56 protein-coding genes, 1 tRNA gene and 1 pseudogene (1 of these 58 only partly in view) are annotated in these 56,592 nt (G+C 60.3%); 27 read left to right on the forward strand and 31 right to left on the reverse strand.

Annotated features, from left to right (window positions below; genetic code table 11):
* Positions 1–124: 124 nt before the first annotated feature.
* From QWI18_RS22210 to QWI18_RS22280, 15 genes and pseudogenes are all read right to left on the reverse strand, one after another.
* Positions 125–484: a type III secretion protein HrpV gene (locus tag QWI18_RS22210; protein WP_065989226.1), complete on the reverse strand. Its 360-nt coding sequence runs from the start codon at positions 482–484 to the stop codon at positions 125–127.
* A 2-nt stretch (positions 485–486) separates the two neighbouring features.
* Positions 487–690, reverse strand: a complete 204-nt coding sequence (gene hrpT / locus QWI18_RS22215; RefSeq protein WP_074891941.1) for an HrpT family type III secretion system protein — start codon at positions 688–690, stop codon at positions 487–489.
* On the reverse strand, positions 687–2,789 hold the full coding sequence (gene sctC / locus QWI18_RS22220; protein WP_065989224.1) for a type III secretion system outer membrane ring subunit SctC: 2,103 nt from the start codon (positions 2,787–2,789) through the stop codon (positions 687–689). Before sctC ends, hrpT begins: the two co-directional genes overlap by 4 nt.
* Before the next feature lies 1 nt (position 2,790).
* On the reverse strand, positions 2,791–3,219 hold the full coding sequence (locus tag QWI18_RS22225) for a type III secretion protein (RefSeq protein ID WP_369319885.1): 429 nt from the start codon (positions 3,217–3,219) through the stop codon (positions 2,791–2,793).
* Entirely contained in the window at positions 3,206–3,430 is a 225-nt protein-coding gene (locus QWI18_RS22230; RefSeq protein WP_369319886.1) for a type III secretion protein, read from the reverse strand. Before QWI18_RS22230 ends, QWI18_RS22225 begins: the two co-directional genes overlap by 14 nt.
* A gap of 90 nt (positions 3,431–3,520) precedes the next feature.
* Positions 3,521–4,102: a type III secretion system stator protein SctL gene (sctL, locus tag QWI18_RS22235; RefSeq protein WP_369319887.1), complete on the reverse strand. Its 582-nt coding sequence runs from the start codon at positions 4,100–4,102 to the stop codon at positions 3,521–3,523.
* Positions 4,103–4,139: 37 nt separating this feature from the next.
* On the reverse strand, positions 4,140–4,682 hold the full coding sequence (locus tag QWI18_RS22240) for a type III secretion protein (RefSeq protein WP_192134528.1): 543 nt from the start codon (positions 4,680–4,682) through the stop codon (positions 4,140–4,142).
* Positions 4,682–5,485 carry a type III secretion system inner membrane ring lipoprotein SctJ gene (sctJ, locus tag QWI18_RS22245; RefSeq protein ID WP_369319888.1) on the reverse strand — a complete coding sequence of 268 codons (804 nt, stop codon included), beginning with the start codon at positions 5,483–5,485 and terminating at the stop codon, positions 4,682–4,684. The genes QWI18_RS22240 and sctJ overlap by 1 nt, the downstream gene beginning before the upstream one ends.
* Positions 5,486–5,494: 9 nt before the next feature.
* A complete protein-coding gene (gene sctI / locus QWI18_RS22250; protein ID WP_192134532.1) occupies positions 5,495–5,869 on the reverse strand; it encodes a type III secretion system inner rod subunit SctI in 375 nt (124 codons plus the stop codon).
* Between the two features lie 41 nt (positions 5,870–5,910).
* Positions 5,911–6,957 carry a harpin HrpZ family protein gene (locus QWI18_RS22255; RefSeq protein WP_192134534.1) on the reverse strand — a complete coding sequence of 349 codons (1,047 nt, stop codon included), beginning with the start codon at positions 6,955–6,957 and terminating at the stop codon, positions 5,911–5,913.
* A 53-nt stretch (positions 6,958–7,010) separates the two neighbouring features.
* On the reverse strand, positions 7,011–7,343 hold the full coding sequence (locus tag QWI18_RS22260; RefSeq protein ID WP_065989208.1) for a hypothetical protein: 333 nt from the start codon (positions 7,341–7,343) through the stop codon (positions 7,011–7,013).
* Between the two features lie 170 nt (positions 7,344–7,513).
* On the reverse strand, positions 7,514–8,422 hold the full coding sequence (locus tag QWI18_RS22265) for a sigma 54-interacting transcriptional regulator (protein WP_192134537.1): 909 nt from the start codon (positions 8,420–8,422) through the stop codon (positions 7,514–7,516).
* A gap of 216 nt (positions 8,423–8,638) precedes the next feature.
* Positions 8,639–9,580 carry a sigma 54-interacting transcriptional regulator gene (locus QWI18_RS22270; RefSeq protein ID WP_192134539.1) on the reverse strand — a complete coding sequence of 314 codons (942 nt, stop codon included), beginning with the start codon at positions 9,578–9,580 and terminating at the stop codon, positions 8,639–8,641.
* Positions 9,581–10,711: 1,131 nt separating this feature from the next.
* Positions 10,712–11,731 (reverse strand): annotated as a pseudogene (locus tag QWI18_RS22275) (transglycosylase SLT domain-containing protein); the annotation flags it as partial.
* Between the two features lie 113 nt (positions 11,732–11,844).
* Positions 11,845–12,285: a LexA family transcriptional regulator gene (locus QWI18_RS22280; protein ID WP_065989204.1), complete on the reverse strand. Its 441-nt coding sequence runs from the start codon at positions 12,283–12,285 to the stop codon at positions 11,845–11,847.
* Positions 12,286–12,383: 98 nt separating this feature from the next.
* Between QWI18_RS22280 and QWI18_RS22285 the strand changes: the two genes are divergently transcribed.
* Positions 12,384–13,112 (forward strand): SOS response-associated peptidase family protein, encoded by a 729-nt coding sequence (locus tag QWI18_RS22285; protein WP_192134543.1) that lies wholly within the window; start codon positions 12,384–12,386, stop codon positions 13,110–13,112.
* 50 nt (positions 13,113–13,162) lie between these two features.
* Here QWI18_RS22285 and QWI18_RS22290 read toward each other — a convergent pair whose 3' ends face one another.
* A complete protein-coding gene (locus tag QWI18_RS22290; protein WP_369319889.1) occupies positions 13,163–15,385 on the reverse strand; it encodes a TonB-dependent siderophore receptor in 2,223 nt (740 codons plus the stop codon).
* 469 nt (positions 15,386–15,854) lie between these two features.
* On the opposite strand from QWI18_RS22290, the gene QWI18_RS22295 reads away from it, so the two are divergent.
* On the forward strand, positions 15,855–17,342 hold the full coding sequence (locus tag QWI18_RS22295; RefSeq protein ID WP_369319890.1) for a SulP family inorganic anion transporter: 1,488 nt from the start codon (positions 15,855–15,857) through the stop codon (positions 17,340–17,342).
* A 119-nt stretch (positions 17,343–17,461) separates the two neighbouring features.
* Here the strand turns inward: QWI18_RS22295 and QWI18_RS22300 are convergent, their stop codons facing one another.
* Complete coding sequence (locus QWI18_RS22300; RefSeq protein ID WP_369319891.1) at positions 17,462–18,346, reverse strand: EamA family transporter; 885 nt, start codon at positions 18,344–18,346, stop codon at positions 17,462–17,464.
* A 263-nt stretch (positions 18,347–18,609) separates the two neighbouring features.
* Here QWI18_RS22300 and QWI18_RS22305 point away from each other — a divergent pair, with 263 nt between their 5' ends.
* Positions 18,610–20,235 carry a methyl-accepting chemotaxis protein gene (locus QWI18_RS22305; RefSeq protein WP_065989197.1) on the forward strand — a complete coding sequence of 542 codons (1,626 nt, stop codon included), beginning with the start codon at positions 18,610–18,612 and terminating at the stop codon, positions 20,233–20,235.
* 70 nt (positions 20,236–20,305) lie between these two features.
* Here QWI18_RS22305 and QWI18_RS22310 read toward each other — a convergent pair whose 3' ends face one another.
* From QWI18_RS22310 to QWI18_RS22325, 4 genes are all read right to left on the reverse strand, one after another.
* Entirely contained in the window at positions 20,306–20,731 is a 426-nt protein-coding gene (locus tag QWI18_RS22310) for a cell wall hydrolase (RefSeq protein ID WP_369319892.1), read from the reverse strand.
* 230 nt (positions 20,732–20,961) lie between these two features.
* The gene (locus tag QWI18_RS22315; RefSeq protein WP_192134554.1) at positions 20,962–21,279 is read right to left on the reverse strand and encodes a phage holin, lambda family; all 318 of its coding nucleotides are present in this window, start codon (positions 21,277–21,279) and stop codon (positions 20,962–20,964) included.
* A gap of 276 nt (positions 21,280–21,555) precedes the next feature.
* Positions 21,556–22,728, reverse strand: a complete 1,173-nt coding sequence (locus tag QWI18_RS22320) for a cellulase family glycosylhydrolase (RefSeq protein WP_369319893.1) — start codon at positions 22,726–22,728, stop codon at positions 21,556–21,558.
* The gene (locus QWI18_RS22325; RefSeq protein ID WP_296311197.1) at positions 22,718–22,921 is read right to left on the reverse strand and encodes a Com family DNA-binding transcriptional regulator; all 204 of its coding nucleotides are present in this window, start codon (positions 22,919–22,921) and stop codon (positions 22,718–22,720) included. The genes QWI18_RS22320 and QWI18_RS22325 overlap by 11 nt, the downstream gene beginning before the upstream one ends.
* Positions 22,922–23,416: 495 nt before the next feature.
* On the opposite strand from QWI18_RS22325, the gene QWI18_RS22330 reads away from it, so the two are divergent.
* On the forward strand, positions 23,417–23,737 hold the full coding sequence (locus QWI18_RS22330; protein WP_192134560.1) for a DUF1654 domain-containing protein: 321 nt from the start codon (positions 23,417–23,419) through the stop codon (positions 23,735–23,737).
* Between the two features lie 91 nt (positions 23,738–23,828).
* On the opposite strand, the gene QWI18_RS22335 is transcribed toward QWI18_RS22330, so the two are convergent.
* Complete coding sequence (locus tag QWI18_RS22335; protein ID WP_192134562.1) at positions 23,829–24,641, reverse strand: XRE family transcriptional regulator; 813 nt, start codon at positions 24,639–24,641, stop codon at positions 23,829–23,831.
* A gap of 187 nt (positions 24,642–24,828) precedes the next feature.
* Positions 24,829–24,919, reverse strand: a tRNA-Ser gene (locus QWI18_RS22340).
* A gap of 168 nt (positions 24,920–25,087) precedes the next feature.
* Between QWI18_RS22340 and QWI18_RS22345 the strand changes: the two genes are divergently transcribed.
* From QWI18_RS22345 to QWI18_RS22375, 7 genes are all read left to right on the forward strand, one after another.
* Positions 25,088–25,759, forward strand: coding sequence for a Bax inhibitor-1/YccA family protein (locus QWI18_RS22345; protein ID WP_065989182.1), 672 nt, complete (start codon positions 25,088–25,090; stop codon positions 25,757–25,759).
* 114 nt (positions 25,760–25,873) lie between these two features.
* Complete coding sequence (gene tusD / locus QWI18_RS22350; protein ID WP_369319894.1) at positions 25,874–26,266, forward strand: sulfurtransferase complex subunit TusD; 393 nt, start codon at positions 25,874–25,876, stop codon at positions 26,264–26,266.
* Position 26,267: 1 nt separating this feature from the next.
* The gene (gene tusC / locus QWI18_RS22355) at positions 26,268–26,630 is read left to right on the forward strand and encodes a sulfurtransferase complex subunit TusC (RefSeq protein ID WP_065989177.1); all 363 of its coding nucleotides are present in this window, start codon (positions 26,268–26,270) and stop codon (positions 26,628–26,630) included.
* A complete protein-coding gene (gene tusB, locus QWI18_RS22360) occupies positions 26,630–26,929 on the forward strand; it encodes a sulfurtransferase complex subunit TusB (protein WP_369319895.1) in 300 nt (99 codons plus the stop codon). The genes tusC and tusB overlap by 1 nt, the downstream gene beginning before the upstream one ends.
* Positions 26,926–27,261, forward strand: coding sequence for a TusE/DsrC/DsvC family sulfur relay protein (locus QWI18_RS22365; RefSeq protein ID WP_065989173.1), 336 nt, complete (start codon positions 26,926–26,928; stop codon positions 27,259–27,261). Before tusB ends, QWI18_RS22365 begins: the two co-directional genes overlap by 4 nt.
* Entirely contained in the window at positions 27,258–28,259 is a 1,002-nt protein-coding gene (locus QWI18_RS22370) for a glycosyl transferase family protein (RefSeq protein WP_369319896.1), read from the forward strand. The genes QWI18_RS22365 and QWI18_RS22370 overlap by 4 nt, the downstream gene beginning before the upstream one ends.
* Positions 28,260–28,356: 97 nt before the next feature.
* Positions 28,357–29,358 carry a glutathione S-transferase family protein gene (locus QWI18_RS22375; protein WP_192134574.1) on the forward strand — a complete coding sequence of 334 codons (1,002 nt, stop codon included), beginning with the start codon at positions 28,357–28,359 and terminating at the stop codon, positions 29,356–29,358.
* 69 nt (positions 29,359–29,427) lie between these two features.
* On the opposite strand, the gene cysG is transcribed toward QWI18_RS22375, so the two are convergent.
* From cysG to QWI18_RS22405, 6 genes are all read right to left on the reverse strand, one after another.
* Positions 29,428–30,822, reverse strand: a complete 1,395-nt coding sequence (gene cysG, locus QWI18_RS22380) for a siroheme synthase CysG (protein ID WP_065989167.1) — start codon at positions 30,820–30,822, stop codon at positions 29,428–29,430.
* Positions 30,823–32,103, reverse strand: a complete 1,281-nt coding sequence (gene serS / locus QWI18_RS22385) for a serine--tRNA ligase (RefSeq protein ID WP_369319897.1) — start codon at positions 32,101–32,103, stop codon at positions 30,823–30,825. It lies immediately after the preceding gene.
* 16 nt (positions 32,104–32,119) lie between these two features.
* Positions 32,120–32,494: a fluoride efflux transporter CrcB gene (crcB, locus tag QWI18_RS22390; RefSeq protein ID WP_065989163.1), complete on the reverse strand. Its 375-nt coding sequence runs from the start codon at positions 32,492–32,494 to the stop codon at positions 32,120–32,122.
* A complete protein-coding gene (locus QWI18_RS22395; protein WP_369319898.1) occupies positions 32,494–33,816 on the reverse strand; it encodes a replication-associated recombination protein A in 1,323 nt (440 codons plus the stop codon). The genes crcB and QWI18_RS22395 overlap by 1 nt, the downstream gene beginning before the upstream one ends.
* 18 nt (positions 33,817–33,834) lie before the next feature.
* Positions 33,835–34,458: an outer membrane lipoprotein chaperone LolA gene (gene lolA / locus QWI18_RS22400; RefSeq protein WP_369319899.1), complete on the reverse strand. Its 624-nt coding sequence runs from the start codon at positions 34,456–34,458 to the stop codon at positions 33,835–33,837.
* 76 nt (positions 34,459–34,534) lie between these two features.
* Positions 34,535–36,949, reverse strand: coding sequence for a DNA translocase FtsK (locus QWI18_RS22405; RefSeq protein WP_065989157.1), 2,415 nt, complete (start codon positions 36,947–36,949; stop codon positions 34,535–34,537).
* 461 nt (positions 36,950–37,410) lie between these two features.
* Here QWI18_RS22405 and aat point away from each other — a divergent pair, with 461 nt between their 5' ends.
* The 3 genes from aat (at position 37,411) to infA (ending at position 39,175) form a co-directional block, all read left to right on the forward strand.
* Entirely contained in the window at positions 37,411–38,100 is a 690-nt protein-coding gene (aat, locus tag QWI18_RS22410) for a leucyl/phenylalanyl-tRNA--protein transferase (RefSeq protein WP_192134578.1), read from the forward strand.
* Positions 38,101–38,147: 47 nt separating this feature from the next.
* Positions 38,148–38,855 carry an arginyltransferase gene (locus QWI18_RS22415; RefSeq protein WP_065989154.1) on the forward strand — a complete coding sequence of 236 codons (708 nt, stop codon included), beginning with the start codon at positions 38,148–38,150 and terminating at the stop codon, positions 38,853–38,855.
* 101 nt (positions 38,856–38,956) lie between these two features.
* Positions 38,957–39,175 carry a translation initiation factor IF-1 gene (gene infA, locus QWI18_RS22420; RefSeq protein ID WP_002553999.1) on the forward strand — a complete coding sequence of 73 codons (219 nt, stop codon included), beginning with the start codon at positions 38,957–38,959 and terminating at the stop codon, positions 39,173–39,175.
* 127 nt (positions 39,176–39,302) lie between these two features.
* Here the strand turns inward: infA and clpA are convergent, their stop codons facing one another.
* Positions 39,303–41,573 carry an ATP-dependent Clp protease ATP-binding subunit ClpA gene (gene clpA / locus QWI18_RS22425; protein ID WP_065989148.1) on the reverse strand — a complete coding sequence of 757 codons (2,271 nt, stop codon included), beginning with the start codon at positions 41,571–41,573 and terminating at the stop codon, positions 39,303–39,305.
* A gap of 30 nt (positions 41,574–41,603) precedes the next feature.
* Complete coding sequence (clpS, locus tag QWI18_RS22430) at positions 41,604–41,966, reverse strand: ATP-dependent Clp protease adapter ClpS (RefSeq protein ID WP_065989146.1); 363 nt, start codon at positions 41,964–41,966, stop codon at positions 41,604–41,606.
* A gap of 222 nt (positions 41,967–42,188) precedes the next feature.
* On the opposite strand from clpS, the gene cspD reads away from it, so the two are divergent.
* The 13 genes from cspD to nuoC form a co-directional block, all read left to right on the forward strand.
* The gene (gene cspD, locus QWI18_RS22435; RefSeq protein ID WP_369319900.1) at positions 42,189–42,455 is read left to right on the forward strand and encodes a cold shock domain-containing protein CspD; all 267 of its coding nucleotides are present in this window, start codon (positions 42,189–42,191) and stop codon (positions 42,453–42,455) included.
* Positions 42,456–43,040: 585 nt separating this feature from the next.
* Positions 43,041–45,266: an NADP-dependent isocitrate dehydrogenase gene (locus QWI18_RS22440; protein WP_192134582.1), complete on the forward strand. Its 2,226-nt coding sequence runs from the start codon at positions 43,041–43,043 to the stop codon at positions 45,264–45,266.
* 200 nt (positions 45,267–45,466) lie between these two features.
* The gene (locus tag QWI18_RS22445) at positions 45,467–45,907 is read left to right on the forward strand and encodes an NUDIX hydrolase (protein WP_065989143.1); all 441 of its coding nucleotides are present in this window, start codon (positions 45,467–45,469) and stop codon (positions 45,905–45,907) included.
* Positions 45,908–46,000: 93 nt separating this feature from the next.
* Positions 46,001–47,131, forward strand: coding sequence for a tRNA 2-thiouridine(34) synthase MnmA (gene mnmA, locus QWI18_RS22450; RefSeq protein ID WP_065989142.1), 1,131 nt, complete (start codon positions 46,001–46,003; stop codon positions 47,129–47,131).
* The gene (hflD, locus tag QWI18_RS22455; RefSeq protein WP_065989140.1) at positions 47,131–47,751 is read left to right on the forward strand and encodes a high frequency lysogenization protein HflD; all 621 of its coding nucleotides are present in this window, start codon (positions 47,131–47,133) and stop codon (positions 47,749–47,751) included. The genes mnmA and hflD overlap by 1 nt, the downstream gene beginning before the upstream one ends.
* 132 nt (positions 47,752–47,883) lie before the next feature.
* A complete protein-coding gene (gene purB / locus QWI18_RS22460) occupies positions 47,884–49,254 on the forward strand; it encodes an adenylosuccinate lyase (RefSeq protein ID WP_065989138.1) in 1,371 nt (456 codons plus the stop codon).
* A gap of 84 nt (positions 49,255–49,338) precedes the next feature.
* A complete protein-coding gene (locus QWI18_RS22465) occupies positions 49,339–50,505 on the forward strand; it encodes a cupin domain-containing protein (protein ID WP_192134588.1) in 1,167 nt (388 codons plus the stop codon).
* On the forward strand, positions 50,498–50,923 hold the full coding sequence (locus QWI18_RS22470) for a GNAT family N-acetyltransferase (RefSeq protein ID WP_065989671.1): 426 nt from the start codon (positions 50,498–50,500) through the stop codon (positions 50,921–50,923). The genes QWI18_RS22465 and QWI18_RS22470 overlap by 8 nt, the downstream gene beginning before the upstream one ends.
* 164 nt (positions 50,924–51,087) lie before the next feature.
* The gene (locus tag QWI18_RS22475; RefSeq protein WP_369319901.1) at positions 51,088–51,876 is read left to right on the forward strand and encodes a secretin N-terminal domain-containing protein; all 789 of its coding nucleotides are present in this window, start codon (positions 51,088–51,090) and stop codon (positions 51,874–51,876) included.
* Positions 51,877–52,502: 626 nt separating this feature from the next.
* Positions 52,503–53,828, forward strand: coding sequence for an isocitrate lyase (aceA, locus tag QWI18_RS22480; RefSeq protein ID WP_065989127.1), 1,326 nt, complete (start codon positions 52,503–52,505; stop codon positions 53,826–53,828).
* A 515-nt stretch (positions 53,829–54,343) separates the two neighbouring features.
* A complete protein-coding gene (locus tag QWI18_RS22485) occupies positions 54,344–54,757 on the forward strand; it encodes an NADH-quinone oxidoreductase subunit A (RefSeq protein WP_037008823.1) in 414 nt (137 codons plus the stop codon).
* A gap of 10 nt (positions 54,758–54,767) precedes the next feature.
* Complete coding sequence (locus QWI18_RS22490) at positions 54,768–55,442, forward strand: NADH-quinone oxidoreductase subunit B family protein (protein WP_065989126.1); 675 nt, start codon at positions 54,768–54,770, stop codon at positions 55,440–55,442.
* A gap of 74 nt (positions 55,443–55,516) precedes the next feature.
* Positions 55,517–56,592, forward strand: the 5' portion of a protein-coding gene (gene nuoC / locus QWI18_RS22495; protein ID WP_108122805.1) for an NADH-quinone oxidoreductase subunit C/D. Its footprint extends 706 nt past the window's final position; 1,076 of the gene's 1,782 nt are visible here — the first part of the coding sequence; its start codon is at positions 55,517–55,519; its stop codon lies off the right edge, out of view.

Here is a 56,592-nt window from a genome sequence, read left to right on the forward strand (position 1 = left end):
AAGGGACCCTGACGAAGGAAGGGCCAAACCAGGAGCAAGCACCCTTGGTTACTTGGGGTGCTTTTCCAAGTAACTCGCCGAAGGCGAAACACGAGGCCGTTAGGCCGAGGCTCTTGATCTTGAATTACTGCAAAGCATCACTGAGATGCCCCAACCCCGCCAGCTCCAGCTCCTGCCGCCGAATACTGTCCAGACTCACCGCCGCCCCCTGCGCATCGGGCACCGCATGCCAGACCACAAAATCCCGCTGAACATCCAAGAACAAAAAGAAATCGTTAAACAACTCCGCCTGCGAAAACCGCCGCTCCAACGCATCGCGCAACTGCTCCGGACGCAAGGCCCGGCCCTCGATATGCAACGCAATGCCCCAGTCCCGATGCTCACGTCGACTGACAAACGCCACGCCCGTCGCCACCGGCCAGATCGCCGCACGCTCAGCGGCGACGTGGGCATAAAACGCTGCTTTTTCCGATACCCGAATCATGCTCAGTCCTTTAATGGCACCACAGTAAAATCCTGCTCATGGTCACGCTCATCAATCCCCTGACGCATGTCCGGCGGCCACCAGATCACCAACTCCCGGTCATTGGAATCTGGCCGCTTGCACGAATAACCCGAGCACCCATGGGTGGCACACCCCGCCAACGTGGCAGTGACCAGAAACAGCAAAAGCAAACCGCGCAGGTTCATCGTGTAGCCCCCTTGAGCAGCGAAGGTCGGTTCTGTTTGGCCTTGCTCGACACCTGCGGCTGACGCAGGGCGATGTAGATTTCACTCTCCGCCCCCGGCTGCAGCCACGCATGGGGCCAGGCGCTAACACCCATCACCCAGCGACCGCCACAGCGGCTTTCGTCGATGCGCACCGGCTTGCTGGTGGTGTTGCGCGCCACGACCACCGCGATGCCCCAGTCCTTGCGGGTAAACCACTGGGAACGCTGGCGATCCATGCTCAGGCCGACGCCCGGATCACACAGGCTGTCGGCTTCGAACGGCAGGGTCTCGCCGCTGTTGAAGCCCACCGGGGTCACGCCGTCGAGCAACTGGGTGAAGGCGTTCTGCACATCGCTGCGGGTCGGTTGTTCACCACCGTCGCGACGTTCCTTGATGCGCTTCATCTGGTCATCGACATCGTGGGGGTTGCCGTTCTGCACGTAGCGCGCCGGATTGATCTGATCGCCGATCAGCCGAGGCGTGAGGATGAACAGGCGCTCACGCTGGTTCAGCTCGCGACTGCGGGACTGGAACAGCAGCTTGCCGATCACCGGAATGTCGCCCAGCAGCGGGATCTTGTTGACCTTGTCGGTGGTTTCCAGCCCGTGGAATCCGCCGATCACGAGGGAGCCATGCTCCGCGATCACCGCCTGGGTGCTGACGTTGCCCTTGCGCACCGCCGGCTGATCTTCGTTGATTTGCGAGGTGTCGATCTGGCCGTCTTCGATGTCGACGATCAGTTGCACCTGGGATTTGCCGTTCTGGTCCAGGGAGCGCGGAATCACCTGCAAGCTGGTGCCTGCCGTGATGGCCTGAATGTCGGCGACGCGTTCGGAAGTGGCAGTGAGGTATTCGGTACGGCTGAAGTCGATCACCGCCGGCTGGTTTTCCAGGGTCAGAATCGACGGATTGCCGATCACCGACGCCGCGCCGTTGCCTTCGAGGGCATGCAGGTCGGCCGAAAATTTACCGGCATCCTGGATAAACAGCGTGGTGCTGGTGCCCTGCTCGAACAGGTTGGCGCCGCCGCTCACGCTGCCGCCCTTGAAATTCCAGCGGCTGGACAGCTGCGCCAGTTCGTTGCGGTCGATGTCGAGAATCACCGCGTCGATCTCGATCAGGTTACGCGGCGTGTCCAGTTGCTTGACCAGCTTCTCGTACATCGCCCGGCGTTTGGGCAGGTCATAGATCAGCACCGAGTTGTTGCGCACGTCGGCGCTGACGCGGATCTTCGAACGGCCCTTCTCTTCACTGGAGGACCCGCCGCGCTTGCCACGTGAACCCAGCACCCGGTCCAGCCCCTGTTCGATGGCGCCGGTGTCGAAACCCTGGCCTTCCATGCCGCCGTAATTCAGGCCCGACGACGTGGTGCCGCCTCCGGATCCGGCTGTACCACCCTGCCCTTGCAGCAGGTTGACACCGTTGATGGATTCGCCACGGGAGCGGCTTTCCAGCAGCTCCTGAAGAATGCTCGCGACGCCGGCGACGGTGAGCTGTTGATCGCGATAACGAATGGTGCGGTCGGCGGCGTTGGCGTACTTCAGCGGCAGGACCACGACGTCCTGCTTCTCGGCTTTTTCCGGTGCCTCGACCTTCTTGCTGTAACTGCGCACGAAGTCGACGTACTTGGCCGGACCGCGCACCAGCACCACCCCTTCGTCGGGCAAGGCGCCCCAGCCGAAACGCTTGTCCAGCAGGCCGACATCGGACAGCGCCTGCTGCAGGTCGTCGACCGCTTCCGGCGACACTTCGATCCGTGCCGAGGTCTGTTCGCTGGTCGGGCTGATGTACAGGGTCTCGTTGTAGACGAACCACTGGAAGTGATGCTCCTGACCCAGCCGGTCGAGGAATTCCTGAGGGTTCTGCGCACGAATGCGCCCGTCCAGCGTGCCCGGCATCGCCGGCATGTCCAGGCCGATGCCGAACTCCTTGGCGAAGTCTGCCAGCGCAGTGGCCAGCTCGGTCTGCCGCGCATCGTAGGCGTAGGCGGTGTGTTTCCAGGCGTCTGGCACCGCTGCCAGCGCCGGCGCGCCGATGCCGATCATCAGCAAAGGCAACCACATTAAGGCCTTGCGCATTTCACACTCCCGGTTGCCAGGTTTTGAGGGTCGAGCGGGACGACGAGGCGGTCGCGCTGCGAATCGAGGTTTGCATGAGGCTGAGCATCGCGGCGCGCTGATTGGCCAGGCGCTCCAGACGTTCGAGCAGTTGCGTGGGATTGCAGGGGTCGGGAATCCAGCTGACCAACACCACGCAGCGGGTGTCGGGGTCGATCGCCAGTCCGCCCTCACAGGCACAGGCCACACCGGCACCGCCCTGGGCGAGTACCGCGTCGAGGCGTTGCGGGTCGCTGCCGTCGTAGGGATCAAGCACACCGAGGCTCAGGCGAATGCCGTTGCCCGACACCGCCAGTCGCGCGTTGGCATCGGCGATCCAGCAGTCCAGTGGGGCGCGCGGACGCCGCGCCCACCACTGAGCGAGGATCGCGCTGAATTCACTGAATTCCATCGATGATCGCTTTGGTGATGCCGTGTTTGGCGCGCAGCCCTTCGTTGAGGATCATGTTGGCGACGTTGGTCTGCTGCGAGGCATCGCTGAACGCCTGGAAGTCTTCCATGGTGCCGCTTTCCGAGGCGGTTTCGGCGGCGTCCTGCATATTGTCCTGGGCGCGGGAATAGGAGTGATCGAGGTGGTTTTGCAGGGATTTGAAACTGATCATGCCGGTGGCTCCAACTGAGGGATTCAACCCCTGAGTGGAACCTGCGGCCGCTCCGGTTCCATGAACCGTCACAACCGGGTCAAGAAAATCTCATGAAGGCGCCGAAGACCCCACCAGCCCGCGGCGCAGGCTGTCCCAGTCGATGTCGAACGCGCCGTTGGCGTCGCTCAGGCGCAGGGTCTGCGGCGCCAGGGCCGGGTCGGGCTTGAGCTGCCAGTGACCGGCGAATCGACTGGCCGACAGCCACTCGCCGAGGCTGTCGAGCATGTCGGGATGGGCGCTGAGCACGGCGGTGGTTTCAACGGACTGTCCGGCAGCCAGATTGCGCATCAGGGCGCGGCTGCGTTCAGCGAGTGTGGTCTGGTCGAGCAACTCGGCAAGGGCCTCATTGAGCAGGGCTTCCACGGCCTCCATCGACGCCTCGGCCAAGGCCAGTCGCTGCTGCTCCAGGTGCTGCAGAAAACCGTTGGCGCTGTCCCAGAATTGCGCCAGCGCCTGATCCTTTTCGTGCTGCGCCTGGGCGTGGGCGGCGGCCAGAATCTGCTCGGCTTCTGCCCGGGCATTGTCCAGCACCTCAGCGGCGAGCACGGTACCGGCCAGGTCTTCGCGACGCAGGATGTCGGTGACCAGCACGGCGGAGGAAGACAACACGAGACGACGCTTGGCGAGCATGTTCAGCTCCTGAAATACAATGAGGTAACGGCAATCATCAAGGCGTCGTCACTCGCCACAACACCGAGTGCCAGAGGGTTTGCAGCTTGTTCTCGGGCAGCTCGGCGCACGCCGTCGGCAACACATCCGGCGCCCACGACAGGCGCAGCCGTGACCAGCAAGGCTCGCCCGCCCACGCCGCCAGCAATACGCGCGCATCGCTCACCGAGGCGTCCAGCCATAAACCGGGCCGCAACGCCTTGGCCACGGCGCGGCACCAGGGCTCATGCACGTGCCCGGCGTGATCAGCGCTCGCCTGCCCGCCCTGGCCGAAACAGATGCGGCCGGCCAACGACAGCGCCTGCTGCTGTTGCGCGTCACCCAGTTGCAGCCATTGCATCATCGAGTCAACGGGCGGCGGCGGTTGGCTCGGGACTACGCCGACGCTGTGCAGAAAGACGTCGTGCCGCGTGCCGAGCAACTCGGTGCCATCCTCGCGCGTCACGCCACAGTGGTCCGCGAACACGTCGATCCAGTCGGCATGGGCCCATTCCCATGGCGCACACCACCAGCGAATCCAGTGCTCCTCGGCGCTGAGCATTACGCCCTCACCGGCATGCTCGTCCGGGCACTGCGGCGCAGGCCGATGCGTTGCAACAGCGCATCGCGCCAGTCACCCCGCAGGGCCAACACGATCAGGGCAATCAGCAGCAGCGCGGCAAACGGCGCGAGCCACAGCATGCGGTTCCAGAAATCCAGGTTGGCGCTGTCGACCAGAAACGGTCCGAAACTCACCAGCCGTTCGGTGTCCTGAAACTCCGCCGCCGGCACGAACACGATGGCGAATTTCTTCGAATCCAGGGGCTCGCCGGACATGCCGGGAATGCTGCTGGCGACCATCTGCTGAATACGCCCGCGCACGCTGTCGGGGTCGAGGGCCGAGGTGTGTTTGATGAACACCGCCGCTGAAGCCGGCTGCACCGGCTCGCCCGGCGCGATGCGTTCAGGCAGCACCACATGCACGCGGGCGACGATCACGCCGTCGATCTGCGACAGCGTCGCTTCCAGCTCCTGGGACAACGCATAGATGTACCGTGCGCGCTCTTCCAGCGGCGTGGAAATAACCCCTTCTTTCTTGAAGATTTCACCCAGGCTGGTGCGCGAACGACGCGGCAGGCCGGCGGCATCGAGGATCCGCACGGCACGGTTGATCTCGGCGGTCGGCACGCTGATGACCACACCGGTCTTCTCGCTGCGCTTGCGCGCGTCGATGTGCTGGTCGGCGAGGCTGGCGATCACGTCGTTGGAATCCTGCTCGGACATCCCGGTGAACAGGTCCGTGTCATCGCTGCACCCGCTGAGCAGCAGCATCAGGCAGATCAGTCCCGCAGTCAGGTATTTCACGGCATGCCTCTACTGCAGGTTGGTCAGTTTATCGAGGGCCTGGGCGCTCTTGCTGACGACTTTGGTGGTCAGCGCCATTTGCAGCGAATACTGCGACAGCGACCGGCTCATCTGGGAAATTTCCAGCGGGTCGTCAGTGGTGGACGCCCGTTTCATCTTGCGCGCCGCTTGCTGCGACAGCTTGTCAGTGGCGCCAAGACGGTCCGACAGCGCGCTGGCGATCTGTTCGGACAAATGGCTTTGCTGCATCGACAGCTCGGGACGCATGGCGGCGTTGAACAGATCGACGTCCGCCTGCGAAGGCCCACTGACCAGTCCCTGATCCAGGCGTGGCTCAAGATCGGTGGACGGCGATTTGAGTTGGTTGACATTGGAAAGGGTCACGGGGGTTCTCCGGCAGACGGTGTCGAGGGGCGCAGCTCGGTTCAGGACAGGCTGTTGCTATTGCTGCTGTTGCCACCGCCCACCAATGCCGAGACAAGGGCAGCAGCGGCCTGGGCCAGGGTGTTTTGCTGATCCTGTTGGGCGAACGGGTTTTGCCCGCCTGCGCCGTTGACGCCGGCACCGTTCTGTTCAGCTTCAAGGCCTTTCTTGATCAGGCCGCTGAGCAGTTGCCCCAGGTCTTGGGTCACGCTCTGGGTGGCACCGCCCGACTGAGACGCGTCGTTCATCGGCGTACCGAGGCCGCCGCCGACGCTGGCATTGACGCCCTTCTGCAGCAGATCACCGAGCAGTTGGCCGAGGTCCTGATTCACGCTGCCGGGGGTTTGCATAGCGCCGCCCGATGGATCGGCGGGAGAAAGGCTGCTCAGCTGCGATCCGCCGCCGGCATCACTGAGGCCGTTCTGTTGCTGATCGAGTTGACCGCCCAGAGAGTCGAGCGCAGAACGGAAGTCAGCGGTCTCTTTGCCGTCGAGGAAGTTGTCGCCCTCAGCCGTGAGCTCATTCTTCCAGGAGCCCGAGTCCGGTGCCGGGAATTTGACCGGATCCTGGGCCGTGCGCTGGTCCATGAATTCAGCGATTTTTTCCAGCAGCGGCATGTCGCCCTTGGAGAAGGTGGTGCCTTTGTCCGTCTTGGTCAGGAGGTCGTCCAGTGAGGCCTTGGCCAGACCGTTGAGGGTCTTTGACATCAGGTCCGGCGCGCCGGCACCCGCCTGGCCTGCATCGGCGGCAGCACCAAAATTGTCGCCAAGCTTGTCTTTGATCAGGTCGCCCAGCGCCGCCTTGATCATGTCCGGATTGCCGCCGATCAGGGACGCCAACGGATTGTTCTTCTCCATCTGCTTGCCGACCATCTGGCCCAGCGGCGATTCCTTGTCCAGGTGCCCGTCCTTGGTCAGCGCCTGAGCCAGCTGATCAATGACGTCCTTCAGCGACTGCGGGGTCTTGTCGCCGCCTGACGTCGGCTGGGAAGCCACGGTGCCGATGTGCAGGTTTTGCAGCGGATTGGTATTGGCATTGAGACTTAGCATGAAACCTCCATCCTTAGGTGGATGCCCCCCTTTTCAGGGGGCGCTCGGACCGATCAGTAGCTGATGCCCTTGGCGTTCTGCGCTTCGGCACTGATCGCCTTGTTGGCGCTGTCTTCCTTGCCGGAACGGATGGCGCTGAGGACATCGTTGGTCTGCTTGCGGATGTCGGCTTCGGTCTGCATGGCAATCAGGCGCGCCTGGCTGGCATCGGCCTTTTCGGTAGCGGCGTTTTGTGCCGCTTCGGCCTTGGAAGGGGCAGCGGAATCAGTGATCTGGCCTTCCTGCTGGACTTTGGTCACAGCGTTGGCGCCCTGCTGAGTCGCCTGCCCAGCGCCAGTGATAAAGCTGTTGGCGAGGCCACCGACCATTGCTATTGGATTTGGCATGTCGAACACTCCTGAGTCATCACCAGCGAAAGTGCTTGGTGCCAATGGGTGGCCCGGACCTCAGGATCGGTTCCCATGTCGCTCAATAAAGTTCGTAGCAGGCGGGGACGCTGCGGATCTGGCCGTTTGAACGCAGGGTGTGTCGCCAGAGAAAGCGGGATAAACGGAGGTCAGACGTCGAGCTCTTTCATGCGGTGGTAGAGCGTCCGACGGGGAATTTCGAGCTCCTGACTCACGGCATCGACGCTGTTGTTGTGGCGCTTGAGCGCGGCTTGAATCAGCGCTTTTTCGATGACCCGCAACTGCGATCTCAGGCCCGATGATTCGCCCTCTTCGCTGGCCTCCCCGCCCAGCAGCGGAAAGCCCATGACGTGACGCTTGGCGGCTGATTTCAGTTCGCGGATATTGCCCGGCCAGTCGTGGTTGAGCAGGACGTGGCGCAGCACGCCAGTGGTCTCGGGCATCGGAACACCCGATTCCTGCGCCGCGGCTTCAGCAAAACGCGCGAACAACGGCAGGATGCGCGCCCTCTGCTCGCGCAAAGGCGCCAGGGTCACGGTCAAGACGTTCAGGCGGAAATACAGGTCCCGGCGAAAACGTCCCTGTTCGACCATCTCGTCAAGGGAGCGCTGAGCCGAGGCGATGACGCACACGTCCAAGGCAATGGGTGATGTCGAGCCGAGGCGTTCGATGGAGCGCGTTTCCAGCACCCGCAGGAGTTTGGCTTGCAGGGCCAAGGGCATGCTGTCGATCTCGTCGAGGTACAACGTGCCGCCCTGGGCCGCTTCGATGTAGCCAACCCGGGCCCGATCGGCACCGGTGTAGGCGCCGCTGACCACGCCGAACAGTTCGCTCTCGGCCAGGGATTCCGGGATGGCCGCGCAGTTCATCGCCACCAGCCGGCCCTTGCGGCCGGACAGCGCATGAATCCGGCTGGCGACGGTGTCCTTGCCAGTCCCGGTTTCGCCTGACAGCAGCAGGTCGATCCCCAACTGGCCGAGACTGCGGGCCACCACCCGCAGGTTCGGCACCTGATGGTCGTCCTCCAGTTGCTCATCGAATAACTCGTACACACTCATCCACGACCTCTGGTATCTCAGGGTTACGCGACATTGGCTGCGCGAGATTGGCTGCGAGGCGTCCATTGCGAAACAGCGCGCTTGGTGAGGCAGGTATTTGTGGGGCTTCAGGGCGGAACTCGCGTTTGTAGGACCGGCTTTAGCCGGGAAGGCGTCAGGCGTCACACCACACATCTCATACCGTTCACACCGGCCTCTTCCCGGCTGAAGCCGGTCCTACGAAATCACCGCTTCTTCAGCATCATTCATCCCCAGCTCCTTCATCCGGTGGTACAGGGTGCGCCGGGGAATTTCGAGCTCCTGCACCACCGCTTCCAGGCTGTGTTTGTGACGCTTGAGTGCGTCTTCGATGAGCATCCTTTCGATGACGCGCAGTTGGGTCTTCAGGCCGGTTTCCAGGTCACGGTCCGCAGGCGCATCGCCGCCCAGCAGCGGGAACCCCAGCACAAACCGCTTGGCGGCCGACTTCAGCTCGCGAATGTTGCCGGGCCATGAGTGGCTGAGCAGGACCTGCACCAGGCGATTGTCCAGCTCGGCAACCGGGCAGCCAAAATCGGCGGCGACTTGCTGGGTGAACTGGTCGAACAATGGCAGGATCTGCTCGCGACGCTTGCGCAAGGCTGGCATTTGAATAGTCAGCACATTGAGCCGGAAAAACAGGTCGCGACGAAAAAGCCCTTGTTCCACGAGTTCATCCAGAGGGCGCTGCGCCGAAGCGATGACCCGAAGGTCCACCGGAATGAAGTCGGTCGACCCCAGTCGCTCGATGCCCCGGGTTTCCAGAATCCGCAGCAGCTTGGCCTGCAGGCTCAGCGGCATGCTGTCGATCTCGTCCAGGTACAGCGTGCCGCCGCAGGCCGCTTCGATGTACCCCTCCCGAGACCGACTGACACCGGTATAGGCGCCGTTCACGACCCCGAACAGCTGACTTTCCGCGAGGGATTCCGGAATAGCCGCGCAGTTCATACCGATGAAAGAACCTGTCCGACCGGACAAGTCATGAATACGTTTGGCCAGCGTGTCTTTGCCTGTTCCTGTCTCCCCGCACAGCAGCAAATCCATACTCAGGTTTGCGGTATTCAATGCTATCTGCTGGATATCCAGCGCCACATTTTCTGGCGGACAGGAACAGTCGCTTACATCGATTTCTTCTTTCATCGATACCTCTCGTAGTGGGAGCAAGCGATTTATTAATACCACGCATTACAAAGGCAGCCACAATTAAATTTAGTTCCCCGACGTCGCGAGACCTACTTCACACGCGACCAGTGATAGCACTTTGACTTTATTGACGAAGACAACTAATTATCCGCAAAACATTCAAACGACTATTTAAAATCATCCGTTGCCCCCGACTGGACGATGAAGCGTCGGAGGCGTCCAACGGCCCGGCCAGCCTGGCGCCTGCATCACAATAGCTTAACAATCATCAGGTTATGCTCTGCCATGGTGCGTCCCCTTTGTCTTCCCCTCATCGCTATGGCGGCGGCGAACCGGTTGACAAGCCAGCACGCTGACTCATGCCGTTTCAAACTTATTGTCATTCCTCGCGCGCGCTCGACCACCGCCTATTTAATATTCGCTCGTCCCGGACAAGTAATGCGAACTTACGTGATCGCCTGACTTATATATCCCGCCCCTTTATAACTTATATAACGTCACCCACCTATTTAAAGCGACCCTATCATTGACACCTGAATTATTAGTTTCAAGGAAGGCTAGTTTAACTCCGTTCGGAAATCCGACTGAGCCAAGTCGGTTTTCCGAACACGCTTTACTGTACTCTCGCGTATAGGTCCAAACCCCTTGCGTTTAGCGGGTCGGACATACCGACTATCATGATTTGAACTATTAACAGCGAAGCAAAGGTTTGCGGATCAATAACGATTCGGTAATGGGATCCAACTATTCCTCGCCGCGCAGGATGATCTGCCAGGCACTGCTCAACGAGCCAAAAGGCTCATCAACCTAGGGCAGTGGATGTTTCGAATTGTGTCTTCGAAGGCGACTGGCCATGATGTATCGGCGTTTTTACAAAACGCCGGCAAAGTTCGCTGAAATTTTCGTTAATTCATTGTGTGAATAAGTCTGACCCGGCTCATCCGGGTCGATGGGACGTGCAAAGCAGGCGGGCGGATGTGTGTCTGCGCCGGTACACGGCGAGCCCATTGCTGCCAAAAGTGGGCCCGAAGCGGACAACCTCACGGCTGAGGCGTCGCCTCAGGGGCGCACAATTCCCGCTGACGCCGTGGCAGTCGTGACCGCCAGTGCCTCGTTACCGTGCACGACGTCGTCGGTCATTTTGTCCAGAGTGGCGGAAAGCTGCTCGAACTGGTCGCGAGGCACGAGCAGGCGAGAGGGTCCGTCGGCTGTTTTTTTGCGCAGAAATGCCGGGTTGAGGTTCAAAAGCACCGAGCGATCGATGCCGGCGCTGACAGCGAGGCGCTCCAGATCCACCGGCCGCGCCAGCTCCAGCTCCGTGAAATACGGCGCGTTGGCCACCGGGCTGAGTTTCACACCATAGGTCTCGGGTTCGCGCACCAGCAACGACAGCGCCAGCAGGCGCGGCACGTAATCCTGGGTTTCTTTCGGCAGGCTCAGGTGCCAGTAATCGGTGGGTAGCCCTCGCCGTTGATTCGCGTCGATGGCCCGGCTCACCGTGCCCTCCCCTGCGTTATAGGCCGCCATCGCTAACAGCCAGTCGCCCCCGAACTGGCCATGCAGACGCGTCAGGTAATCCATCGCCGCTTTGCTGGACGCCACGACGTCCCGGCGGCCGTCGTACCAAGCGGTCTGGCGCAGGTCAAAATCGCGCCCGGTGGCCGCCATGAACTGCCACAGCCCGGCCGCGTCACGGATCGAATTGGCCTTGGGGTTGTAGGCGCTCTCGATGATCGGCAATAGGGCCAGTTCCGCCGGCATCGCGCGCTGGTCGAGGGTTTCGACGATGAAGTGCAAATACGGGCTGGCCCGCTGGCTGGCGTTGCGGATGAACCCTGCATTGCCCAGCAGCCAGTTGCGCTGACGCACGATGCGTTCATTGACGCCATTGTCGTCGGCCAGGCGGAAATCCTGCCCCATTCGCTGCCAGATATCACTGCCGTCGTAGGGTTGCGTCGGCCGCGAGTAAGCCAACGGCTCTTCGCTGCGATGGAGCCCCGCCACCAGGCGCGGCGTGCGTTCGGTACTCGCCTCGGGAGGGCCGTAGGACTGGCACCCGGCACACAGCACCGCGACGGTCAGTGAAGCGATGCGCATCGGTCGAACGACACGCAAAACGCCCGAATACGGGCGGAAGGCAGGCGGCATGGGAGGTCATCCTGAGAGGTTTATGCTGTGTGGCACGGGCGCTTGAATGGTTCCAATACGCCCGTGCTGTCACACCCCTCCTGCGCGCCTTCCTTATATAGAAAGCCTCTGCATCACGAGTGCATCACCTTGTCGTGATCGCGAACGCTGTATTTCACCACGCCCCAGATCAGCAGCTCGTCGCCCTCCATAACGTAGCGCGGCGGGTATTTGGTGTTCTCGGACTTGAGGATGACCTCGTTGCCACGCATGTGCAGGCGTTTGCAGACGGGCTCGGTATTCAGCGCGGCGATGACGATGTCGCCATGCTCGGCATACAGGCTGCGGTCGACGATCACCAGATCGCCGCAATAAATGCCCGCGCCCTGCATGCTGTCGCCTTCTATTTTGACCAGATAGACATGGGGCGCGCGGATGTCGAAGAGCTCGTCCAGCGAGATGTGCCGCTCGATGTGATCGGCCGCTGGCGAGGGAAAACCCGCCGGTACTTGAAAGGCATAAAGGGGGAACCGCTCGCCCGCCGCTGACAACCGGCCAAGGATGGTGACACTCATGGGACTGACCTTGTGTTTGTTAACTGTACGTATATACAGTTAACGTTCTCAGCCGCGTGCGGTCAATGTTGTAGGCAGGAAAATTCGACGGGTGACACATGTGCGGACGCTACTCGATCTACGAGCCAATGGACCATTACCTCAAGACGCTTGCGCCAGAGCAGTTGGTGATCAACGGCTACGATCTCTGGCCCATCGAGCGTTACAACGTGGCGCCGACCACCCGCGTCGAAATCATCCGCCCGGTGACTGACGGCCTGAGCGTCGACAAAGTGCGCTGGGGCTGGTCGCCCCACTGGGCCAAAGGTAAACGGCCCGACCCGATCAATGCGCGGGTCGAAACGGTCATGACAGGCAAGTTCTTCAAGGATCTGTGGCCGAACGGTCGCGCCCTGGCCCCGGCCAATGGCTGGTACGAATGGGTGAAAGACCCGATCGACTCGAAGCGCAAGCAGCCGTACTTCATCCATCTGAACGACCAGGGGCCGATGTACTTCGCCGCCTTGGGACAGGTCAGGCCTGGCCTTGAGCCGGATGAGCGCGACGGCTTCGTCATCATCACCGCAGCGAGCGACGCGGGCATGCTCGACATCCACGACCGCCGCCCCCTGGTGCTGACGCCCGAGCTCGCACGGGAATGGGTCGACCCGCAGACACCGGCCTCACGGCTCGCGCAAATCGCCCAGGAAGGCTGCCGGCCGGTCAGCGATTTTCACTGGCATGCCGTGGGCAAAGAGGTCGGAAATGTGCGCAACGAGGGTGCGCAGTTGATCGAGCCCTTGGCCGGGCCCGATTTGCTGACGGAGGATCAGGACGAGAACGTTTGATCGCTGCACATGGCGATCACGCGGCACTCAATGGGGCAGGTTTGGAGTGATCAGAGCGTCCACTTCACCGAGAACATCAGGTTGCGCGGATCGCCGTAAACGCCGGTACCCGACGCGATCGGAATGCCCTGCCAGTAGCGGGTGTCGAACAGGTTGTTGACGTTGACCCGGCCGTCCCAGTGCTCGTTCAGCTTGTAGCCGGCCATCAGGCCGACGATGCCGTAAGCGTCCTGATCGGCCTGGCCGTCGCCAACGCGGTTGAAGGTCTTGCTCTGGGCCAGCACGTCCGCCCCCACTCGCCATTTGTGCAGCTCGCCGGGCAATGTGTAGCTGGTCGCGGCTTTGAACAGATGTTTCGGCTGCTCGGGGGCGAACAGTTTGCCTTCGTTGCTTTTGGTGCCGTCTTCGACAAACTGGCTCAACACGTAGGTGTACGACGCCGAGAACTGCCAGTCCGGCGTCAGCGCGCCGCTCAGTTCGGTATCAATCCCGCGGCTGCGCACTTTGCCCGCTGCACCGTAGCAGCTGGACGCCGGGAAGCTCGGGCAATTAGTGGAGTTCTGGTCCTGCACCAGGTACGCCCGGTTTTCCTGCTCCATTTCAAAGAGCGCCACCGAGGCATTCAGCGCGCCGTCGAAGTATTCGCCCTTCAGGCCGATCTCGTAGTTCTTGCCCGTCATTGGCTTCAACACCGAGCGCGCTGAATCCATCTCGGTCTGCGGCTTGAAGATTTCGGTGTAGCTGGCGTAGGCCGAGTACGTGTCGTTCAGGTCATAGATGACGCCGGCGTAAGGCGTGACTTCGCGGACCACCTTGTAATCGCCGCTGCCGACGCGGTTGTCGAAGTCATACCAGCTGACGCGGCTGCCGAGGATGACGTGCAGGGGGTCGATCGGGTTCAAGCGCGCGACGGCGTAAACCCCTTCTTCGGTAGCGGCATTGCGGGTTTCGTACAGGCTGGTGTCGACGTCAGGTTTGGGCAGTGAATGGGTCGGGTTGTAGAGGTCAATCGGCGTGCCGTCGGTCCAGCCGCCCCACTGGTGAAATTTCTCCTGCCGGTGGCTCACGCCCACGACCAGTTCATGCTCGCGACCGAACATCTGAAACGGCCCGCTGAGGGAGGCATCGAGGTTGGTCTGGTCATCGTCGTCGCGGTACTTGCCGTGGTACTGCTGAAAACCCAGACCGTCGTAGTTGCCGATGTAGCTGGAGAAGGTGTCCGCTTCAGCCCAGATCTTCTGTCCCGCCAGCTTGGCCGACCAGCCGTTGTCGAAACGGTGGGTGACGTCGGTGAAGAACATGATGTTGTCTTTGTTCCAGTACGACCAGTCGTTGCTGAGGAACGTCGAACGCTTGAGGTGCAGGTCTTCGCCGTTCGGGCCGCTGGGCAGACCGCCCCAGTCCGAGGTGTTGTCGTCACGCTGTTTGGACGCGCCGACGGTCCAGGTGGTCGAGTCGTTCAGGTCGGCTTCGAGAATCCCGTAAAAGGTCTGCCGCTGATTTTTGCGGATATCGGAGAAGCTCTTGTCATCTTCGTACGCGGCCACCACACGGCCGCGAACGGTGCCGGAATCGTTGAGCTTGTTCGACGCATCGACCTCGGTGCGGTAACGGTCCCAACTGCCGGCGCTGGTGGTGACACTGACCTGCGGCACGGCGGTCGGGCGCTTGCGCACCAGGTTCAACGTCGCCGCCGGGCTGCCCGCGCCGGTCATCAGGCCCGTCGCCCCGCGAACCACTTCGACGCGGTCATACATGGCCAGATCCGCGCCGGAAATCACGTCCTGGGTGTAGGCGCTGATGCTGCTCGGCAGGCCGTCGTACATGATGTTGTCGATCTTGAAACCGCGCGCCAGAAACTCCTGACGGTCCGACGCCGTTCGGTGCAACGTCACGCCGGGCGCGTATTTCACCACATCGTTCAGGTCATTCATGCCCTGATCGTCCATGCGCTGGCGGGTGATCACACTCACCGACTGCGGCGTCTCGCGGATGGACAGCGGCAGCTTGGTCGCCGTGTTCATGGAACCCGTTGTGTAGGACCCCGAACTCTCCGTGGTCGCCTGTCCCGCGATGCCGTAATCGGCGTTGATGCTCAGGCCTTCCAGCGCGACGGCGCCCGACGCCGAATTGCTGCTGGCACTGCCCGGTTGAGCGAGCGATGTTGCCGGTGGCTGATCCGGCAAATTCTGCTGCGTCGGCGCTGCGAAGGAATGGCTGGAGAAACCAAGGGCAACAAGTGCCGACAAGGCTGGCAGGGCGGGACGTAGCATCGGGTGCTTCCTGGAAAGGGCGAGAGCTGATCTGCGGCCCATCACCCTGATGAGCGACGTTCCACATGGCGAAAAGCTATGAGGGCGCCGATCGTAACAACCTTTTTATAAATTGTTAATGCAAACCGTTTCCATTTGTTAAAGCGTGTGATTTGTTTTTACTGCTCTTACGTCCATCAGTCGGCTCTGGCGAATTCAGTCTGGACCGGACGGCGAGATCACAACTATCATGCCCATGTCTCACGATGAATAACCAAAGGTACTACCTTGCCCCGTTCCAACTGGCTGCCTACGCCGCCTTAGCGCTACGCCCCCCTCGCTTGACCCTGACCGCCACCTGACTGCGGTCGAATCCTGCTGCGCCTGATTTTCTGTCCGCGGCTAATCCACAACTCAATTGAAACAGACACACGTGTATCGCCCAGCGCCCGCCGCTGTGCGTCATGCCGTGCCTGCCCTGGGTGAATTAATGTTTGAAAACATCAGAACCGCCTGGCTGTCCGACGCCAGAGCGAACGTACTCGCTGGACTCGTTGTTGCGCTGGCCCTCATCCCCGAGGCGATCGCCTTCTCCATCATTGCAGGCGTCGACCCTAAGGTCGGCCTGTATGCCTCTTTCTGCATCTGCACCGTCATCGCTTTCGTCGGCGGCCGCCCGGCGATGGTGTCGGCGGCGACCGGAGCGATGGCCCTGCTCATGGTCAATCTGGTCAGGGACCATGGCCTTCAATACCTTCTGGCAGCTTCGTTGCTGTGCGGAGTGCTTCAGATCACCGCCGGCTATCTGCGCCTGGGTGAGCTGATGCGTTTCGTCTCCCGCTCCGTCGTGACCGGGTTCGTGAACGCGCTGGCGATCCTGATTTTCATGGCCCAACTGCCGGAACTCACAGGAGTGACCTGGCCGGTTTATGCCCTGACGGCGGGCGGGCTGGCCATCATTTACCTGTTTCCACGACTGCCGGTGCTGGGGAAACTGCTCCCCTCGCCGCTGGTGTGCATTATCGTACTCACCGCGATTTCAATCTCGATGGGACTGACCGTACACACCGTAGGCGACATGGGATCGTTGCCTTACAGCCTGCCGATATTTCTGTGGCCGGACGTGCCGCTGAACCTCGACACCCTGCTGATCGTTTTGCCCTACTCTGCCGCCCTGGCGGTCGTAGGGCTGCTGGAGTCGATGATGACCGCGACCATCGTCGACGACCTGACTGACACCTCCAGCGACAAGAACCGCGAGTGCAAGGGGCAAGGCATCGCGAACATCGCGTCCAGCCTGATAGGCGGCATGGCAGGTTGCGCAATGATCGGCCAGTCAATGATCAACGTGAAATCCGGCGGCCGCACCCGACTGTCGACGCTGAGCGCCGGGGTGTCGCTGCTGGTCATGATGGTGTTTCTCGGCGACTGGCTTGCGAGAATCCCGATGGCGGCGCTGGTGGCCGTGATGATCATGGTGTCGATCAGCACGTTCAGCTGGGACTCGATCCGCAACCTCAACAAGTATCCGCTTTCAACCAACATCGTTATGGTGGTGACGGTCGTGGTCGTGGTCGCCACCGACAACCTGGCCTTCGGCGTTGTGGCGGGTACCTTGCTGGCGGCAATGTTCTTCGCAAACAAGATCGGCCATCAGCTCGATGTGAGCTCAACCCGTGATCCCGAGCACCCTCACCGCACGTATGAGGTAACCGGTCAGGTGTTCTTCGGATCAGCGGACAGGTTTATCCGATCCTTTGATCTCAAAGAGCCCCTCGAGACGCTGGCCATTGGCCTTCGCGAAGCCCACTTCTGGGACATTACGGCGGTTGCGGCATTGGACAAAGTCGTACTCAAGCTTCGTCGACTGGGGGTCCAGGTGGATGTCATCGGGATGAACCAGGCCAGCGCAACCCTCGTGGATCGCTTCGGCATTCATGACAAACCGGACGGTTTAGAGACGCCAATGGGGCACTGACCGCAGCAAAACGGTCAGCAGTGACGCCGGGAAGGCTTGGCAACGGCTTGCGCTGCGCAGAGACGCAGCGCTGCAATGGATACGCGTGGTTTGCGAAAGTGATCCGGCGTCGCCCGTCATCAAGCCACCGCGCGTCGTCCTCTAGCGAAGAGTTTGGGGCCCAACAAATTGACTGTCAGACCCAACATCACAAGCACACCCCCCGCGCATTGCAGCACGCTGAGTCGCTCGCCCAGCACCAAAGCCGAGGAGCTAAGGCCGACCACCGGCACCAGCAGGGAAAACGGCGCGACCTTGCCCGCCGGGTAGCGAGACAGCAGCTTGCTCCAGCTGATGTAGCCGAAGAGCGTGGCGACGAAGGCCAGATAAGCCAGCGACAGCACCGAGCTCCAACTCAGGTTGAGCAATGAATGCTCAATGAGCGCCGGCCCCTCCAGCCACAGCGACATGGCGAGAAACGGTAGCGGCGGAACGATCGCTCCCCAGACCACCAGCGCAACCAGATCGACGTTGCCGAACCGGCGCGTGATGATGTTGCCCAACGCCCACATCGAGGCCGCGCACAACACCAGCAACACCGCCAGCAGCGGTGTCGCAGCCCCTGTGCCCATGCCGATAAGGGTCAGCCCGCCCGCGGCGATGAGCAAACCCGCCACGCTATAGACGCGTAATTTCTCACCGATGAAGATCGCCGCGAACAGCAGCGTGAAGAACGCCTGCGCCTGCAGCAGCAGGGAGGCCAGCCCCGGTGGCATGCCATGGGCCATGCTCTCGAACAGAAAGGCGAACTGACCGAAGGAAATGGTCGCTCCGTACGCAAGCAGCCAGAACCAGGGCAACTGCGGACGACGGATGAAAAACACGGCAGGAATCGCAACCAGCGTGAACCGCAACGCGCCCAGCAGCATCGGCGGCAGGCCATCCAGCCCGTATTTGATCACGATGAAATTCAAACCCCACGCGATGATGACCAGCAATGCCAGGCAAAGGTCTTTAAACGGCATGGTGTTCCTTAAGAGTTGGCAGGTAGTTGGGGAGAGCCCGATGAAACAATAATCGCTTCGTGCCTGCTGCATTTGCAAACGCCTTGGCACCGTTGAATGAAGAATTAGTTAATTGATTATTTAGCACTGAGCAAACCCACGGACATGCTAGCCATAGGCCTGCCCATCCGCCGAACGCACCTTAAGTATTCAAAAATCCGGCAGACACGCTGATCGCTGGAACGGACCTCAGCGCCTTCCTTTGGAGCTCCGGAGAAACTCACATGCAACTACAAAACTTTAGAATTGCGACCAGAGCGCTGCTCTGCTTCGGTCTGATCACGCTGATCCTGCTAGGCCTTGGCGTGTTCGCTTACGTTCAAATTGATGAAATGCGTGCCACTGAACAAAAGCTGGAAACCGACGTGGTGCCCAGCATTCAGGTGATTGACGATATCCAGATCGCCCTGCTGCATACCCGGCTGGAAAGCATACGATCGCTGGCGGTGTCGGGCTCAGACGCACAACGCAAAGTCACCGATAATATTTTTCAAGACATCGCCACGCTCGAAGACAAGACGGGCTACTACCGAGCACACCTGATTACTGACGAAGAAGATAACAAGCAGTTTCAGACCGCGAACGGCCTGATGGAGAAATACATAGCTGGCGTCAAAAACATTATTTCGCTGAATAAAACCGACCATCAAAGCGCGCTGGACTACGCCAACAACGAACAGGCGCAGACCGCGACGCAGTATCAGGCAGAGCTCACAAAGCTGCGCGACCTTAATTCACAGAACGCCGTCAACGCCGGGCATCGCGCTGCAGAGGTTTACAACCACAGCATCATGGTTCTTATCTCCGTTGTTCTGGGTGCATCGGTGCTCACCATAGGCCTGGCTTATGCCCTGACCCGAAGCATCGTGAAGCCGGTCGGCAGTTCGTTGACCTTCGCGGAGAAAATCGCAACGGGCGACCTCTCCGGCGTCCTCGCCGTGACAGGGCGGGATGAGATATCCAGTCTGATGATTGCGCTCAATCTCATGGCCGGCAATTTGAAGACCACGCTGACTGAAATATCGGGAGCGGCCGACCAACTGAGCACCGCGTCCGTGGAAATGACATCGATCACCGAAAACGCAGACCGGACACTTCAAAGACAGAACAGTGAGATCGAACAGGCGGCCACGGCGGTCACCGAGATGAGTGCGGCGGTGGAAGAAGTCGCAAGAAATGCGAACTCGACGTCCGAGGCCGCACAGTCATCCAGCACATCTGCCGAAGAGGGCAACCGCCGGGTCGTCAACACGGTGACGGCCATGACGAACCTCGCCGACCTCGTGGACAACTCTGTGGTACAGGTCAAGGCCCTGGCCAGTCAGGCTGACGATATTACGAAAGTGCTGAGCGTCATCCGCGCCATCGCCGAGCAGACAAACCTGCTCGCGTTGAACGCGGCAATTGAAGCGGCGCGCGCCGGGGAACAAGGACGCGGCTTTGCCGTAGTGGCAGATGAGGTACGAGCCCTGGCGCACCGGACCCAGCTGTCTACTCAGGAAATCGAGCAGATGATCACCAAGGTCCAGTCAGGGTCCGCCGCGGCGGTGGAATCCATGGACAAAAGCAGGCAGGAGGTTCACAGCACGCTGACCTCTGCGAAAGACGCAGGCTCGTCCCTGCGCCTGATCACCGACGCAGTCCTTGAAATCAACGAACGAAACATGCAGATCGCGACGGCTTCGGAGCAACAAGCCCATGTTGCCCGCGATGTGGACAGAAACCTGGTGAGCATTCGGGATTTGGCCATGCAAAGCACCGAGGGCGCGAGACAGACGTTGGAGGCAAGCAGCGAACTGTCGACGCTCGCGGTCCGACTCAACGACATGGTCGGCAAGTTCCGGCTTTAGCCCATGGCTGCTTTGACGCCCTGAAGCCGGCTTCCCTGCCCCAACGGCTTGCTGATGACTGTGCCGCTGATCACGGAACGTCCTTGAAAAACATGTGGCTCCCGAGTTTCAGAGTCGGCTTGGCGCTGGCTGCCCACGCCGGAGCCCTCGACAAAGTGGTCGCGTAATAGTGAGTCGCCCCGCCGGTGGGGTCTGGCACGTTCCCGTCGATTACTTGGTCGGCAGCGATTTGGCACTGCGCCAACTCGCGGAACGGAATCTGTCGCGCGCCGCTCACGGACGGATAGTTCGGGTCGCCCTTGTTCCAGCAACTGAACTGATAGGGCTTCTGGCACACCCCGGCATAGCCCTCGCCCCACCATGACCTTTCTTGTCCATCGTTCACGCGGTTGCGGATCGTCCAGGCCACGGCCAGCATTCCGGCAAGCCCTTCCCCACGAGCTTCGCCATACAGCGTGCGGGCGAGCAAGTCGCGATCTCTATCAGTGACGGTCATGGCTATTCTCCAGACAAAAAACCCGCTCATCGGCGGGCTAGACGATCGGATGTGCTTTTGGGGGCGGTCTGCCGCGCGTCACGCTCGAGGGCGATGGCGCCCTGCAGACTGACAACGCGAATCTGCTGGGCCGCAATCAGCAGTCCCATCACGATTGCAATCACTACAGCGGCCCGCAATGGCTCGCAATGTGGAACCCGCTTTGGCTACGGCGACAATGGCCCCAAGGCTCATAACGAATCCGCCTTGCGTCCGAGGAACCGGATGATCAGCTCGCGGATCGCCGTCACGCCGATGAACCCTATGGTGCCGCCGGCGGCGACGGACAGACTCGACGGCCAGGCCATCCATTCGATGACGCTGCTGGCTGACAGGCTCAATGCACCACAGATCAGCGCCTCAAGCACGACGCGCCATTTGTTGGCTTCTTTGCCTTCATAGAGCACGCGCAACAGAGAAGTGGTGGCGGCCATGATCGCTCCCTGCCAGAGCGGCGTCGTGATGATCAGCCAGACGTGCGCCCAGAAGTCAGGTGTTTTTTCCGGCATCTTCGTCGACCTCCGACAGTCCGCCCCCTCGGGCTCGGGGAATGGGTCAGCCCCTCGGCAATCCCTACTTGGAGCGATGAATGTGGCAGGGCTGAATACGAAAAAGCCCCGGCAAATGCCGAGGCTCTGAATAAGTGCATGTCGTTCACGCTGCCCGTCGGAGCAGCGCGGGTACTGTTAAGTAGCGTTCCGGATCGGGTGTTCACACCCGCGGTCGCTGAAAGAATGGGAAGGAAAGCCTCCCGGAATGGGAGGCTCAGGCTCTGACAGCCAGACCTACGCTTGCGCGTAACCCCACTGAGTGATGCGCTCAGCGAAGTATGGCTTCACCATCGTAACCGTTGCCGCCTGGTTACTCGCTTCAAGGCTCATCTTCTCGCCGTCAGTGCCCGGACCCGCGACCCATAGGGTGACGGGTATTTTCTCAGCCTTGGCTTTGTCGAGCAGATTCTTCAGCGCGGTGCGGCCAGCATCCGTTGGTGGAATGCCAGTCTCGCCGATGAATGCTGCCATCTTGTTGGCTTTGGCGTAAGTCAGAAACGGACCCACGATTTGGTCGCGCAGCGCCGTTGGCGAAATCTGGGTGTTGTCGCCGTTGTAGGCACCGCTCGATCCGCCATCGACGTCAGCATAGGCGTGCGCTTCCCAAACAATGGAATTTGCCGGGTCCACAATTTTGGACTGTAGATTGACCGAGGCAGTCGCCCAGTCCTTGGCGCTAGCGTATTGCAGGCCACAGATGAAGACTGGCTTTTTGGAGCTGTTGCGCAGGGCCTTCAGCACGGTATTCATCGTGTTGATGTAAAGGGTTTCCAAGTCGCCCGACGTAATGTAGTCCTTTGCGCCGGCGTTGGGGTTGGGATAGGGCTCGTTGCCCAAACCCCAACCCAGAACCATAGGGTCATCGCATGCAACGACCAACTTCTGGTGGAAGTTCGCCAAGTGGACCGCACTCCAGGAACCACCACCGACGGAGTTACCGTCCTGGATCAGAACCTGCTCTGTAATTTTCCAGCCGTCTTGATTGCCCGCCTCTTTACTTGGGTAAAGCTGACCGGTCAGTTGGCCATTCGCATCGGTCTGGTAGCGATGCAGGCGCATGTAGTGATGCGGATCGGGGATGATCCTGGCTTCACCGTTAGAGTCATCGCTGATCGCCTTCAGCATTACCTTCCACTTGTCCACGAACTCCTGCTTCAAGTTCGCGCCTTGACCTGGCAGACCGTCAATTGTCGACAGCTCAATGGCGCGCTGCAGTTCGAACGGAAAACGGATAAGGCGCACACCGAGGTTCTTCACCCAGTGAGTGATGGTGTCCCGAGTGGGCCATTGATAATGAGTGCCGGCCGAACCTGGAAGGATTTGACCAGCATTGGCGACCGAGCCCAGGTTGATTCCTACCAGAGGAATGTTTTTGAGCTGGGCGATTACTGAGCTGCTATTGGACATTTTGATTACCTTGAGTCGAATGATTTTTAGCGGAGAATTCCGCATTCATGTCGCTCACAGGCGATAGCTCGGGGCACGTGGCCCTCACATGATTCAACGTCCCGCACCGGGAACACTTGATCTGGAGCTCCGTCATCTCACCGATACGGGCGAGAAGTCTTTTGCACTTTCCACATCTGCAATCTTTCAACATTCCGCGAAGCCTTTTGGATTCTGCCAGGCTCCGCCCCGCTCGCGCGGAGAGTAAGGGCCTCGGCTGGTTTGCAGGTACAGCCTGCGATCTGGCGATCCCTGTGGGTGTTAGTGCACCCGCCTGACTGCCCTCTCTTTCTTCGTTGATTTCCCGTCTGGCCCTGTTGCCAAGGCCAGCCAGCGAAATCGGTGATTCCGTCCTGCTAAAGAGCTTTGATCCAGTCGGTCCCTTGTCGGGGCTGGGAGACCACTTCGCTGGTCCCTGGCTATCTGGCGGCTTCACCAGTCATGTATCGCTGCGGTATGTCGCTGCGATGGATGTAAGTTAGCAAGCGCTAAATTTAGCGTCAATAGCTAATGCTAAATTATTTTCGTGCCTGTAATGGGTGCTGGTCGCTCGAGGCAGGTCGATATTTCTGACAGGGGTTTTGCAAACAGCTGACTGCCGTTATGCTTACGAGAACTGTACGCATATACAGTAATCAAGGAGAAACTGATGTCCCTACCAGAGAAGAAAAAGTCTCAAGAGCGCGAGCCCATGTCCGGCCTGGAGCGCCTGAACCTAAGGGTGGCGGGCATGATCAACCACCCGATCGCCCAGGATCAGATGTGGGTCACGATCCATAAGCTGGAGACCGACGGCGAGCGAGAGTGGGACGAAGTGATGGGGGCTATTGCGGAAGTGGATGGGATAGAGATGGTTTTCAACGATGAAGACAGTTCGGTCACGCTGAAGTGGGAAGCGCCGTCAGATGACGATCCCCGCGTCCAAGTGCGGGACGAATTCGAAGCACTGGAGGAAGCCGCGCCTTTCTGAGTGCACAAAAAAGCCCGCTTGATTCGCGGGCGTCTGCACCTTCAAAAAACCGCCTGTGCCGGCCACTAGTCGGCCAGATCGGCCAGCGCAACTAGGCCTTTCTTGCGTTCCAGATCAATAAAACCTTCGCATGGATCGTCACGTCGTCGATCCTTGCCGTCTGGTTCTCATAATGCTGATTGTCTGAAATAAGCCTGTAATTCTCTTCGTCCAGTCGCATCACGCGCTTGATGTACAGCTCTTGGTGCCAAGTCAGTACGTAGATGCCCTCACCGATGAAGTCCTGCACGCCTTTGTCGACGATCACCAAGTCTTTATCGTTGATGGTTCCTTCCATGCTCTGACCCCAGCCACTGATCATGGCCAGAGCTGTCTTCGAGGTGTAGGTCACACCTTTCTCGCGAAGAATCTCCTCTCTGACAACCAAGTTGCGCACGACCTCATTGTAATCAGGCGGCACCTGTCCGTGACCCATCGCTGCACGTATGTCGTACTGGCGAATGACAATCTCTTCCTGGGTAGGACGAAGCGCGGCGTAATTGGCCGGAAGCACGTCTGTGCTCTGGTCATCCGGGTCGGCAGCCGCCGCCACAATCCGGTCCCGCGCCTCATTTGAAAAGCCTTTCACCTTGGCGAGGGACTGCTTGAGCTGTTCCAGTGCCGAAAGCCCGGCCTTCACTGCTGTCGCGGAAGTCTCGGACGCAGCAGGGCTGACCAGGCTTCCCGAAGGAAGGCCGATCTTCTCTTCCAAATTCGCAGCAGCTTTCTCGCCGAGGTTTCTGTGCCCGTTAAGAATCTGGGACAGATACGACGCATCAAGGCCGTGCCTATTGGCGAAATCTTTCTGGGAGGCCCCGGCCATCAGGGCTTTCAGGGCGTCGGCTCTAAGCTTGTTAATGTCCATGTCCCATCATCGCTTCCGGTTAGCATACAGTAAATTACGGTCTGCTATCAGTCACATGGTTAGCCTTTGCTAATGCTCATGCAAGCCGGGCAGGATGATCCGAAAGATGAAGATCAAATGCAGCCCAGCGAAAACCAGACCCCGAAAACGAAAAAAGCCCCGCATATGCAGGGCTTCTTACTGTGTTTGGCGGGGAACTAGGGATTCGAACCCTAGAAACGCTATTAACGTTCGCCGGTTTTCAAGACCGGTGCATTCAACCACTCTGCCAATTCCCCGAAGCATTTGGCGTCGAAGGTTTCCACCCCTCCGTCGCTTTGCGGGCGCCATAATACCGTAATGAAACAAGCTGTCAAACTCTGCGGCTAGCGCGCTGCCTCGCCTCTGTTATGATCTTTGCAACTTGAGGTTTCAAACCCTTCGTTTTCACCACCAGGAGTAGCGCCATGCGCGAACAGGATTACGCAGTCAACAACCGCGTGCAGGTCGAGCAGCTAGAGGTTAGCCGCGTCCTGCGCAACACTTACGGCCTTCTGGCCCTCACCCTCGCCTTCAGCGGCGTCATGGCGTTCGTCTCACAACAGATGAACTTCCGTTACCCGAACGTCTTCGTTGTGCTGATCGGCTTCTACGGTCTGTTTTTCCTCACCAACAAATTGCGCGATTCGGCGTGGGGTCTGGTCTCGGCGTTCGCGCTGACGGGCTTCATGGGGTTCATCCTCGGCCCGATTCTCAACCGCTACATCGGCATGCAGGGCGGCGCTGAAGTCGTTGCCTCCGCGTTCGCGATGACGGCCCTGGTCTTCGGTGGTCTGTCGGCCTATGTGCTGATCACGCGCAAGGACATGAGCTTCCTCGGCGGCTTCATCACCGCAGGCTTTTTCGTGTTGCTCGGGGCCGTAGTAGCCAGCATGTTCTTCCAGATCAGCGGCCTGCAACTGGCGATCAGCGCCGGCTTCGTGCTGTTCTCGTCGGTCTGCATTCTGTTCCAGACCAGCGCGATCATCCACGGCGGTGAACGCAACTACATCATGGCCACCATCAGCCTGTATGTATCGATCTACAACCTGTTCATCAGCCTGTTGCAGATCTTCGGCATCATGGGCAGCAAAGACTGATCAGTGTGCCCGCTTCAACAAAAAGCCCGCTTCTGCGGGCTTTTTGCTGTCCGGCGTTCGTGAATTCTTTATCATTGCGCCCATGTTCCCTGTCAGCGCCCGACCGAGCCGCCCATGAAGTTCGCCATTGCCCTGCATTCGCCCGCCCACGCGCCTTCCTCCCGGCGTGCATTGCTGTTCGCTAAAGCTGTGTTGGCGCAGGGCCATGAAATCGTGCGCCTGTTCTTTTATCAGGACGGCGTGCACAGCGCGTCCGGCAATGTGGTGTCGCCCCAGGACGAGTCGGATACCGCCGCGCAATGGCGCGATTTCGTCAGCACCCACAACCTTGATGGCGTGGTCTGCATCGCAGCCGCCCTGCGCCGGGGGGTGTTGAATGCTGAAGAGGCGGAGCGTTATTCGCGACCTGCGGCGAACCTGTCGGCACCCTGGGAATTGTCGGGGCTGGGTCAGCTGCACGAGGCAGTACAGACGGCCGATCGCTTGATCTGCTTTGGAGGGCCGTAACGTGGCGAAGTCGTTATTGATCATCAGCCGTCAGGCGCCCTGGTCGGGTCCGGACGCGCGCGAGGCATTGGACATTGCCCTGGCCGGCGGCGCGTTCGATCTGCCGGTCGCCATGCTGTTCATGGACGACGGTGTGCTTCAGTTGGCCACGGCGCAGAACGCCAGCCAGGTGCAGCAGAAAGACCTGAGCGCCAACCTGCAGGCGTTGTCGATGTTCGGCGTGGAAGACTTGTTCGCCTGCCGCACCAGCCTGAATCAGCGCGGGATGCCGCCAACCGGGTTAAGCGTCGAACCGCTCCAGGTGCTGGATGACCCGCAAATCGCCGCGCTCATTGACCGTTACGACCAAGTGATTACGATCTGATGGCTACCCTGCACGTACTCTCTCATTCCCCTTTCACCGACTCGCGCCTGGGCAGTTGCCTGCGGGTGCTCGGCAGCGAAGACGCGATCCTGCTCTGCGGCGACGCAACCTATGCGTTGCGCGCAGACACCGCTACCGTTCAGGCGCTGAACGCGAAAACCGGCAGCCTGAAGGTGTTCGTGCTCGATGAAGACGCCACCGCTCGACACATCGCGCTGCCTGACTGGGCACAAAGCGTCGACTATGCCGGCTTCGTGACGCTCTCGGTGCACTACGACAAGGTCAACACCTGGCTATGAAACAGCTTATCGTCGATGGCCGCAGCATCGCGCTGGACAAGGACGGCTATCTTGAGGACCTAAACGACTGGTCCAACGAAGTCGCCGAAGCCCTGGCCCTTGAGGAAGACATCGCCCTCACGCCCGATCACTGGGAAATTCTTGAACTGCTGCGCGGGTTCTATGCAGAATTTCAGCTGTCCCCGGCCACACGGCCGCTGGTCAAGTACACCGCGCTGAAACTGGGCGCCGACAAAGGCAACAGCTTGCACCTGAATCGTCTGTTCAACGGCACTCCCGCCAAACTTGCCGCCAAGCTGGCGGGCCTGCCCAAGCCGACCAATTGCCTATGACTGACTTCACCCCCCTCGTCACCGAAACCCCTGCCGAGCATCCCTTCGCGCCCTTCGTTCGTATTCTCGGCAAAGGCAAGCGTGGTGCGCGCAACATGACCCGCGCCGAAGCCCGGGAAGCCATGGGCATGGTGCTCGATGAAAAAGTCGAAGACACCCAGCTCGGCGCTTTCCTGATGCTGCTGCGGCACAAGGAAGAGAGCCCGGATGAGCTCGCAGGCTTCACCGAAGCGGTGCGCGAGCGTCTGCATGCGCCGGAACTGACGGTCGATATCGACTGGCCGACCTACGCCGGCAAGAAGCGTCACCTGCCATGGTATCTGTTGGCGGCCAAGTGCCTGGCGCAGAACGGCGTGCGCGTATTGATGCACGGCGGCGGCGCCCATACCGCCGGCCGGTTGTACAGCGAGCAGTTGCTGAACCTGTTGGGGATTCCGCTGTGTCGCAACTGGCAAGCGGTGGGTGAAGCGCAGGAGCAGCAGAACATTGCGTTCTTCCCCCTCGGCGACTGGGCGCCGCAGCTTCAGCGCATGATCGATCTGCGCAACACGCTGGGGCTGCGCTCGCCGATCCATTCGCTGGCGCGCATCCTCAACCCACTGGGCGCGCGATGCGGGCTGCAGAGTATTTTCCATCCTGGCTATCAGGGCGTGCACCGCGACGCCAGCAGCCTGCTCGGCGACCACGCCATCGTGATCAAGGGCGACGGTGGTGAGGTCGAGATCAATCCCGACACCATCAGCCATTTGTACGGCACCACCGATGGCCAGCCGTGGGATGAGGAATGGCCGGCATTGTCGGACCGTCGCCACGTGAAGCCTGCCACCCTCGACCCGCTGCATCTGGTCGCGATCTGGAAAGGCGATATCGAGGACAGCTACCCGCAGCTGGCGCTGATCGCAACCATGGCGCTGGCACTGCGGGGCCTCGGGATGCCGCGGGCTGAAGCCTTCGCCCAGGCGGAGCAGTATTGGGCAAACCGGAACAGATCGATTTAGCCGATAGCTACTCCCCAGTCTTTGCGCCATTCGTTCGAACGATTGCCTTTAGACTGATCTCCAACGTACTTCGGTACAGCTCAATTTGGAGTCAGGCATGGGCCTTCTCGTTGAAGGGCGCTGGCAAGACCAGTGGTACGAAAGCAGCAAAGACGGCGCGTTTCAGCGCGAGCAAGCCAAGCGCCGGAGCTGGGTGACTGCTGATGGCAGCCCCGGCCCGTCCGGTGAAGGCGGCTTCAAGGCGGAAGCCGGTCGCTACCATTTGTACGTTTCCCTGGCCTGCCCGTGGGCCCATCGCACGTTGATCGTGCGCAAGCTCAAGGGTCTGGAAAGCCTGATCGACGTCTCGGTGGTCAGTTGGCTGATGCGCGAGAACGGCTGGACATTCGACAAGCAGACCGGTTCTACCGGCGATGCGCTGGATGGCCATACCTTTATGTACCAGCGCTACCTCGCCGACACCGCCGATTACACCGGTCGGGTTACGGTACCGGTGCTGTGGGACAAGCAGCTGAATCGCATTGTCAGCAATGAGTCGTCGGAAATCATCCGGATGTTCAATTCGGCGTTCGACGAACTGACCGGCAATCACCTGGATCTCTATCCAGAGCCGCTGCGCAACGAGATCGACCGGCTGAACGACCGGATTTACCCGGCCGTGAACAACGGCGTCTATCGCGCCGGATTCGCGACGTCGCAAGGTGCGTACGAAGAGGCTTTCGATGGAGTGTTCGCCGAGCTGGATGCACTGGAAACGCTGCTCCGCGAGAAACGCTATCTGGCGGGCGAGTACCTGACTGAAGCGGACGTGCGCCTGTTCACCACGCTGATTCGCTTTGACGCGGTGTACCACGGGCACTTCAAGTGCAACCTGCGACGCATTGCCGACTACCCGAACCTGAGCAACTGGGTGCGCGAGATGTATCAGCTGCCGGGTGTTGCCGAGACGGTGGACTTCGTGCACATCAAGCATCACTACTACGGGAGCCACGCCACCATCAACCCGACCGGTATCGTGCCAAAAGGGCCGCAGCAGGACTTCAGCGGCGAGCATGATCGGGGGCGTTTGAACGGGAAAGGGATCTTGCACAACGGCTGAAGGGTTTCAGTTAACACTGAAACCCCACCTGGCTCTCCACCGCATAAACTTTGAAAGACTGCGGTGGAATCAGACGCTCGCCTGAGCCCCTTCGAACCATGCCAGTTTCTCCCGCAACTTCACCACTTCGCCCACAATCACCAGGGTCGGCGCATGGACTTCGTGCTCGGCCACCAATTGCGGCAGATTGGCCAGCGTGCCGGTGAAGACGCGCTGGTTGACCGTGGTGCCCTGCTGAATCAACGCCGCTGGGGTGTCGGCCGACCGGCCGTGCCGGATCAACTGCTCGCAAATAACCGGCAGCCCGATCAGCCCCATGTAGAGCACCAACGTCTGCGATGGCGACACCAGATCCTTCCACGGCAGGTCGGTAGAGCCGTTCTTCAGGTGGCCGGTCACGAAACGCACGGACTGCGCGTGATCGCGATGGGTCAGCGGAATACCGGCGTAGGCCGCGCAACCACTGGCCGCCGTGATGCCCGGCACGACCTGGAACGGAATGCCATGGGCGGCCAGCTCTTCGATTTCTTCGCCGCCACGGCCGAAGATGAACGGATCGCCGCCCTTGAGGCGCACCACGCGTTTGCCCTGCTTGGCCAGGTCCACCAACTGCTGGTTGATCTGGTCCTGGGGCAAGGCGTGGTCGGCACGCTGCTTGCCGACGTAGACCCGGTCAGCGTCGCGGCGGCATAAGTCCAGGATCGCCGGCGCTACGAGGCGGTCGTAAAGCACAACGTCCGCCTGCTGCATCAGACGCAGTGCGCGAAAGGTCAGCAGATCAGGATCGCCTGGCCCCGCGCCCACCAGGTACACCTCACCGGTCGTGGGCGGCGCCTCGCCGTCGATCTTCGCTTGCAGCAAGCGCTCGGCTTCGGCGCCCTGTCCGGCCAGCTGCCGATCAGCGATGGGCCCCTGAAATACATCCTCCCAGAACGCCCGACGCTGCTGAACGTTGGGAAACAGCCCTTTCACCTGATGACGAAAGCGCGCGGCCAGACCGGCCAGATGCCCGTAGGTGGGCGGAATCCAGGTTTCCAGCTTGGCGCGGATCAGACGCGCCAGCACCGGCGCATCGCCACCGCTGGACACCGCGATCACCAGCGGCGACCGGTCGACAATCGCCGGGAAGATCACGCTGCACAGCGCAGGCGCATCCACCACGTTGACCGGCACGCCGCGCTGGCGGGCATCGGCTGACACCTGCGCATTGAGCGGCTCATCGTCGGTGGCGGCGATAATCAGCACACAGCCGTTGAGGTCCGACTCGGTGTAGCCACGCAGAATCTGCTCGCCACCGCTGCGCTCGATCAGCTCGCGCACTTCCGCCCCGATCTCGGGAGCGACCACGCGCAGCACCGCACCGGAATCAGCCAGCAGGCGAGACTTGCGCAAGGCAATCTCGCCGCCGCCGACCACCAGCACCCGAGCGCCCCGAAGGTTATGGAACAGTGGCAGAAATTCCATTTAGCCGATGACCTCGATGCCGCCCATCCATGGCTTGAGAACGTCCGGCACGCGGATCGAGCCGTCGGCCTGCTGGTAGTTTTCCAGTACCGCCACCAGCGTGCGACCCACCGCAAGACCCGAACCGTTCAGCGTGTGAACCAGTTCCGGCTTGCCGGTTTCCGGGTTGCGCCAGCGCGCCTGCAAGCGACGCGCCTGGAAGTCGCCGCAGTTGGAGCACGACGAGATTTCCCGGTATTTGTCCTGGCTCGGAATCCACACTTCCAGATCGTAGGTTTTCACCGCACTGAAACCCATGTCGCCTGTGCACAAAGCCAGTACGCGGTACGGCAATTCGAGCAGTTGCAGAACGCGCTCGGCGTGACCGGTCAGGCTCTCCAGCGCTTCCATGGATTTTTCCGGCTCGACGATCTGCACCATCTCGACCTTGTCGAACTGGTGCTGACGGATCATGCCGCGGGTATCGCGACCCGACGCGCCGGCTTCGCTGCGGAAGCACGGGGTGTGGGCGACGAACTTCAGCGGCAGCTGCTTGGCGTCGATGATTTCGCCAGAGACGATGTTGGTCAGCGACACTTCGGCGGTCGGGATCAGGTACAGATCGGCCTCGCCTTCGCGGGAGATCTTGAACAGGTCTTCTTCGAATTTCGGCAGCTGGCCGGTGCCCTGTAGCGCGGGCGCCTGGACCAGATACGGCGTGTAGGTCTCTTCGTAACCATGCTCATTGATGTGCAGCGTGATCATGAACTGCGCCAACGCACGGTGCAGGCGCGCAATCGGGCCACGCAACAACGCGAAACGGGCGCCGGACAGCTTGGCGGCGGTTTCGAAGTCCAGCCAGCCGAACTTCTCGCCCAGGGCGACATGATCCTGAACCGCGAAGTCGAATGAAGCCGGTGTGCCCCAGGTACGCACTTCGACGTTTTGTTCTTCGTCAGCGCCCACCGGCACCGATTCGTGGGGCAGGTTCGGCATGCTCAGGGCCATGGCATCGAGCTCGGACTGAATGGCGTCCAGTTCTTTCTTGCCAGTGCTCAGCTCTTCGGCCATGCGATCGATGTCAGCCATCAGCGGCGCGATGTCTTCGCCGCGCTGCTTGGCCTGACCGATGGATTTGGAACGGGCGTTACGCTCGGCCTGAAGCTGTTCGGTGCGGGTCTGCACCGTCTTGCGCTGGGCTTCCAGCGCTTCGATGCGGGCCACGTCCAGTGTGAAGCCACGGGAAGCCAGGCGATCCGCTACGTCCTGAAGTTGGGTACGTAACAGTTTGGAGTCGAGCATATCGGTCTCTCGTATATTAAATTCGGGTCAAAGACAGGCCAGCCCACGTTGCGAGCAGCCCGCCCAGTACGCTGATGAGGGCGTAGCCAATGGCCAGAGGAGCCTGGCCGCTCTCAAGCAGACGAATCGTGTCCAGTGAGAAAGACGAAAACGTCGTCAAACCACCGAGGAATCCCACCATCAATCCGGCGCGCAACTCGATCGGGACTTCCGGGCGAATCAGAAACAGCCCGTAGAGCAGACCGATCAGCAGGCAGCCGACCAGATTCACCGCCAGCGTTGCTGTGTAAAAGTAGCGCGGCCAGTTCGCGGCCACGACGTTAGCCGTGGCGAAACGCAGTAATGTACCAGCGACGCCACCGGCGGACACGGCAAGAATCAACTGAATCACTATTTTCTCCGTTGACGAGGGCTGGCGCGGTCGAGCGCCGACAGGTGTTTGAGTTTTTCGCCGATCTTCAGCTCAAGGCCGCGGGGGACCGGCTGGTAATACTGACGCGGTTCGAGTTCGTCGGGGAAGTAGTCTTCACCCGCCGCGTAGGCATCCGGCTCATCATGGGCGTAGCGGTACTCTTCGCCGTAGCCGAGCTGTTTCATCAGCTTGGTCGGCGCGTTGCGCAGGTGCAAGGGCACTTCCAGCGAACCGTGCTCGGTGGCTTCGCGCATGGCCATTTTAAAGCCCATGTACACGGCGTTGCTCTTCGGCGCGCAAGCCAGATACACGATGGCCTGGGCGACGGCCAACTCGCCTTCCGGGCTGCCGAGGCGTTCCTGCACATCCCACGCCGACATGCACAGCGGCAAGGCGCGCGGATCGGCGTTACCGATGTCTTCGCTGGCCATGCGCACTAAGCGCCGCGCCAGGTATAACGGATCACAGCCACCGTCGATCATTCGCGCGAACCAGTACAGCGCGGCGTCGGGGTTGGAGCCGCGAATGGATTTGTGCAGCGCGGAAATCTGGTCGTAGAACGCTTCGCCACCCTTGTCGAAGCGACGGCGACTGTCACCCAGCAGGCTTTGCAGCAACTCGGGATCGATTTCGCTGCCGTCTTCCGCCAGGTCCGAGGCGTTCTCCAGCAGATTGAGCATCCGCCGGCCGTCGCCATCCGCTGCAGCCAGAAGCGTCTTGAACGCCTCGTCACCCAAGGTCAGATGGCGATTGCCCAGCCCGCGTTCTTCGTTCAGCGCGCGGTTGACCAACTGGCGCAGCGCCCCTTCGTCCAGGCTCTTGAGCACATAGACCCGGGCGCGAGACAACAGCGCGTTGTTGAGTTCGAAAGAAGGGTTTTCGGTGGTGGCGCCGATGAAGATCAGCGTGCCGTCTTCCACGTAGGGCAGAAACGCATCCTGCTGGGACTTGTTGAAACGGTGCACTTCGTCGACGAACAGAATGGTGCGGCGGCCGTACTGACCCGCCTGCTGCTTGGCGACCTCCACCGCCTGGCGGATCTCTTTGACCCCCGCCAGCACCGCCGACACCGTTTCAAAATGCGCGTCGGAGACTTTCGCCAGCAACCGCGCCAGCGTGGTTTTGCCCACGCCGGGCGGTCCCCAGAAAATCATCGAATGCAGCGCACCCTGCTCAAGCGCTTCACGCAGGGGCTTGCCGTGGGCGAGCAGGTGCTGCTGGCCGACGTACTCGTCCAGATTGGTCGCTCGCAGGCGCGCGGCCAACGGTTGCGCGATCGGTTCAGTGCTGAACAGGTCCATGAAACAGGCGAACCCCTTTTATTCCTGAATGACGTCAGCGCCCTTCGGGATCTGGAACTGGAATTTGCTCGCGGCGACGGGCTCGTTGGCCTTGACGCCGGTGAACAGGATATTGGTGCGCTGGCCGACACTGTCGATCAGTTGCATGTCGTTGATCATGCCGTTGCGAAAGGACAGGCGCAGGCTGTCGAACAGGGTGTCCCGAGACTTGGGCTTGAGCACGAAGTCGATCACGCCGCCCGCCTCCTTGGCACTGATGTCGAAGCTCTCGCTGATTTTCGACACGTCGCCGGACAGCAGCAGCGCCGGGGTCTGGGTCAGGCGCTGGTCGAGGGTCTTGATGGTGACCTGCTCCAGGTCAGGGTCCCACAGGGAAACCTTCTTGCCATCGGACACCATCAATTGCTCTTGCGGCGCGTCGGTGTGCCAGTAGAACAGGCCCGGGCGCTGCAAAGTCATTTGACCGGAGGTTTCCTGCAACTGCGTGCCGCCACCGTCGAGGGTGAGCTGGGAGAAGCGCCCGCTCAGGGTTTTCGAGTTTTCCAGCAGTTGGGTCAGGCGTGCCACGTCCTTGCTGTCGGCCTGGGCCGAGACAGCAGAAAAAGCCAGTGCAGATACCAACAGCATGCGGATAAGACGCATGGGATTCCTCTTTGAGTGTGGTTGAAGCCGGGCGCCGTCCCGATGGCGACGCCCGGTAACGCGTGACCGGGAAGTGTCAGTCACGCACTGGGGCTGGCGCAATCACTTCGCGCGAGCCGTTGGTGTTCATGGGTGTTACGACGCCGGCGTTTTCCATGGTTTCGATCATCCGCGCGGCGCGGTTGTAACCAATCTTCAGCTTGCGCTGTACCGCAGATATCGACGCGCGACGGCTTTCCAGCACGAACTTGACCGCTTCGTCGTACAGCGCATCGCTTTCGCTGTCTTCGCCATCACCGCCGCCACCGCCACCGTCGAAGCCGCTGCCCGGCTCTTCAACGCCGGCCAGGATGTCGTCGTTGTAGTTCGGCGTACCCCGCAGCTTCCACGCCTCAACGACGCGGTGAACCTCTTCGTCCGAGACGAACGCGCCGTGCACACGAATCGGCAGGCTGGTGCCCGGCGGCATGTAGAGCATGTCGCCGTGACCGAGCAGTTGTTCGGCGCCACCCTGGTCGATGATGGTCCGGGAGTCGATCTTGCTCGACACCTGGAACGCCATGCGCGTCGGGATGTTGGCCTTGATCAGACCGGTGATCACGTCCACCGACGGTCGCTGGGTCGCGAGAATCAGGTGGATACCTGCCGCACGGGCCTTCTGGGCGATACGGGCGATGAGTTCTTCGACCTTCTTGCCGACGATCATCATCATGTCCGCGAATTCGTCGACCACCACAACGATGGTCGGCAGCTTGGTCAGCAGCGGCGCTTCGTCGTGAATGCTTTCGCGGTGGTACAGCGGATCGGACAGCGGCGTGCCGGCCTCCTCCGCTTCACGCACCTTCTGGTTGAAGCCCGACAGGTTACGCACGCCCATCTTGGCCATCAGTTTGTAGCGGCGTTCCATTTCAGCCACCGACCAGCGCAAGGCGTTGGCGGCGTCCTTCATGTCGGTCACCACCGGACACAGCAAATGCGGGATGCCTTCGTAGATCGACAGCTCGAGCATTTTCGGGTCGATCATGATCAGCTTGGCGTCTTCCGGGCCGGACTTGAACAGGATCGACAGGATCATGGCGTTCACGCCCACCGACTTACCGGAACCGGTGGTACCGGCGACCAGCAGGTGCGGCATCTTGGCTAGGTCGGTGATGACCGGTTTGCCGCCAATGTCGTGACCCAGCGCCAGGGTGACCGGCGATTTCGCGTCGTCGTATTCCGGCGTCGACAGGACCTCGGAGAAGCGCACGATCTGGCGATCTTCGTTGGGAATTTCGATACCGACGGTGGTCTTGCCGGGAATGACCTCGACCACACGGACGCTGGTCACTGCCAGGGAACGCGCAAGGTCTTTGGCCAGGTTCGAGATACGGCTGACTTTCACGCCGGCAGCCGGCTGGATTTCGTAGCGGGTGATCACCGGCCCTGGATGAATCGAGTCCACGGTGACTTCGACGCCGAATTCCTTGAGCTTGATCTCCAGCAGATGCCCCACCGCCGCCAGGGATTCAGGCGAATAGTTGAGCTGCTTTTTCTCAGCCGGATCGAGGATCGAGATGGGTGGCAAGGTGCCTTCCACGGCGCTGTCGACGAACAACGGCGCCTGCTTCTCTTTCTGCACGCGCTTGCTCGGCTCAGGTGCGCGTGGCGGTGCAGGCGCGATGACGGCGGGCACGTGCTTCTCACGGGCGACCATGTGCTCAGTCAGCGCCTGCTCGCGCTCGATGAGGCGTTCTTTGGCCTTGGCCTGCTCACGTCGATCCGGGGCCACCGGCGCGACCACTTCGTCGACACGCATGTCGACTTCACGCAACTGAGCCACCATCTGCTTGCGCTCATTGCGGGCGGCCCACCAGCGATTGAGGGAGCCGGTGAAGAGTTCGATCAGATCCAGGGTGATCTTGCCGGTGTTGTCCATCACCTTGAACCAGGACAGATCGGTGAACACGGTCAGGCCGAACAGAAACAAGGCGATGAACAGCAGCGTGCTGCCCTGAACGTTCAGCGCACGCTTGGCCAGATCGCCCAGCACTTCGCCCAGCACGCCACCGGCCGAACCCGGCAGGCCCGACGCCGAATGAAAGTGCAAGTGCGCCAGCGAAGCGCCAGCCAGCACGAGAAACACCAGCCCGATCATGCGCCAGGAAAACAGCCAGCCGCTCCATTGCCATGGCTCATGGCGCTGGCGGAACACCTGATAGGCCTTGACGCCCAGCAGCAACGGGAAGATGTAGGCGAAGTAGCCGAGGATCATGAACAGGATGTCGGCAGAATAAGCACCGGCGAAGCCTGCGGCGTTCTGGATCTGCGCCGAATTGCTCGAGCTGCTCGTGTGGCTCCAGCCCGGATCGGCCTGATCGTAGGTCAACAGCGCCATGATCAGATACAGACACAGCGCGCCGAACGCGATCAGTGCACCTTCCTTGAGCCGGTAGTGCAGGTGCTGCCGCCAGAGCGGAACGGGGGTGGGTGCTATGGTGGATTTCTTCAAAACGCTTCAATTCCTGCGCGCAAGCGCGAACATCTGATGATTGACTGTGTACGACTGCCTGGGCGAAATGGCAGTGGCTTTCCCGAACATCGGCCAGAAGAGCATCCTGGCAACAGGGAAAACCGCGCCTGCGATAACGCATGCTCGACAGGTGACTTGAAATGAGGTTAAACAACATCGGCATTGTACGGATTTGCGCGCCGCGCGCTACGTTAGTCTGGCGCGGTGCTTGCAGATGTTCAAGCTTCGCCGGCCGCTGACAATTTGAGCACGCATTTTCTTTGCCGACAAAGGCTTATGACGGGTTTTTGCGACTCGCTTGAACTATCAAAAGGCCATGTCTGGATGAAAAAGCCAACTGCTCCACTTTCCAGGCGCGATCAAGCGGCTTGTGACCGCATTTGCACTACGGAGTTGCACACCGCGTTGACTCCCCTCCCCTCTCGTAAAGTCTGGATGCCATGCTGACCTGGTTACAACGCGACACCTTCGATTTCCCTCCGCTGGAAAAAGCCATGCGCGAGCCCAACGGACTGCTGGCCGGCGGCGGCGATTTGTCCGCTGATCGCCTGATCGCTGCGTACCGGCATGGCTGCTTTCCGTGGTATCAGCAGGGCCAGCCTATTCTCTGGTGGTCGCCGGACCCGCGCACCGTGCTGTTTCCGGAAGAGCTGCATGTATCCCGCAGCCTGGCCAAGTTGCTGCGTCAGGGGCGTTATCGGGTCACCTTCGACCAGGATTTCGCGGCGGTCATTCAAGCGTGCGCCGAACCCCGGGCCTACGCCGACGGCACGTGGATCACCGGCTCCATGCAGGCAGCCTACATTGAACTGCACGCCCGCGGCTTCGCCCACAGCGTCGAAGTCTGGAACGGCGACGCGCTGGTGGGCGGCCTGTACGGATTGGCAATGGGCCAGCTGTTCTTCGGCGAATCGATGTTCAGCCGCGCCGACAACGCTTCCAAGGTCGGCTTCGCAACGTTGGTCGAATACCTGAAAGAATCGGGTTTTGTTCTCATTGATTGCCAGATGCCTACCGAGCACCTGCTAAGCCTTGGCGCGCGCTCGATTGCGCGCCAGACCTTCGCCGACTATCTGCACAAACACCTCGACGGGAGCCATTCAGCCAATTGGTCACCTAGGCGAGTTTGATTGGCCTGGCATACACTCATGTCTACAGTTTTTCTCGAGGGTTGATCATGACCGAGCTGGCGCGGCTGAAGTTCTATGCCACTCAACCCCACTCCTGTAGCTACCTGCCCGAGGAACAAGCCACTACGCTGTTTCTCGACCCCAGCCAGCCAATGGATGTCCAGGTCTATGCCGATCTCTCGGACATGGGGTTTCGCCGAAGTGGCGATCATCTTTACCGTCCGCACTGCCAGAACTGCAGCGCTTGTGTGCCTGCGCGCATTCCTGTGGGACTGTTCGTGCCCGATCGTCAGCAAAAACGTATTTTCAAAAGGAACGCCGACCTCGAAGTGACGAGCACTAAGCCGCATTTCAGTGAGGAGTACTTCGATCTGTATCAGCGCTACATCGAACAGCGCCATGCCGATGGGGATATGTTTCCGCCGAGCCGCGACCAGTTTTCCACCTTCCTGGTCCGGGACCTGCCGTTTTCGCGTTTTTACGAATTCCGTCTGGAAGGCCGACTGCTCGCCGTGGCCGTCACCGACCTGCTGCCCAACGGTCTTTCTGCCGTTTACACCTTCTACGAGCCATCGGAGGAGCGCCGCAGCCTTGGGCGGTACGCGATTCTCTGGCAGATCGCCGAAGCCGCACGCATGCAATTGCACGCGGTATACCTCGGCTACTGGATAAAGAACTGCAAAAAGATGAATTACAAGACCCAATATCGCCCCATCGAACTGCTCACCAATCAAAGATGGGTCACTCTTTACTGAAGCCCTTGGCTTAAACCTCAGTTTTCGGGCACAATGCAGCCCGCTTTTGCCTGGCTGCCGTTTGCACCGGGCCATTCATTGGATACCGAGGGCTTTACTGCATGTCGAAAGAAGACAGCTTCGAAATGGAAGGCACTGTCGTCGACACCCTGCCCAACACCATGTTCCGTGTGGAGTTGGAAAATGGGCACGTCGTAACCGCGCACATCTCCGGCAAGATGCGCAAGAACTACATCCGCATTCTTACCGGCGACAAGGTCCGCGTTGAGCTGACGCCCTACGACTTGAGCAAAGGTCGCATCACTTACCGCGCCCGCTAACAGGTCTTAACAAAAACGCCCGGCACATGCCGGGCGTTTTTGTGTGCGCGGGTTTAGTCCCGAGCCAGCCAGACACAAAAAAAGGCGCCTTTCGGCGCCTTTGAGGGTTATTGCGATAGCCAAAACCTCAGGCCATTTCAGCCGTGGTCTCGTAATCGAACGTGATCTCGCCGTCCTTGAAGTCGATGTGTACCACACCGCCATGCTCGGACAACTCGCCAAAGAGGATTTCCTCGGCCAGCGGACGCTTGATCTTGTCCTGGATCAGTCGTGCCATCGGACGTGCGCCCATCGCCGCGTCGTAACCACCTTCGGCCAGATAACCTCTCGCCGCTTCGGTCACTTCCAGCAGTACGCGCTTGTCTTCCAGCTGCGCCTGAAGCTCGGTAAGGAACTTGTCCACCACGCTCTTGATAACCTCATGGCTGAGGCGACCGAATTGAATGATGGTGTCCAGACGGTTGCGGAATTCCGGCGTAAAGCTCTTCTTGATCACTTCCATCGCATCAGAGGAGTGATCCTGATGGGTGAAACCGATCGAGGCCCGCGCCGCCGTTTCAGCACCGGCGTTGGTGGTCATGATCACGATCACATTGCGGAAGTCCGCCTTGCGCCCGTTGTTGTCGGTCAGCGTCCCGTGGTCCATCACCTGCAGCAGCAGGTTGAAGACTTCCGGGTGCGCCTTCTCGATTTCATCGAGCAGCAGCACGCAATGCGGTTGCTTGGTGACGGCTTCAGTGAGCAGGCCGCCCTGATCAAAACCGACATAGCCCGGCGGCGCACCGATCAGACGCGATACGGTGTGACGCTCCATGTACTCGGACATGTCGAAACGCACCAGCTCGATACCCAGCGCCTTGGCCAACTGACGCGCAGCCTCGGTCTTGCCGACACCGGTGGGACCGGCGAACAGGAACGAACCGACAGGCTTGTCCGGCGACTTGAGGCCGGCACGGGACAGCTTGATCGCGGTCGACAGCGAGTCGATGGCGGCATCCTGACCGAACACGGTCAGCTTCAGGTCGCGCTCCAGGTTACGCAGCAACTCCTTGTCGGAGCTGTTGACGTGTTTTGGCGGAATCCGCGCGATCTTCGCCACGATGTCTTCGACCTGTGGCACTTCAATGCGCTTGACGCGCATTTCCACCGGTTGCAGCCGCTGATAGGCGCCGGCCTCGTCAATCACGTCAATGGCCTTGTCGGGCATATGACGATCATTGATGTAGCGCGATGCCAGCTCGGCAGCGGCACGCAGGGCTTCATCGCTGTATTCGATATTGTGATGCTGTTCGAAACGACCTTTCAGGCCACGCAGAATGCCGATGGTGTCTTCGACGGAGGGCTCGGACACGTCGACTTTCTGGAAGCGGCGGGCCAGCGCACGGTCTTTCTCGAAGATGCCGCGGAATTCCTGGAACGTGGTCGAGCCGATGCAACGGATATCACCCGAAGACAGCAGCGGCTTGAGCAGGTTGGAAGCGTCCATCACGCCACCTGATGCAGCGCCCGCACCAATGATGGTGTGGATTTCGTCGATGAACAGGATCGCGTGGGGCCGTTTCTTCAACTCGCCGAGCAGCGCCTTGAAGCGCTTCTCGAAATCGCCACGGTACTTGGTACCGGCCAGCAGTGCACCCAGGTCGAGGGAGTAGACGACGCTGTTAGCAAGCAGATCCGGCACCTGGTTGTCGACGATGCGTTTGGCCAGGCCTTCGGCAATGGCGGTTTTACCCACCCCGGCCTCGCCCACCAGCAGCGGGTTGTTCTTGCGACGCCGCGCGAGAATCTGAGCGACGCGCTCGACTTCCATCTCGCGCCCTACCAGCGGATCGATGCGGCCTTGACGGGCCAGCTCATTCAGGTTGCTCGCATAGGCATCCAGAGGATTGCCTGAGGAAGAAGACTCACCGCCCTCGTCATCCTGCATATCTTGCTCACCTTCAGATTGATCGCCATGCCCGGGCACTTTCGAAATGCCGTGGGCGATGTAGTTGACGACATCGATACGGGCAACGCTCTGCTGCTTGAGCAGAAACACTGCCTGACTCTCCTGCTCGCTGAAAATCGCCACCAGCACGTTTGCGCCCGTGACTTCCCGCTTGCCGGAACTCTGCACATGAAAAACCGCACGCTGTAGAACGCGCTGGAAGCCGAGCGTAGGTTGGGTCTCGCGATCCTCGTCGTGGACGGGAATCAGCGGCGTGGTGGAGTCGATGAACTCCTGGAGGTCGTGTTTGAGTTTGTCGAGGTTTGCGCCGCAGGCACGCAGTACGGTGGCGGCAGCCTCATTGTCCAATAAGGCCAGCAGGAGGTGCTCGACGGTCATGAACTCATGACGTTTCGAGCGGGCCTCCTTGAAAGCCAGATTGAGGGTGACTTCGAGCTCACGGTTTAACATAGCTTCACCTCATACCCAAGTGTCCGGCGGTTAACCGTCCTTCTCGATTTCACAGAGTAGCGGATGCTGGCTTTCCCTGGCGTACTGGTTGACCTGCATAGCCTTGGTCTCGGCGATGTCGCGGGTAAACAATCCGCAAACGGCCCGTCCCTCTGTATGGACGGCCAGCATGACCTTGGTCGCCAGCTCACGATTCAGGTTGAAAAACACCTCGAGCACTTCGACAACGAAATCCATCGGGGTGTAGTCATCATTGAACAAAACCACCTTATACATAGGCGGCACCTGCAATGTCGGCTTGGCTTCTTGTACAGCGATGCCCGACGCATCGTCCTCATGGGGCTGCGGGTCATCCTGATTGAATGTTAGTCGAATCTTGCTGAATGCATGCATGGTAAAGAAGGTTCACAGAGGACGTGATTGAAATAAGTGGTGGCGGTGATACCGGTTTTCAACTGGACCGCCGCTTGACCTTGACTATCGGCCAATCGGTGTTACAAACAATAGAACCCACATTGGGTAAAAAGGGTCCGCGCAGTCAACCAAAATTTTTTAGGTCCGGCGGATGAGAGGTGATGATACTCCCATCGGAGTCCTTTGCAGAGGGATGTGACTATGCACAGCGGTAAGGTCAAGTGGTTCAACAACGCCAAGGGGTATGGCTTCATCGTTGAAGACGGCAAGTCTGAAGACCTGTTCGCCCATTACTCGGCGATCGCTATGGACGGCTATAAAACGCTGAAGGCCGGACAGCCGGTCCAGTTCGAGATCATCCAGGGTCCAAAAGGTCTTCACGCCGTGGGGATCATTGCGCAGGTCGCCGCTGCTGCCCATGAAGCCGTCACTCAACACCAGAGACAGGAAGAGAAGCAGCGGGCATAGCGTAACAATCACGCCTGAGCCGGACCGTTCAAGCGCGAGATTCGAAAAGCCGGTCAATCCGTTCAGGGTTGACCGGCTTTTTTTTGTGCCGCTCCCCTCTCGCGACGTGCATCTATATAGCCGTGAGAAACGCTGCCGTGATGGGGATGCGCCTTTAGTCGAAATCCATTGAGCGACCGAACCGGGCACATCGCCTTCAGACCACTGCGACAGCTTGCCGCAGGCCCCGCTGTACAAGGGCTGAAGGGTTTTCCGGGGAAATCATGACGCTTGCCTGAATCCGCGCGACCGCCCCGGGCACCGCAAAGCCGTCACACGAGTACCGTAGTAATGGCCGGGTGCAGTGATATACTCAGCGCCGGTGACCGTTGGGTCATTGGGGGCCGAACCACCTGAGACCAGGCTTTCAGCCCTCGACAGGCCAGACCGCTACCCGGGTCCGACCGTTTGACGCTCGACTGATGCACCCCCTATCACGCGACGAAATTCTCGACTTTCGGCTCATCGATACCTTGGGCGAAAGTGCCTACCCTGCGCATCTCGAAATTTTGTGTACGCTCAGCAAAGAAGAGAGTTATCCCGAATATGTCCAACCGCTCGAAGATCATCTACACCTTCACTGACGAAGCGCCAGCCCTCGCCACCTACTCACTGCTGCCTATCATCGAAGCGTTCACCGCCTCCGCTGACATCGCCGTTGAAACCCGCGACATCTCGCTTGCAGCCCGCATCCTCGCCAGCTTTCCCGAGCGCCTGGGTGACAAGAAGGTGTCCGACGATCTGGCAGAGCTGGGCCAACTGGCGACCACGCCGGAAGCCAACATCATCAAGCTGCCAAACATCAGCGCCTCGGTTCCACAACTGAAGGCCGCGATCAAGGAACTGCAAGCCAAGGGCTACGACATCCCGAACTACCCCGATGAAGTCGTGACCGAAGCCGACAAGGTTGCCCAGGCGGGCTACGACAAAGTGAAAGGCAGCGCCGTGAACCCGGTTCTGCGTGAAGGTAACTCTGATCGTCGAGCGCCGCTCTCCGTCAAGAACTACGCGCGCAAGCACCCGCACAAGATGGGCGCCTGGTCGGCGGACTCCAAGTCCCACGTGGCGCACATGGACAACGGCGACTTCTACGGCAGCGAAAAATCCTCGCTGATCGAAGCCGCTGGCGCCGTGAAGATCGAGCTGATCGGCAAAGACGGCAGCACCACCGTGCTGAAGGACAAGACCTCGGTACTGGCCGGCGAGATCATCGACTGCGCGGTCATGAGCAAGAAAGCCCTGCGCGCTTTCGTGGCCCGTGAAATCGAAGACGCCAAGAAGCTCGGCGTGCTGTTCTCCGTGCACTTGAAAGCCACCATGATGAAGGTCTCGGACCCAATCATGTTTGGTGAGTTCGTCGCTGAGTACTATCAGGAAGCGCTGAGCAAGCACGCTGACGTCCTGAAGGAAATCGGCTTCAACCTGCACAACGGCATTGGCGACCTGTACGCCCGCATCAAAGACCTGCCGGCCGACCAGCAAGCGCAGATCGAAGCGGACGTCAAAGCCGTTTACGCGACCCGCCCTGCTCTGGCGATGGTCAACTCCGACAAAGGCATCACCAACCTGCACGTGCCGAGCGACGTCATTGTCGACGCCTCGATGCCGGCGATGATTCGTGATTCCGGCAAGATGTGGAACAACGACGGCGTTCTGCAGGACACCAAGGCCGTGATCCCGGATCGTTGCTACGCGACCATTTACCAGGCAGTAATCGAAGACTGCAAGCAGCACGGCGCCTTCGACCCGACCACCATGGGCAGCGTGCCAAACGTTGGCCTGATGGCGCAGAAAGCCGAAGAGTACGGCTCGCACAACAAAACCTTCCAGATCGACACCGATGGCGTGGTCCGTGTGACCGACGACAAAGGTCAGGTCTTGATGGAGCAGACCGTTGAAGCCGGCGACATCTGGCGCATGTGCCAGACCAAAGACGCGCCGATTCAGGACTGGGTCAAACTGGCCGTCAACCGTTCGCGCCTGAGCGGCACCCCGGCCATTTTCTGGCTGGACCCTGAGCGCGCCCACGACGCGGCGATGATCAAGAAGGTCGAGCACTACCTGAAGGATCACGACACGGCAGGCCTGGACATCAGCATCCAGTCGCCCGTCGACGCGATGAAGGTTTCGTTGGAGCGTATCCGCGCGGGCAAGGACACCATTTCGGTGACCGGCAACGTGCTGCGCGACTACCTGACCGACCTGTTCCCGATCATGGAACTGGGCACCAGCGCCAAGATGCTGTCCATCGTGCCGCTGATGAGCGGCGGTGGTCTGTTCGAAACCGGCGCAGGCGGTTCGGCGCCCAAGCACGTTCAACAGCTGAACGAAGAGAACTTCCTGCGCTGGGATTCGCTGGGTGAATTCCTGGCGCTGGCCGCGTCTCTCGAGCACCTGGGCAACGTCTACGACAACCCGAAAGCGCTGGTACTTGCCACCGCCCTGGACAAGGCCACCGGCCAGTTCCTGGACAACAACAAGTCGCCATCGCGCAAGGTCGGCGGTATCGACAACCGTGGCAGCCACTTCTACCTGGCCACCTACTGGGCTCAGGCTCTGGCGGCACAGACCGAAGATACGGCGCTGCAAGCCAAGTTCACCGAGCTTGCAAAAACCCTGGCTGACAATGAAGCGACCATCGTCGCCGAGCTGAACAGCGTACAGGGCAAGCCATTGGACATCGGCGGCTACTACTTCCCTACCCCGGAACTGGCCAGCAACGCCATGCGCCCAAGCAAGACCCTGAACGACGCGATCGACGCGTTGAAGTAAGGCACGGCGACCGGCGGCTGAAAAGCTGTCTAGTGCGATAAGAAAGCCCTGGCCATTGCGCCGGGGCTTTTTTTGCTGACTGACACCGCTCCATGTAGGAGCCATCGGAGGTTACGACGGTCGCGAATGCGGTTCACCTGACACTCCGCATCGCGACCCTCGTAAACTCGGATGGCTCCTACAGATAACGAGAAGCCCCAATGACCTGGCACCCCCACATCACCGTCGCAACCGTCATCGAAGACAACGGCCGTTTCCTGTTCGTTGAAGAACTGAAAAACGGCAAGCTGGTGCTCAATCAGCCGGCCGGGCACCTGGAGCCTGATGAGACGTTGCGTGAAGCGGCCATCCGCGAAACCCTTGAAGAAACCGGCTGGGACGTCGAGCTGACGGGCGTCGTCGGCATCTACCTGTACACTGCGCCAAGCAATGGCGTGACCTATCAGCGTGTGTGTTTTTCGGCCAAAGCGACGCGACACCACCCCGAGCGTGCGCTGGACACCGGCATCGTCGGCGCCCCCTGGTTCAGCCGCGACGAACTCGCCAGCCAACCGGAGCGCTGGCGCAGCGAGCTGGTATTGCGCTGCGTGGACGACTACCTGACAGGTCCGATTCACAGCATCGAGGTTGTGCGCGACTGACCGGCCGCCCAGCGCAACTGAATAGCTTTTAGCCTTGGCGCCGACTCCCTGTTAGAATCGCGCCCTTTCCTGCTGCTACCCAATCGAATTCCTATGTCTGATTCAGCCTTTTCCGATACAGAAAAGAAGCGCGTCATTGTCGGCATGTCCGGCGGCGTGGATTCTTCGGTCTCCGCCCTTCTGCTCATGGAGCAGGGGTACCAGGTGGAAGGCCTGTTCATGAAGAACTGGGAAGAAGACGACGGAACGGAATACTGCACCGCCATGGACGACCTCGCGGACGCCCAGGCCGTGTGCGACAAGATCGGTATCAAACTGCACACCGTGAACTTCGCGGCCGAGTACTGGGACCACGTCTTCGAACACTTCCTCGAGGAATACAAAGCCGGGCGCACGCCGAACCCGGACATCCTGTGCAACCGCGAAATCAAGTTCAAAGCCTTCCTCGACTACGCCTTCATGCTCGGCGCCGACCTGATCGCGACCGGTCACTACGTGCGTCGCCGCGACATCGACGGCCGCACCGAACTGCTCAAGGGCCTGGACCCGAACAAGGACCAGAGCTACTTCCTGCATGCCGTCGGCGGCGAGCAGATCGCCAAGACGCTGTTCCCGGTCGGCGAACTGGAGAAGCCCCAGGTGCGCGCCATCGCCGAGAAATACCAGCTGGCGACCGCGAAGAAGAAGGACTCGACCGGCATTTGCTTCATCGGCGAGCGTCGCTTCACCGACTTCCTCAAGCAATATCTGCCTGCGCAGCCCGGCGAAATCAAGACCACCGAAGGCGAAGTCATCGGTCGCCACGCCGGCCTGATGTACCACACCATCGGCCAGCGCCAGGGCCTGGGCATCGGCGGGCTGAAAGATGCCGGTGATGAGCCGTGGTACGTACTGGTCAAGGACCTGGAGCACAACGAGCTGATCGTCGGCCAGGGCAACGAGCATCCGTGGCTGTTTTCCCGCGCCCTGCTCGCCTCGGAGATCTACTGGGTCAACCCGATCGACCTGAGCAGTCCGCGCCAGCTGACCGCCAAAGTGCGGTACCGCCAAAGCGACCAGCGCTGCACCCTGGAACGCACTGAAAGCGGTTACCGCGCCACCTTTGACGAGCCGCAACGCGCGGTCACGCCCGGCCAGTCCGTGGTGTTTTACGACGGCGAGGTTTGCCTGGGCGGCGGCGTCATCGAAATCGCCGAGCCGTGGCACACCAGGGACGCACGTTGATGACCCCGATTCAGGAACAACTCGTCGCCCTGGCGGGGGTCTTTCAGGCCGCCGTGCTGGTTGATCGCATCGCCAAGACCGGTCAGGCCGGTGAAGCCGCCGTGGGCTGTATGATGGGCACCCTGCTGGTCATGGACCCGAAAGACACGCTGGACGTGTTCGGTGGCGACGACCTGAATCTGCACGAGGGCTATCGCGCCCTCGCCAGCGCCCTGGAGCGCGATCCGGCCACGTTGCAACGGGAACCATTGCGTTATGCCCTGGCGATGCTGGGCCTGGAGCGTCAACTGTCCAAGCGCGACGACATGCTCGACACCATCGGCAAGCGCCTGCCGCAGATCAAATCCCAGGTTGAGCATTTCGGTATCGCTCATGAGAACGTCATTGCCGCCAGCGGCGCGCTGTATCAGGACACCCTGAGCACCTTGCGTCAGCGGATTCAGGTCCACGGCGACATGCGTAATCTGCAGCAACCTAACAATGCGTCGAAAATCCGCGCGCTTTTGCTGGCCGGGATTCGTTGCGCGCGACTGTGGCGACAAGTGGGCGGTCACCGCTGGCAACTGGTCATCAGCCGCCGCAAGTTATTGAAAGAACTGTATCCATTGCTTCACCGCTGAGGGGCCAACGCCCTTCAGCTCGCTCCCGACCCGACATCGCGCGACTCATAACGGTCAGCCAGCCTCGGCTGACCGGAATTTTCATGTATGATACGCGCCCCTTTTCGTTGCCCGACAGTCCGAGAACACCCTATGCAGCTTTCTTCGCTCACTGCGGTTTCCCCTGTAGATGGCCGCTACGCCGGCAAAACCCAGGCCCTGCGCCCGATTTTCAGCGAATACGGCCTGATCCGTTTCCGCGCCCTGGTGGAAGTACGCTGGCTGCAACGCCTGGCGGCGCACCCGCAAATCCCTGAAGTCCCGGCCTTCTCCGCCGAAGCCAACGCCATCCTCGATGCCATGGCCAACGATTTCGCTCTCGAGCACGCCGAGCGTGTCAAAGAGATCGAGCGCACCACCAATCACGACGTCAAGGCCATCGAGTACCTGCTCAAGGAGCAGGCTGCCAAGTTGCCGGAGCTGGCCAAGGTCAGCGAGTTCATCCACTTCGCGTGCACCAGCGAAGACATCAACAACCTGTCCCACGCGCTGATGCTGCGCGAAGGCCGTGACACCGTGCTGCTGCCGCTGATGCGCCAGATCGCCGAGTCCATCCGCGAGCTGGCGATCCGTTTCGCCGCCGTGCCGATGCTGTCGCGCACCCACGGGCAGCCGGCCTCGCCGACCACCCTGGGCAAAGAACTGGCGAACGTCGTCTACCGCCTGGAGCGTCAGATCGCTCAAGTCGCTGCCGTGCCGCTGCTGGGCAAGATCAACGGCGCCGTCGGCAACTACAACGCGCACCTGTCGGCCTACCCGGACATTGACTGGGAAGCCAACGCCCGCGCCTTCATCGAAGACGAGCTGGGTCTGGGTTTCAACCCCTACACCACGCAGATCGAACCCCACGACTACATCGCCGAGCTGTTCGACGCGATCGCCCGCTACAACACGATCCTGATCGACTTCGACCGCGACATCTGGGGCTACATCTCCCTGGGCTATTTCAAGCAGCGCACCATCGCCGGTGAAATCGGTTCGTCGACCATGCCGCACAAGGTCAACCCGATCGACTTCGAAAACTCCGAAGGCAACCTCGGCATCGCCAACGCGCTGTTCCAGCATCTGGCCAGCAAGTTGCCGATCTCCCGCTGGCAGCGTGACCTGACCGACTCCACCGTGCTGCGCAACCTCGGCGTGGGCTTTGCTCACAGCGTGATTGCCTACGAAGCGAGCCTCAAAGGCATCGGCAAGCTGGAGCTCAACGAGCAGAAGATCGCCGCCGATCTGGACGCTTGCTGGGAAGTCCTGGCCGAGCCGATCCAGACGGTCATGCGTCGCTACGACATCGAAAACCCGTACGAGAAGCTCAAGGAATTGACGCGCGGCAAGGGCATCGGCCCTGAAGCGCTGCTGACCTTCATCGACGGCCTGGACATGCCTGCCGAAGCCAAGGCCGAGCTGAAGAAGCTCACGCCGGCGAACTACATCGGCAACGCCGTGGCGCAAGCCAAGCGCATCTGACCGCACTGCACCCGCTCTGAACGCCCGGCTGAGCCGGGCGTTTTTATTCCCGTCGTAAAAATCCGTTTTTTCAATAGGTTACACATGAATCCTGACATCCCTCTTCAGCTCCTAGGTGGCATCACAGCGCGCGAGTTCCTGCGTGACTACTGGCAGAAGAAACCTTTGCTGATCCGTCAGGCCATTCCGGATTTCCAGAGCCCGATCGACGCTGACGAATTGGCCGGCCTGGCACTGGAAGAAGAAGTTGAATCGCGCCTGGTCCTCGAGAAAGGCGAGCGCCCGTGGGAGCTGCGTCGCGGCCCGTTCGCCGAGGACGACTTCAGCACGTTGCCGGAGCGCGAGTGGACCCTGCTGGTCCAGGCTGTGGATCAGTTCGTTCCTGAAGTCAGCGAATTGTTGGAAAACTTCCGCTTCCTGCCGAGCTGGCGCATCGATGACGTGATGATCAGCTACGCCGCGCCGGGCGGCAGCGTGGGTCCGCATTTCGACAACTACGACGTGTTCCTGCTACAGGGCCATGGTAAGCGTCACTGGCAGATCGGCCAGATGTGCGACTCCGAAAGCAAGCTACTCGAGCACGCCGACCTGCGCATCCTTGCCGACTTCCAGGGTACCGACGAGTGGACGCTGGAACCGGGCGACATGCTCTACCTGCCGCCGCGCCTCGCCCACTGCGGCGTCGCGGTGGATGAGTGCCTGACCTACTCGGTCGGGTTCCGCGCGCCAAGCGCCGCCGAAGTGCTGACCCACTTCACGGACTTCCTCAGCCAGTTCATGCCTGAAGAAGAGCGTTACACCGACGCCGACGCGCAACCGGTCAGCGATCCGCACCAGATTCAACACGACGCTCTTGACCGCCTGAAGGGCTTGCTCGCCGAGCACATGGGTGACGAGCGCCTGCTGTTGACCTGGTTCGGCCAGTTCATGACCGAACCGCGCTATCCTGAACTGGTGGTCGGCCCGGAACTGGCCGAGAGCGAGTTACTCGACAGCCTGGAACAGGGCGCCGTGCTGATCCGCAACCCGAGCGCGCGACTGGCGTGGTCGGAAGTCGACGACGACCTGCTGCTGTTCGCCAGTGGTCAGAGCCGTCTGTTGCCGGGCCATCTGCGTGAACTGCTGAAAATGATCTGCGCGGCCGATGCGCTGCACATCGACAATCTGGGCCAATGGCTGGCAGATGATGATGGACGTAACCTGCTCTGTGAGCTGGTCAAACAAGGAAGTCTGGGGTTTGCTGATGAATAAGATCCACGTACGGGTAGCCGACTGGCAGAAAGACAACGCCGACATTCGGCGAATTCGTGACGCCGTGTTCGTGTTTGAACAGTCGGTTCCGCCCGAACTGGAATGGGACTCGGAAGATGCAGGCGCCCTGCACTTTCTGGCGCTTGAAGGGGATTACGCCGTGGGCACCGCGCGCTTGCTGCCCGATGGTGAATTCGGCCGATTGTCCGTGCTCAAGGACTGGCGCGGCCTGAACGTGGGTGAGGCGTTGATCACCGCGATCCTCGCCGAAGCAGAGCGCCGCGACCTGAAACAGACGCGGCTCAGCGCACAGGTTCATGCCACGGCGCTGTATGAGCGCTTTGGCTTTACCGTGGTCAGCGACGAGTTTCTCGAAGCCGGCCTGCCCCACGTGGACATGGTGCGCAACTCGCACTGACTGCGCCCGGCGACATCCTTGCGCCCCGGCATTCTCGTTTCAGCTGTCTATGCTGCAACGCGAGCGCCGGGGCGTTTTGCTGACCGGGATTCAACTTGGTGCTGCGCAGGCCGACAAACTGGCAAACTCGTCGTTTAGACGCGCCTTTCGCGGAGACCACACCGATGTCATTACGCACCCTGCTCGCTTCACTGCTGCTGGCTTGCAGCTTCACGGCCGCGGCCGCCACCGAAGTCATCCCGCTGAACTACCGCACCAGCGACGATTTGCTGCCCACTGTGAAGTCGTTCCTGGGCAACGAAGGCAGCGTCAACGCCTACGGCAACAAACTTATCGTCAACGCCGAGCCAGACAAGATCAGCGAACTGCGTGACCTCCTTGGCCAGCTCGACACCGCGCCCAAGCGCCTGATGATCAGCGTCGACACCAGTGACAGCACGGTCCAGAGCGACCAGGGCTACTCGGTCAACGGCACCGTGCGTTCGCAGGACGGACGCATCAGCGCCGACGGCCGCACGCGCATCCAGAATTACGGCACCGCGAGCCGCGACGGCGGCCTGCAGCAGGTTCAGGCCAACGAAGGGACGCCGGCTCTGATCCAGATGGGCCAGAGCATACCGATCACCTCGGTGCAGTCCGATGGTTATGGCTACCCGCAGACCAATACTCAATACCGCAACGTGACCCAGGGCTTCTATGTCACGGCGACGGTGACCGGCGACATCGTCCACCTGAACATCAGCACCAACAACGACCGCATGAGCCAGCAACAGGCTGACGCGATCAAGGTGCAGAGCACCGACACGCAAGTCAGTGGTCGGCTGGGTGAGTGGATCACGTTGGCCGGCGCCAGCGGTCAGTCCCGCGCCGATGAGCACGGCGTGGCCCGGCGCTACTCGACCCAGGGCAGCAACGACATGCAACTGCGGGTGAAGGTCGATAGCCTGGATTGACATGATGTGATCGCCAGTTGCTGTGCACACCTTGTGGGAGTGAGCTTGCTCACGAAGACCCCATCTCAGCCAATGAAGATTCAGCGGATGTACTGGCCTCTTCGCGAGCAAGGTGGAGCGCCAACCCGGTCGCTCCCACACGGACCGTGTCCATCTGTGCCGCTTCGGTTAAACCGCTAATTATGTAGTGCCCGATCCGGGACTACATAACGCCGCAAACCCGTGACCATCCAGTGTCCACGGTGACTTCCCCTTCCCAGCACCCACACGCCTGAAACTGACCGACAAGTCCCATGAGACGAAAGATGTAGTGCATCCAAAAAAGCACTACAAAGTGTTTGACGAGGCAAAATTGCCGAGGCATGATGGCCTCGCTCCCGCTGATCAGGGGTCGTGCAGAACTCTCCCTGATCGCGCTCGAACTCAACACGTTCGTGCCGATTAGCGTCATTTACGCCCACAAGGCTGTTTCATCGCCTCATCATCTCGATGGCGAATAAATCTGACCGAAACAATGCTCCCCGAATCAGCGAGCAGCCATCCGCGCGTCTTGAAGAAAGACCGGCGCCGGCGAAGCAAGGCGCTTCACCTCAAGACCTACAACATCAAGCAACGAGGTTTACCCCATGGCACTGACACGCGAACAACACATTGCAGCCATCGAGAAAGACTGGGCCGAGAATCCACGCTGGAAAGGCGTCACCCGCACCTACTCCGCTGCTGACGTCGTCCGCCTGCGTGGCTCGGTTCAGCCTGAACACACGTTTGCAAAGCTGGGCGCTGAAAAGCTGTGGAACCTGGTGACCCAGGGCGCCAAGCCGTCCTTTCGTCCCGACAAGGATTTCGTCAACTGCATGGGCGCTCTCACTGGCGGTCAGGCCGTGCAACAAGTCAAAGCCGGTATCCAGGCGATCTACCTGTCTGGCTGGCAAGTCGCGGCGGACAACAACTCCGCCGAATCGATGTACCCCGATCAGTCGCTGTACCCGGTGGACTCGGTGCCGACCGTGGTCAAGCGCATCAATAACTCGTTTCGCCGCGCGGACCAGATCCAGTGGAAAGCCGGCAAGAACCCGGGCGACGAAGGCTATATCGATTATTTCGCGCCGATCGTGGCCGACGCCGAAGCCGGTTTCGGCGGCGTGCTCAATGCCTACGAGCTGATGAAGAGCATGATCGAGGCAGGCGCTGCCGGCGTGCACTTCGAAGACCAACTGGCGTCCGTGAAAAAATGCGGTCACATGGGCGGCAAGGTTCTGGTCCCCACCCAGGAGGCGGTACAGAAACTGGTGGCCGCACGTCTGGCGGCTGACGTTGCCGGCGTGCCGACCATCATTCTGGCGCGCACCGACGCCAACGCGGCGGACCTGCTGACGTCGGACTGCGATCCGTACGACCAGCCGTTCGTCACCGGCACCCGCACGCCGGAAGGCTTCTACAAAGTACGTGCCGGCCTGGACCAGGCCATTGCCCGCGGCCTGGCGTACGCGCCGTATGCCGATCTCATCTGGTGTGAAACCGCCAAGCCGGATCTGGACGAGGCCCGTCGCTTCGCCGAAGCGATCAAGAAGGAATACCCGGATCAGCTGCTGTCGTACAACTGCTCGCCTTCCTTCAACTGGAAGAAGAACCTGGACGACGCGACCATCGCGAAATTTCAGCGCGAGCTGTCAGCAATGGGCTACAAGCATCAGTTCATCACCCTGGCCGGCATCCACAATATGTGGCACAGCATGTTCAACCTGGCCCATGACTACGCCCGCAACGACATGACTGCCTACGTGAAGCTGCAAGAACAGGAGTTCGCCGACGCCGCCAAGGGCTACACGTTCGTGGCGCACCAGCAGGAAGTGGGCACCGGGTACTTTGATGACATGACCACGGTCATTCAGGGCGGCAAGTCTTCGGTGACCGCATTGACTGGCTCGACGGAAGAAGAACAGTTCCACTGACGCTTTTCGAACCGCCCTCTTCCCGGCGAAAGCCGCCGCCACAGAATACAGGAGCCGCCTTCGGGCGGCTTTCTGCTGACTGCCCGGAATTAACCTACGTTGACAGTCAACTATTAACGATAGACAACTCTCATCAGCCGATAAAAGTTAATTAATCAGGCCATCAATAGCCGGATAACTTCCCCGCGATAATTAACGGGAACTTCGTCACGTCGCAGTGACACATGATAATCACCCTCTCCAAATGATATTTATTATCATTTAAGCCGTGGCTAATTGCCGGCCTGCCCTACGATACATATTTCTCCAAAGCGCCTTCGACGCCCGCCCCTGCTGGGGCTAAGCATGAAAACCGTGACCTATCTCATTAATCCTGCGAATAAATTTGATGCAGAAAATTTACTTGCCCTCCTTTTGCACATAAAATCCCGGGATTGATCGCACTGCGACATATCGTCACTGCTTCTACTTCTTTCAAGCCCAGAGACCTTTGCTCTCTGTTAAGGACTGCCAGCATGCCCGACTCGACAGGATTGATTGCCCACAATTGGGGCTTCGCCGTGTTTCTCCTTGGTGTCGTCGGCCTCTGCGCCTTCATGCTCGGCCTTTCCAGCCTGCTGGGTTCCAAAGCCTGGGGCCGCAGCAAAAACGAACCGTTTGAATCCGGCATGCTGCCCACCGGCGGCGCCCGTCTGCGGCTCTCGGCAAAATTCTATCTGGTCGCGATGCTGTTCGTGATTTTCGACATTGAAGCCCTCTTTCTTTACGCCTGGTCTGTGTCCGTCCGCGAAAGCGGCTGGACCGGCTTCGCCGAAGCGCTCGTTTTCATAGCAATTCTGTTGGCAGGTCTTGTCTACCTATGGCGGGTAGGGGCGCTCGATTGGGCTCCCGTTGGTCGTCGTAACCGGCAGGCGAAGCTAAAACAATGAGGCTTTGGCAATGCAATATAATCTCACCAGGATCGACCCGGATGCTCCTAACGAGCAGTACCCCATCGGCGAACGCGAAGTCGTTTCCGATCCGTTAGAAGATCAAGTCCACAAAAACATCTACATGGGCAAGCTCGAAGACGTACTGAATGGTGCCGTCAACTGGGGTCGCAAGAACTCCCTTTGGCCGTACAACTTCGGTCTGTCGTGCTGCTATGTGGAAATGACCACCGCCTTCACTGCCCCCCACGACATCGCGCGCTTCGGCGCCGAAGTCATCCGGGCATCGCCGCGTCAGGCGGATTTCATGGTGATCGCCGGTACACCCTTTCTGAAGATGGCCCCGATCATCCAGCGCCTCTACGAGCAGATGCTGGAGCCCAAGTGGGTGATCTCCATGGGCGCCTGTGCCAACTCCGGTGGCATGTACGACATCTACTCCGTGGTTCAGGGCGTGGATAAATTCCTCCCCGTGGATGTTTACGTGCCCGGCTGCCCGCCCCGCCCAGAGGCATTTCTGCAAGGCTTGATGCTGTTGCAGGAATCCATTGGACAGGAGCGTCGTCCTCTTTCCTGGGTCGTCGGTGACCAGGGCGTTTATCGCGCCGAGATGCCGTCGCAGAAGGAACAGCGCCGCGAACAGCGTATTGCGGTGACCAACCTGCGCAGCCCCGACGAAGTCTGATCCAGTTTTTCTTTTACAAAAAGAAGCCTGAACCTGGGTTCATTCTGTACGTTGACCGATAGCGATCGAGACCTATGACTGCAGACACCGCTCTGTACATCCCGCCTCACAAGGCTGACGACCAAGAGGTCGTCGTTGAACTCCATAACCGTTTTGGCGCTGAAGCCTTCAGCGCCCAGTCCACTGTCACCGGCATGCCCGTGCTGTGGGTGCAACGCGCCCGGCTGATCGAGATCCTGACCTTCCTGCGTCAGATGCCCAAGCCGTACGTGATGCTGTACGACCTGCACGGCGTCGACGAACGCCTGCGGACCAAGCGACGTGGCCTGCCGGATGCTGACTTCACCGTGTTCTATCACCTGATGTCGATAGAACGTAACAGTGACGTGATGATCAAGGTTGCGCTTTCCGAAAGCGACCTGAGCATGCCGACCGTGACCGGCATCTGGCCAAACGCCAACTGGTACGAGCGTGAAGTGTGGGACATGTTCGGGATCGACTTCCCGGGCCACCCGCACCTGACCCGCATCATGATGCCGCCGACCTGGGAAGGTCACCCGCTGCGCAAGGATTTCCCGGCCCGTGCCACCGAATTCGACCCCTACAGCCTGACCCTCGCCAAGCAGCAGCTGGAAGAGGAAGCCGCGCGCTTTCGTCCGGAAGACTGGGGCATGAAGCGTTCCGGCACCAACGAGGACTACATGTTCCTCAACCTGGGCCCGAACCACCCTTCGGCCCACGGTGCATTCCGCATCATCCTGCAGCTGGACGGCGAAGAGATCGTCGACTGCGTGCCGGACATCGGTTACCACCACCGTGGCGCCGAGAAGATGGCCGAGCGCCAGTCCTGGCACAGCTACATTCCGTACACCGACCGCATCGATTACCTCGGCGGCGTGATGAACAACCTGCCGTACGTGCTCTCGGTCGAGAAACTGGCCGGCATCACCGTGCCGGATCGGGTCAACGTCATCCGCATCATGATGTCCGAGTTCTTCCGCATCACCAGCCACCTGCTGTTCCTGGGGACCTACATCCAGGACGTCGGCGCCATGACCCCGGTATTCTTCACGTTCACTGACCGTCAGCGCGCCTACACCGTGATCGAAGCCGTCACCGGTTTCCGCCTGCACCCGGCCTGGTTCCGTAT

The sequence above is a fragment of the Pseudomonas sp. W2Oct36 genome (assembly GCF_041060465.1).
Taxonomy (GTDB): Bacteria; Pseudomonadota; Gammaproteobacteria; order Pseudomonadales; family Pseudomonadaceae; genus Aquipseudomonas; species Aquipseudomonas graminis_B.

Excerpts from the sequence above, each read along its gene's own strand:
- QWI18_RS22210 (WP_065989226.1), bottom strand. The coding sequence starts at position 484 with ATGATTCGGGTATCGGAAAAAGCAGCGTTTTATGCCCACGTCGCCGCT.
- hrpT (WP_074891941.1), bottom strand. The coding sequence starts at position 690 with ATGAACCTGCGCGGTTTGCTTTTGCTGTTTCTGGTCACTGCCACGTTG.
- sctC (WP_065989224.1), bottom strand. The coding sequence starts at position 2,789 with ATGCGCAAGGCCTTAATGTGGTTGCCTTTGCTGATGATCGGCATCGGC.
- QWI18_RS22225 (WP_369319885.1), bottom strand. The coding sequence starts at position 3,219 with ATGGAATTCAGTGAATTCAGCGCGATCCTCGCTCAGTGGTGGGCGCGG.
- QWI18_RS22230 (WP_369319886.1), bottom strand. The coding sequence starts at position 3,430 with ATGATCAGTTTCAAATCCCTGCAAAACCACCTCGATCACTCCTATTCC.
- sctL (WP_369319887.1), bottom strand. The coding sequence starts at position 4,102 with ATGCTCGCCAAGCGTCGTCTCGTGTTGTCTTCCTCCGCCGTGCTGGTC.
- QWI18_RS22240 (WP_192134528.1), bottom strand. The coding sequence starts at position 4,682 with ATGCTCAGCGCCGAGGAGCACTGGATTCGCTGGTGGTGTGCGCCATGG.
- QWI18_RS22255 (WP_192134534.1), bottom strand. The coding sequence starts at position 6,957 with ATGCTAAGTCTCAATGCCAATACCAATCCGCTGCAAAACCTGCACATC.
- QWI18_RS22260 (WP_065989208.1), bottom strand. The coding sequence starts at position 7,343 with ATGCCAAATCCAATAGCAATGGTCGGTGGCCTCGCCAACAGCTTTATC.
- QWI18_RS22265 (WP_192134537.1), bottom strand. The coding sequence starts at position 8,422 with ATGAGTGTGTACGAGTTATTCGATGAGCAACTGGAGGACGACCATCAG.
- QWI18_RS22270 (WP_192134539.1), bottom strand. The coding sequence starts at position 9,580 with ATGAAAGAAGAAATCGATGTAAGCGACTGTTCCTGTCCGCCAGAAAAT.
- QWI18_RS22280 (WP_065989204.1), bottom strand. The coding sequence starts at position 12,285 with ATGAGTGTCACCATCCTTGGCCGGTTGTCAGCGGCGGGCGAGCGGTTC.
- QWI18_RS22285 (WP_192134543.1), top strand. The coding sequence starts at position 12,384 with ATGTGCGGACGCTACTCGATCTACGAGCCAATGGACCATTACCTCAAG.
- QWI18_RS22290 (WP_369319889.1), bottom strand. The coding sequence starts at position 15,385 with ATGCTACGTCCCGCCCTGCCAGCCTTGTCGGCACTTGTTGCCCTTGGT.
- QWI18_RS22295 (WP_369319890.1), top strand. The coding sequence starts at position 15,855 with ATGTTTGAAAACATCAGAACCGCCTGGCTGTCCGACGCCAGAGCGAAC.
- QWI18_RS22300 (WP_369319891.1), bottom strand. The coding sequence starts at position 18,346 with ATGCCGTTTAAAGACCTTTGCCTGGCATTGCTGGTCATCATCGCGTGG.
- QWI18_RS22305 (WP_065989197.1), top strand. The coding sequence starts at position 18,610 with ATGCAACTACAAAACTTTAGAATTGCGACCAGAGCGCTGCTCTGCTTC.
- QWI18_RS22310 (WP_369319892.1), bottom strand. The coding sequence starts at position 20,731 with ATGACCGTCACTGATAGAGATCGCGACTTGCTCGCCCGCACGCTGTAT.
- QWI18_RS22315 (WP_192134554.1), bottom strand. The coding sequence starts at position 21,279 with ATGCCGGAAAAAACACCTGACTTCTGGGCGCACGTCTGGCTGATCATC.
- QWI18_RS22320 (WP_369319893.1), bottom strand. The coding sequence starts at position 22,728 with ATGTCCAATAGCAGCTCAGTAATCGCCCAGCTCAAAAACATTCCTCTG.
- QWI18_RS22325 (WP_296311197.1), bottom strand. The coding sequence starts at position 22,921 with ATGTTGAAAGATTGCAGATGTGGAAAGTGCAAAAGACTTCTCGCCCGT.
- QWI18_RS22330 (WP_192134560.1), top strand. The coding sequence starts at position 23,417 with ATGTCCCTACCAGAGAAGAAAAAGTCTCAAGAGCGCGAGCCCATGTCC.
- QWI18_RS22335 (WP_192134562.1), bottom strand. The coding sequence starts at position 24,641 with ATGGACATTAACAAGCTTAGAGCCGACGCCCTGAAAGCCCTGATGGCC.
- QWI18_RS22345 (WP_065989182.1), top strand. The coding sequence starts at position 25,088 with ATGCGCGAACAGGATTACGCAGTCAACAACCGCGTGCAGGTCGAGCAG.
- tusD (WP_369319894.1), top strand. The coding sequence starts at position 25,874 with ATGAAGTTCGCCATTGCCCTGCATTCGCCCGCCCACGCGCCTTCCTCC.
- tusB (WP_369319895.1), top strand. The coding sequence starts at position 26,630 with ATGGCTACCCTGCACGTACTCTCTCATTCCCCTTTCACCGACTCGCGC.
- QWI18_RS22365 (WP_065989173.1), top strand. The coding sequence starts at position 26,926 with ATGAAACAGCTTATCGTCGATGGCCGCAGCATCGCGCTGGACAAGGAC.
- QWI18_RS22370 (WP_369319896.1), top strand. The coding sequence starts at position 27,258 with ATGACTGACTTCACCCCCCTCGTCACCGAAACCCCTGCCGAGCATCCC.
- QWI18_RS22375 (WP_192134574.1), top strand. The coding sequence starts at position 28,357 with ATGGGCCTTCTCGTTGAAGGGCGCTGGCAAGACCAGTGGTACGAAAGC.
- cysG (WP_065989167.1), bottom strand. The coding sequence starts at position 30,822 with ATGGAATTTCTGCCACTGTTCCATAACCTTCGGGGCGCTCGGGTGCTG.
- serS (WP_369319897.1), bottom strand. The coding sequence starts at position 32,103 with ATGCTCGACTCCAAACTGTTACGTACCCAACTTCAGGACGTAGCGGAT.
- QWI18_RS22395 (WP_369319898.1), bottom strand. The coding sequence starts at position 33,816 with ATGGACCTGTTCAGCACTGAACCGATCGCGCAACCGTTGGCCGCGCGC.
- lolA (WP_369319899.1), bottom strand. The coding sequence starts at position 34,458 with ATGCGTCTTATCCGCATGCTGTTGGTATCTGCACTGGCTTTTTCTGCT.
- aat (WP_192134578.1), top strand. The coding sequence starts at position 37,411 with ATGCTGACCTGGTTACAACGCGACACCTTCGATTTCCCTCCGCTGGAA.
- QWI18_RS22415 (WP_065989154.1), top strand. The coding sequence starts at position 38,148 with ATGACCGAGCTGGCGCGGCTGAAGTTCTATGCCACTCAACCCCACTCC.
- infA (WP_002553999.1), top strand. The coding sequence starts at position 38,957 with ATGTCGAAAGAAGACAGCTTCGAAATGGAAGGCACTGTCGTCGACACC.
- clpA (WP_065989148.1), bottom strand. The coding sequence starts at position 41,573 with ATGTTAAACCGTGAGCTCGAAGTCACCCTCAATCTGGCTTTCAAGGAG.
- clpS (WP_065989146.1), bottom strand. The coding sequence starts at position 41,966 with ATGCATGCATTCAGCAAGATTCGACTAACATTCAATCAGGATGACCCG.
- cspD (WP_369319900.1), top strand. The coding sequence starts at position 42,189 with ATGCACAGCGGTAAGGTCAAGTGGTTCAACAACGCCAAGGGGTATGGC.
- QWI18_RS22440 (WP_192134582.1), top strand. The coding sequence starts at position 43,041 with ATGTCCAACCGCTCGAAGATCATCTACACCTTCACTGACGAAGCGCCA.
- QWI18_RS22445 (WP_065989143.1), top strand. The coding sequence starts at position 45,467 with ATGACCTGGCACCCCCACATCACCGTCGCAACCGTCATCGAAGACAAC.
- mnmA (WP_065989142.1), top strand. The coding sequence starts at position 46,001 with ATGTCTGATTCAGCCTTTTCCGATACAGAAAAGAAGCGCGTCATTGTC.
- hflD (WP_065989140.1), top strand. The coding sequence starts at position 47,131 with ATGACCCCGATTCAGGAACAACTCGTCGCCCTGGCGGGGGTCTTTCAG.
- purB (WP_065989138.1), top strand. The coding sequence starts at position 47,884 with ATGCAGCTTTCTTCGCTCACTGCGGTTTCCCCTGTAGATGGCCGCTAC.
- QWI18_RS22465 (WP_192134588.1), top strand. The coding sequence starts at position 49,339 with ATGAATCCTGACATCCCTCTTCAGCTCCTAGGTGGCATCACAGCGCGC.
- QWI18_RS22470 (WP_065989671.1), top strand. The coding sequence starts at position 50,498 with ATGAATAAGATCCACGTACGGGTAGCCGACTGGCAGAAAGACAACGCC.
- QWI18_RS22475 (WP_369319901.1), top strand. The coding sequence starts at position 51,088 with ATGTCATTACGCACCCTGCTCGCTTCACTGCTGCTGGCTTGCAGCTTC.
- aceA (WP_065989127.1), top strand. The coding sequence starts at position 52,503 with ATGGCACTGACACGCGAACAACACATTGCAGCCATCGAGAAAGACTGG.
- QWI18_RS22485 (WP_037008823.1), top strand. The coding sequence starts at position 54,344 with ATGCCCGACTCGACAGGATTGATTGCCCACAATTGGGGCTTCGCCGTG.
- QWI18_RS22490 (WP_065989126.1), top strand. The coding sequence starts at position 54,768 with ATGCAATATAATCTCACCAGGATCGACCCGGATGCTCCTAACGAGCAG.